The organism is Halomonas sp. AOP43-A1-21 (assembly GCF_052376775.1).
GTDB classification, from domain to species: Bacteria; Pseudomonadota; Gammaproteobacteria; order Pseudomonadales; family Halomonadaceae; genus Vreelandella; species Vreelandella colorata.
Genome location: NZ_JBQSWC010000016.1, coordinates 1 through 56522, shown reverse-complemented (window position 1 = coordinate 56522; position 56522 = coordinate 1). Strand labels below are relative to the sequence as shown.

Below are 56522 nucleotides of genomic sequence, written 5' to 3'. Positions count from 1 at the left end.
CCGCAGAAAAGCCGATAAAAGAGCCGAAGGTAAGCACGTACAGCAGCGTCATTGCCCAGGTGTGCTTATCGCGGAAAATGGCGAACTGCTTTTGAATATTGGGCTTTATCTCCTCGCCTGGCAGCAAGCGCAGCATGGCGAGCGTCACCAGAATGGTCAGCGGCAGGGCAAGCCACATGTTCAGCCAGTTTAGCGCAGCCAAGCCAATGACCGTCGCAATGATCCCCACGACATAGAGCCCTAGAATCTTGCCGAATGCCTGAAACGGTGTGCCGGGGTTGGGGGAGATGGTGCGCAGGTTGTTCATGCCGAACCAGCAGGCAAGGGCCAGCGGAATCAAGAACACCAGCCAGATGAAGGCGGCGTTCTGAATCCAGGTATCGGTACCCGCTTCGATACGGCCAATCAGGGTGCCGCTGGCGCTTTGCAACTCCATGGGTGAACCGGCAATCGCACCGAAAATACCGATGGTCATGACCAGTGGCACCAGAATCTGCATGGTCGTGACGCCGAAATTGCCAAGCCCTGCGTTCATTCCCAGCGCATACCCCTGCTGACTCTTGGGATAGAAGCTTGAAATGTTGCTCATCGAGCAGGCGAAGTTACCGCCACCGATGCCGGAAAGCAGCGCCAGTGCCTGGAATATCCAGAACGGCGTGCCGGGGTTAATCAGCGCAATACCGGTGCCGGCAGCGGGAATGATCAGAAGCGTGGTGGTCAGAAAGATGGTGTTGCGCCCGCCGGCCAGGCGCAGCATGAACGAGGCGGGGATGCGCAGCGTGGCGCCGGCCAGGCCCGCCGTCGCGGTCAGGGTGAACAGCTGGTCAGTGGTGAACGCAAAGCCCAGATTCTGCATCTGGGTGGTGATCATGCCCCACATCATCCATACGGCAAAGCCTATCAGCAGGCTGGGTATGGAGATCCACAGGTTGCGGTTGGCGACCCGTTTGCCGGTCTGTTCCCAGAACTGCTCGTTTTCGATATCCCACGTTTCGATATCAGCGTTTTTCTTGCTCATGGCGGTTTCCCTTTAGCGTCAAAACCTTTCTGCGGGTAGCAGTTAAAAAGCAAGATACGCCGGGAAAGGGTATTGGGAAACCGGTTGAAAGCGCCTGAAAATCAGCGACATACCTCTTGATAGGTAGTCGCTTTTTGATGTGAGATAACTGATTTTAAAGGTAAAAGCGTTGGCTGGGGGTAGGGTGCTTCAACGTAAAAGTAACCAGGAAGTCTTTGGAGGTAACCACACAAAGCCTAGTGGTCGAAGCCTTCCTGAACGGCCCATACCGCGGCTTCCACGCGGGAGCGCAGGTTGAGCTTCTTGAGCAGGTGCTTAACGTGTACCTTGACGGTGCCTTCGGTGATATCCAGCTTGCGGGCGATGAGTTTATTGGAGAGGCCGCCGGCCAGCTGCTTGAGTATCTCGCGCTCGCGCTGGGTCAGGCTATGAACGTCGGGAGTAGTCGGCGCGCTACGCTGATTGCGCAAGGCTTCGGCCAGCAGGGCGGTCAGGCTTTCGCTGATGACCATACGGCCGAGCGCTGCCTGGCGCAGTTGGCGCACCATGTCTTCGGGCTCCATGTCTTTCAGCAGATAACCATCGGCACCGGTGCGCAGGGCGGCCACCACATCGTCTTCATGGTCTGAGACGGTAAACATCACCACGCGGCCGCTGTAGTTCGCCTCGCGTAGGCGGCGCAAGGCTTCCAGCCCGTTGACGTCCGGCATGTTCAGGTCAAGCAGCACAAGGTCGGGCTCAAGCTCGAGGGCCAGCGCAATGCCTTCCTCGGGATTACCCGTTTCGCCAATCAGTGCCAGGTCGTCTTCAAGCTCGAGCAGCTGCGCCACGCCGCGACGCAATAGCGGATGGTCATCGATGATCAGCAGGCTGGCAGGTGTGTCATTGGCGGTTAACAGTGTCATCAAGAGGCCCCTGTACCTAAATGAGTGTTGGTATGAGTGTCGGTGTGAGTGTCGGTGTGAGTGTCGGTATGAGCGTGGTTGGCAGTCGATGCGGGCTGCTGCTGGATTAGGCGCGCGGTCAGCGGCGTAAACACAAGTTCAACACTGGCACCGCCGGTGGGGCGGTTGGTGATGCTCAGTTCCCCGTTCAGGGTAGTGGCCCGGTCACGAATGATGACCAGCCCGTAGTGCATCGGTGGCGAGCTGTCGTCTTCCAGCCCGATACCGTCATCCTCGATGCGAATCAGCATCTGCGCATTGGCGAAGCGCACCGTGACGGCCGCCCAGTGGGCTTGCGCATGTTTATGGGTATTGGCCAGCGCCTCGCGAATGATCTGGAGAACGTGAATCTCTTCGTTGGGGTTAAGCAGGTAGGGCGGCACATCGTAGTCAAGCTCGACATTTGCGCCTATGCGCTGGGTAAACTCGTCAACGGTCTGGCGCAGGGCAAACTGCAGACCCGGGCCGTCGAGTTTCAGCCGGAAGGTGGTGAGCAGTTCGCGTAATTGTCGGTAGGCGCTGTTAAGGCCATTGCGCAATTCATCAAAGACGGCGGTTTGAGCTTCCTGGGGGGCTGCTTTCTGCTGCATGCGTTCGAGCCGGGCAACCTGCATCTTGAGATAGGAGAGCGATTGTGCCAGAGAATCATGCAGCTCGCGCGCAATGATGGTGCGTTCATTGATCAGGGTCACCTGCTGCTGTTCTTCAATGCGCCGCTGAAGATATACCGCCGTTGCCAGCTGGTCGGCGAGCATGGTGAGCAGGCGGCGGGTGCTGTCGTTGAGCCTTTCCTGGGGATACCACACCTCCATTGTGCCTAGCAGCGTATCGCCTACGCTGATGGGGAGCAGCAGGTATTGTGCCTGGTCAGAGGCCACCATATCCAAAGGGAGTGGGTCGATCAGACAGGCGTTGCACTCCTGATCGCGGCAATACTCCGGCCGGGTGTGCGAGTGGGTTTCCAGCACCGGCATTTCCCGCTGGTCGAACGGGTCGTTCAGCGAAAGCCGTATGGGCCCAATGTCCAGCAGCGTTTCCAGTTCGCGCAGCATGGGGGCGGCGCTGGAACACAGGTCATTACCACCACCGTACAGCGAGCGGCTGGCATCGTGCATTACGCGCAGTGCCTGGTTGCTGCGTTCAAGCTCCTGCTCTTTACGGGATACTTTTTCTTCCAGGGCCGCGTAGCTTGCAGACAGCTCGGCAGACATCTTGTTAAAGGTGTTACCCAGCAAGGCCAACTCGTCGCTGCCGCGTATCTGTGAACGATGGGTAAAATTACGCTGGGCGGCCTCGCGGGCCAGCACCATGAGCTGGCGCAGAGGCACCACCAGATTGTGGCGAACATCATAAAGGGCGATCAATACCACGATGGCGATCAGTGCCAGGAAGAGTATCTGCATCATGCCCAGCAGGCGCACTTTCGCCTCTGTACTGTGCTCAAGATGCATCACCAGAGTATCGATATCGCTGACCACGGTGGTGATCATGGCTTGAATTGCATCCAGATCGATTTCGCCACCAGACGCCGCCTCGTTCAGGCGGGGGCGGAGCATGCGTTGCCAGTAAGCCTGGATGTTCTCCAGTTGGGCGTGGCGATCACCGCTGCGAACGTTGTGTTGCAGGGTGGCACTCTGCAGACGTTGATCAAAGCGCGTCATCAATGCTTCGAAGCGTGACTCGCTTGCCGTTTCAGGTGCATATTCCGCGCGCTGTAATTCCCCCATGATCTGATGCGCGTTCATGCGTAAGGAGCCTGCAACGTTGATGGCAGCCGCGTCGCCACGGGTGCCGCTGGACATCGCCATGGTTAGCGTGATGCTGATGAAAGCCATGCCACTAATGGCCAGCAGCGACGCTATAATGCGAGCAACCAGGGAACGTTGAAGTAATTTCATGGTGGTTCCGATAGCGCGTAATAACAATAGCGCGTAATAAAAAGTGGAGGAGTGCGTCACTGCTCGCATGGTGATGCGAGGGCTATCCCTTAAGAGATAGCCTAACTACCTCCGATGCTTTTTGACCTGCATACCATATTTACAGACAATTCTTACACGTCTGTTGATGTCTTCATACCCTAGCCGGGAAACGCTATGCCTTCATCCGTGCCGCCTCCCTCGCTTGAGACATCAACCGAGTCGCAAAATGGCTACCAACTGCTGGTTGCCATTTTGATCATGCCGCTGGCAAGCGCCTTGGCGGTGGCTATCTGGACGCTCTATGCCTTGCTGGCCATACAGCCAGCCTATGTCGGGGTGCCCTTGATTAGCGCAATGCTGTTAGCGTGGCCTGCGTGGCGCATTGCCCGGCGAGGGGACACCTGTCGCTTGATGCAATGGCTATTGATGGGGCTGGCGCTGGCGTTGGGCGGGTTTGGCATCGCTGGCCAGCCATGGCAATTTCTGCTGGTGGGGGCAAGCCTTGGTCTAGGCGGCGCAGTAATCGCGACCGGTGTTGCTCATGCCGAGGGCTGGATGCCTGGCCGTACGATGCACTTATGCATAGGCCTATGCCTGGCATTGGTGGCGGGTATAGGGTTTTCCTTGCAGATGGTGCCTTTAGTCGTTGAGGCTTACGGCTGGCGAGTAGCGCCACTTAGCCTGTTGATTCCACTATTGATGATAATGCTACTGCTATGGCTTTTCGTCGAGTCGCCTGAGTAATGCCACCTGCCGGACCACGAACATAATTTATTAACGATAAGGCCCGTTTCATGACAATCGCAACGTTTGCCGATTTACTTCAGGAAGCTCGCAAGCAGCCTAAGCCCCAGCGGCTGCTGTTTGTTTTTGTGCGCGCGGAATTGCCTGATTTCCCCGATGCCGAGCAGCGTCGTCGCTTTGAGCAGGGAGACGGGGGCGTGCTGGTGCCGGTGATCTGCGTGGACAAGTCGACCGAGGAGCTGAGCAGCATGTCAGCCTTGGTCGAGGAGTCGCGGCGCACTGACATGCCGTGGGATCTAATGGTGGCGGCGGCCATGGACGACCCGAACGATGATGCTGAGGTAGAGCGCCAGCTTCAGCGCATCATGGCGTCTCTGCAAACGGGAAATATCGCTGCTTTTCTGGTTTTCGATCCGCAGGGTAATACGGTCAACGTGGGCTAGAGGGCGCTGACATGGAGCACTACTTCCTGATCAAGCACTTGCACATGAGTGCTGCCGCGTTGAGCATCACGTTTTTCGTGTTGCGCGCCTGGTGGTCAGTGCGTGAAAGCCCGCAGCTCAATGCCCGCTGGGTCAAGGTGTTGCCGCATATCATTGATACGGCACTGCTGGGGCTCGGGGTCACTTTGATGATGCTGCTTTCCGTATGGCCCTGGCAGCTTCCCTGGCTGGGGGCCAAGTTGCTGGCGCTGCTCGCCTATATCGGTATTGGAACAGTGGCAATCAAGCGGGGGCCAACGCCCCGAGTGCGTGCCTTGGCCGCCATCGCAGCGGTAGCCACCTTCGTGTATATGGTGGGGGCCGCCATTCGGCACAGCCCGCTCTCCTGGCTTGCCTAGAGGCTTGAAGGCATGGCCCCGGGCGCCGCCATGCCCAAATTCTCCGTTGTTCAGCCCCAGTCTACATCCGAAGCCGGCATCAGTAGGCCCAGACAACCGCCATCAGCAAGCCCCATGCCAGCAATCCTGCCGCCATGATGGTGTAAGTTACGGACATGGTTGCGACATCATTGACCCTGCGTTCACACAAGGCCTGTAACCCGTGATAAACCAGACTGCAGGAAATACATAGAGCCACCAGGACTACCGCAGCATTAAAGAGCAGGCTGGGTATCAGCAGCGCAAATGCGGCAGACCACAAGGGGAGCGGCGCCAGTGCCGCTAACAGATAGGCACCGTGGTAGCTGATGGAAAGCTCGCGATGGCTGTTGACGACCGCGTGAATCAACCAGCCCATCACGAAGAAGGTAAGCAGTTCGGCCAGAAACAGGATGGTAGTGATGAAGCGCCATTGCCGGTCGGCAAAGCCGGATACGAAAACATCTCCGTAGTGAGTGCCAGCATAATAAAGCATCAGGGGCGGCACTAACGACATGGGTAATACCAGGCACCAGGCCAGCGTGGCGATGGAAGGGCTGCGCTGCTGCAATCTCTTCCAGCCTCCATGCTGGGTGAAAGGCAGTTGGATAACGGCTAATGGGGTCATTGTCTCGTCCCTCATTCAGTTACAATCGCGGTCGGTTCATAAATATCATATTGTGATACTAGTATTTAGAATTAAGCTTTATTTGGCGTTCTGTCAAGCGAATGGATCGTCTGGCATGGCGCTTCTCTACTGGGCGATACCTCTCTCGGATAATGCGGCTATGGCTTGTTGCAGGTCGTCGAGAAGGTCTTCGACGTTTTCCAGGCCAATCGAAAAACGCAGCATCCCATCTGTAATGCCACGTTTTGCGCGCTCTTCGACAGAAATGTCCGCGTGTGACGTCGTGCAAGGCTGGGTGACGAGGCTTTCGGCACCGCCCAGGCTGGGTGCAATGGCGAAAAGCGTCAACAGGTCTGCCACCTTTGCCGCCGCATCGCGCCCGCCCACGAATTCCAGTGTCAGCATGCCGCCGAAGCTGCGCATTTGCTGGCGTGCCAGGCAGTGGCCTGGATGCGATGGCAATCCCGGGTAGAGCACACGAGCGATAGCGGGGTGCCCGAGTAAAGCCTCGGCGATGGCCTGTGCCGAGGCATTATGACGCTCGACGCGTAGGGGCAGTGTGCGCAGGCTTCGCGAAAGCAGCGATGCCATTTGCGGGGAGAGGGCGCAGCCCAGGTTCTGCCGCCACGCCCACATGGCATCAAGCAGCATGGCCGACCCCATGACCGCACCGGCGGTGAGGTCGCTGTGGCCTCCCAGGTACTTCGTTGCACTATGCACCACGATATCGGCGCCCAGCGCTAGCGGCTGTTGATTGATGGGGGTGGCAAACGTGCTGTCTACTGCCACCAGGGCGCCGTGACGGTGGGCTTGTTCGGCCACGGCGGCGATATCGGTGATGCGCAGCGTGGGGTTCGTGGGCGTCTCTATGTAGACAAGCCCCACGCCCGATGCCAGAAGGCGTTCCAGTGCGTCGTGATCGTGCCCCTCCAGCAGAAAGTGCGTGCTGATGCCTAGTTCGGGTAGTTGATGTTCAAGTAGGCCCAGCGTGCCGCCGTATATCTCGCCAAGGCAGGCGATGCCACGCTGGCCGTGGCTCAAGAACAGGGTGCTGATCGCCGCCATGCCGGATGAAAATGCCCAGGCTTTCTCGGCACCTTCCAGCGCGGCCAGGGTTTCTTCCAGGGCATACAGCGTGGGGTTGTGGCCATAACGGGAGTAAAGCGGCGCGCGTCGACGTCCTTCGGTGACCTCCAACAGGGCAGCCGTATTGGGGTACGTGAACGTCGTCGTATCATAAATCGGCATATGGGGACTGCCGAAGGCGTCCGTTTGCTGTTGGCCGTGAATGGCTAGGCTGTCGAAGCCCAGGGGCGTTGAGCGCGGATTCGACATGATGCTTCTCTCATAACAGTTTTCAGGTTGGTCGACGTTAATTCAATTAGTCCATGTGCTGTCAATACAGCGCAGAAGTCATGCTTTGGAATACCACTCTGAGTTCTGGTTTGCATGTATAGCGGTGAGCCAATTGTATTAAGCCGTGTCTTGACAGGGTCTGATACTTGGCGCACCTTTAAAAGGTATTTTAGATATATCTTTTAAAGCACAGGCAAATATAAATGTACAACGCTTTTCTGCCATCGCTTTTATCAACAGCTATAGATGCGGAGTCATGCCGCCTGACCGAGCGTTCGCGTCAAGAGCCATATCGAGGATAGCTTCGATGATCAAAGTGCAGTTCTACCGTTGTCATCCCGAGTTTGATGGAGGAAGCAGCGCTGTTTCAACAGCTGGCGGCTTATCAGGACGCAGAAGCACGCTTGCAGGCCCGAGATATCGCCCGGCTCGATATCTACTGATATCCAAGTAACTTAGCGGAGATTCTGTTATGTCGACCAGCACTCCCTCCCAACCTGCCGCCAAATTTACGCACTTACCGTTGCTGCGTCTGGCGTTTCGGCCTTTTTTCCTGTTGGCGGCCCTGTTCAGTATCCTGTCCCTACTGGTTTGGCTGGCCTTTTGGCATGGCCATATTCTGTTGAGTACGTATGGCGGGTTGGTGTTCTGGCATCAGCATGAAATGCTGTTTGGCTTTGCCGCAGCGGTGGTAGTGGGGTTTCTGCTTACAGCGGTGCGTAACTGGACCGGGCTTGCGAGTTTAAGCGGCGGGCCGCTGCTGGGGCTTGTGGTGTTATGGCTAGTGGGGCGGGTGCTGATGGCCTTTCCTCTGGGGCTACCGGCTTGGTTATTGCTGATGGTTGACGTCGCATTTCTGCCGGTGGTTGCCGTTGTCATGGCGCGCCTGGTGATCACTGCAAAGCGCTGGCGCAACTTGATCTTTATTCCCACGCTGTTGCTGTTTGCCGTTGCCAATCTGGCCATGCACGTGGGCGAGATAAAAGGCGATGCGGTACTGACCCGCCAGGCTGCCTACCTGGCCGTGCTGTTGATCACGCTGGTAATGGTGGTCGTTGGCGGGCGGGTAATCGCCATGTTTACCGCTAACCGGCTTGGGCTTACCAAGGCGGAGCCGGTTTTTTTACTTGAAGGCGTGACGCTGGTAAGTACAGCTGGCGCTGTGCTATTGCAGCTTGCCATCATGCTGGGGGTTGGCATCCCGAATGCGTTAATGGGTGCCGTGATGCTGCTGGCGGCGTTGGCCAATCTTGTTCGCATGGCGCGTTGGGGCGGGCTTCATAGCTGGCGGGAACCCTTGTTGTGGGGGTTGCACGCCAGTTACGCCTGTATTCCGTTAGGCCTACTCCTGTGGGTGCTGGCACTCATGGGGATGGTACGTGTCGATCTTGCCGTGCATGCCCTGACCATTGGTGGAATGGGAACCATGATGCTGGCAATGATGGCCCGGGTGTCGTTGGGCCATACCGCCCGGCCTATCCGTACCTTGCCGGGGATTGGCGGGGCGCTGAGTGTGATGTTGATAGCTGCATTGGCACGCTCACCGGTGCTTGCGTTGTTTCCTCAGGTCACCCATTGGATTTATACGCTGAGCATCATCCTCTGGTGCGTGGCCTACGCCATATTTCTAGCGCACTACACAGGGCCGTTGATGCAAGCGCGAGTCGATGGGCAGGATGGCTGAGGCCTTGGTCGCCCTGCGCCTATTCCCTTGTATCGGCCGCTCTATCACCTTGGGGGTAGATAGGGTGTATATGGAGGTAACCACGCAGTAATTTGCTGATCGATCGCGCAGACTTCTCTCCATGGAACCCGCTTTAGGGTACGCAATTTTCCGAGGAGCCTGGAGATCGACCATGAGTCACTTCATAGATCGGCTGAATTTCTTCCGCAAGTCCCGCGAGCCCTTTGCCAACGAGCACGGCGAACTACGCAGTGAATCCCGCGAGTGGGAAGATAGCTACCGTGCCCGCTGGCAGCATGACAAGGTTGTCCGCAGTACTCACGGTGTGAACTGTACCGGCTCCTGCAGCTGGAAAATCTACGTCAAGAACGGCCTGGTGACCTGGGAAACCCAGCAGACCGACTATCCGCGTACTCGTCCTGACCTGCCCAACCACGAACCGCGTGGTTGCCCACGTGGCGCCAGCTACTCCTGGTACCTGTATAGCGCCAATCGCCTCAAGTATCCGCTGATTCGCAAGCCGCTGCTGGCCTTGTGGCGCGAAGCGCTCAAGGCCAACCCGGACCCGGTAGATGCCTGGGCTTCCATCGTCGAAGACCCGGCCAAGACCAAGCAGTACAAGCGTGCCCGCGGCATGGGGGGCTTTGTGCGCGGTGACTGGGACGAACTCAACGAGCTGGTTGCAGCCTCCAACGTCTATACCGCGAAGCAGTATGGCCCGGACCGCATCATCGGCTTCTCGCCGATTCCCGCCATGTCGATGGTCAGCTATGCAGCGGGCAGCCGCTACCTTTCGCTGATCGGCGGCGTGTGCATGAGCTTCTACGACTGGTACTGCGACCTGCCACCGGCGTCCCCGATGACCTGGGGCGAGCAGACCGACGTACCCGAATCCGCTGACTGGTACAACTCAAGCTACATCATCGCTTGGGGCTCCAACGTGCCGCAGACGCGTACCCCGGATGCACACTTCTTTACCGAGGTGCGCTACAAGGGCACCAAGACCGTCTCGATTACCCCGGACTACGCTGAGGTCTCCAAACTGACCGACGAGTGGCTCTCCGCTAAGCAGGGCACCGATGCGGCACTGGCGATGGCCATGGGCCACGTCATCTTGAAGGAGTTTCACCTCGAGAACCCCAGCGCCTATTTCACCGATTACGTGCGTCGCTATACCGATATGCCGTTTCTGGTAGAGCTTGAGGTACGTGAAGATGGCAGTTTCGCCCCTGGCCGCCAGCTGCGTGCCAGCGATTTCGATGCCGCGCTGGGTCAGGAAAACAACCCCGAGTGGAAAACCGTTGCCTGGGATGAAACCCGTGACCAACTAGTGGTACCGCGTGGCTCCATCGGTTTCCGCTGGGGTGAAACCGGTGATGAAGTAGGCAAGTGGAACCTGGAATCACTGGACGCTGAAGGCACTGAAATAAAACCGCTACTGAGCCTGGCTGAGCATCACGACAGCGTCGCGCGGGTAGCGTTTCCCTACTTCGGTGGCATTGAACATGAACACTTCAAACACGTAAAAGGAGCCGGTGCTGGCGCCGCCGATGACCTGCTGTTCCACAACTTGCCCGCCAAGAGACTGAAAAGAGCCGATGGCAGCGACATGCTGGCGGTTACCGTTTTTGATCTGATGTGTGCCAACTACGGCATCGACCGTGGCTTTGCCGGAGACGGTGAAGACGACGGCGCCACCTCGTATGACCAGATCCGTCCTTATACCCCGGCGTGGCAGGAAAAAATCACCGGTGTTCCGGCCGAGCAATGCGCCCGTATTGCCCGTGAGTTTGCCGATAACGCCAACAAGACCCACGGCCGCAGCATGATCATCGTGGGTGCCGGTATGAACCACTGGTACCACATGGACATGAACTACCGCGGCCTGATCAACATGCTGGTCATGTGTGGCTGTATCGGTCAGAGCGGCGGTGGCTGGGCGCACTATGTGGGGCAGGAAAAACTGCGCCCGCAGACTGGCTGGACCCCGCTGGCCTTTGGCCTTGACTGGCAGCGTCCGCCGCGCCACATGAATTCTACTTCCTTCTTCTATAACCACTCCTCGCAGTGGCGCTACGAGAAGCTGGAAATCAAGGAAATTCTCTCGCCGCTGGCCAAGGTCGAGGATTACCCGGGAAGCCTGATCGATTTCAACGTGCGCGCCGAGCGCATGGGCTGGCTGCCGTCTGCGCCTCAGCTGGACACTAACCCCCTGCGCCTGGCGAAGAAAGCCGAAACCGCGGGCATGTCGACTGCCGACTATGCAGTTTCCCAGCTCAAGAGTGGCGAGCTGCGCTTTGCCGCCGAAGACCCGGACGCACCGCAGAACTTTCCGCGCAACATGTTCATCTGGCGCTCCAACCTGCTGGGCAGCTCCGGCAAGGGCCATGAGTACATGCTCAAGTACCTGCTGGGCACCCGTCACGGTATTCAGGGCAAGGACCTGGGTGACTTCGGCGGCCAGAAACCTGAAGAAGTGGTGTGGCGCGATGAAGCGCCGGAAGGCAAGCTTGACCTGCTGGTGACCCTGGATTTCCGCATGTCCACCACCTGTCTCTACTCGGATATCGTGCTGCCGACAGCAACCTGGTACGAGAAGAACGATCTCAATACCTCTGACATGCACCCCTTCATTCACCCCTTGACCGCGGCGACCGACCCGGCCTGGGAATCGCGCAGCGACTGGGATATCTACAAGGGCATTGCCAAGGCGTTTTCCAAGGTGTGCGTCGGCCACCTGGGCGAGGAGACTGACCTGGTCACGCTACCCATGCAGCACGACTCCCCCGGAGAGCTTGCCCAGCCGGCGGTAATGGATTGGAAAACAGGCGAGTGCGAAGCGATTCCGGGCAAGACCATGCCCTCGCTGATCGAGGTCAAGCGTAATTACCCGGAAACCTATGAGCGCTTCACCTCCGTTGGGCCTTTGCTTGAAAGCATCGGCAACGGCGGCAAGGGTATCGCCTGGAATACCGATGCAGAAGTCGAGCTGCTGGGTAAACTCAACCATCGCAAACTGGATGGCCCGCACAAAGGTCGCCCGTTGATCGATAGTGCTATCGATGCCGCCGAAATGATTCTGACCCTGGCGCCGGAAACCAACGGCCAGGTGGCGGTAAAAGCGTGGGATGCGCTGTCCAAGATTACCGGGCGCGACCATACCCACCTGGCGCGGCCCAAGCATGAAGAGAAGATTCGCTTTCGCGATATCATCGCCCAGCCGCGCAAGATTATTTCAAGCCCGACCTGGTCTGGCCTGGAAGACGAGCATGTCTCTTATAACGCCGGTTACACCAACGTTCATGAGCTGATTCCATGGCGCACCGTGAGTGGCCGCCAGCAGTTCTATCAGGATCACGCCTGGATGCGTGCCTTCGGCGAAAGTCTGCTGGTCTATCGTCCGCCTATCGACACCAAGGCTGCCAAAGGCTTCCAACTCCCTGCTGATAATGGCTTCAAGAGCAAGGCGTTGAACTTCCTCACACCGCACCAGAAGTGGGGGATTCACTCTACCTATTCAGACAACCTGCTGATGTTGACGCTCAACCGTGGCGGCCCGGTGGTGTGGCTTTCCGAGGCGGACGCAGCGGAAATCGATATCGAGGACAACGACTGGATCGAGGTCTACAACGCCAACGGCTCGATTGCGGCGCGCGCCGTGGTCAGCCAGCGGGTCAAGGACGGCATGGTGATGATGTACCACGCCCAGGAGCGTCAGGTGAACGTGCCAGGCTCCGAGATCACCGGTACCCGAGGCGGGATTCACAATTCCGTGACCCGTGTCTGCCCCAAGCCCACCCATATGATCGGCGGCTACGCGCAGCTCTCTTACAGTTTCAATTACTACGGCACTGTCGGCTCAAACCGTGATGAGTTCGTGTTGGTACGCAAGATGAAGCACGTCGACTGGCTGGATGATGAAGGCAATGACAGCGTTCAAGAGAACAGTTCTCAGAAGAACAGTGCCCAGAAGAACGGCACTCAGGAGGCCGTGAAATGAAGATTCGCTCCCAAGTAGGCATGGTCCTCAACCTCGACAAGTGTATCGGCTGCCATACGTGCTCGGTGACTTGCAAGAATGTCTGGACCAGCCGCGAAGGTATGGAGTACGCCTGGTTCAACAACGTCGAGACCAAGCCCGGCATCGGTTATCCCAAGGAGTGGGAGAACCAGGCCAAGTGGAAGGGCGGCTGGATGCGCCGTACCGACGGCCGGATCGAGCCGCGTATCGGTGGCAAATGGCGGGTGCTGGCAAATATCTTTGCCAACCCTGATCTGCCCGAAATGGACGACTACTATGAGCCGTTCACCTTCGACTACCAGCACCTGCATACCGCCAAGATCGGTGAGCATCAGCCTGTCGCGCGCCCGCGCTCGCTGATTTCCGGCAAGCGCATGCAGAAGATCGAATGGGGCCCGAACTGGGAAGAGATTCTGGGCACCGAGTTTGCCAAGCGGCGCAAGGACGCCAACTTCGACAAGGTGCAGGCGGATATTTACGGCCAGTTCGAAAATACCTTCATGATGTACCTGCCGCGCCTGTGTGAGCACTGCTTGAACCCCACCTGTGTGGCGTCCTGCCCCAGTGGTGCGATCTACAAGCGCGAAGAGGACGGTATCGTCCTGATCGACCAGGACAAGTGCCGCGGCTGGCGGATGTGTATCTCGGGCTGCCCCTACAAGAAGATCTATTACAACTGGAAGAGCGGCAAGTCCGAGAAGTGCATCTTCTGCTACCCGCGTATCGAGTCCGGCCAGCCAACCATCTGCTCCGAGACCTGTGTAGGCCGTATTCGCTACCTCGGCGTATTGCTCTACGACGCCGACCGCATTGAAGAGGTGGCAAGCTCACCCGATGAGCGCGACCTTTACCATCGCCAGTGCGAAATCTTCCTGGACCCGCATGACCCTGAAGTGATTGCCCAGGCCAAGCGGGACGGTATTCAGGAAAACGTCATCAAGGCCGCCCAGGCTTCGCCGGTTTACAAAATGGCCATCGACTGGGGGCTGGCGCTGCCGCTGCACCCGGAATATCGCACGCTGCCGATGGTGTGGTATGTGCCGCCGCTTTCGCCGATTCAGTCGGCTGCCGAAGCAGGACATGTGGAGTTCGACGGCATTCTGCCCAAGATCGAATCGCTGCGTATTCCGGTGAAGTACCTGGCCAACATGCTGACCGCTGGCGAAGAAGAGCCTGTCGTACTGGCACTCAAGCGCTTGATGGCGATGCGTCTTTACATGCGGGGCAAGCACGTGGAAGGCAGCCTCAATACCGAGGTGCTCGATGCGGTAGGGCTCAGCGAGGCCCAGGTAGAAGAGATGTACCGTTACCTGGCCATTGCCAACTACGAGGATCGTTTCGTGATCCCCACCAGCCATCGCGAAATGGCGGTTGAGGCCTTCCCCGAGCGGGGAGGATGCGGCTTTACCTTTGGCGATGGCTGCCACGGTGAAAGCCAGCCCAACCTGTTCAATGGCCGCAAGCAGACCAGTGTGCTGGTCAAGCCTGTAGAGGTCTTCGAGCCGCAGCCCCAACTTGAGGAGACTCGTCATGACTGAAGCCGCTATCCAATCGTCTGACACCGCCGCGATGGCGGGCCCACTTCACGCGCCAGCCCAAGGCATGCGTAGCCTGCGTGTGCTGGCCCGCTTGCTCGATTACCCGACTCGGGAATTGCAGGATGCCTGCGGTGAGCTAATCGAAATCCTCAACGCCGAGCGCCGCCTGGGGGCGGCTCTCAAGTCGTCCCTCATGCAGTGGTGTCAGCAACTCCAAGAAGCTGACCTGCTGGAGCTGCAGGCCGAGTACGTGGCGATGTTCGATAAAGGGCGCGCGACTTCCTTGCTGCTGTTCGAGCACGTTCACGGCGAATCCCGCGACCGGGGGCAGGCCATGGTAGATCTCATGGCCGAGTACAGCGCGGCGGGTTTCGAGCTGGATGCCCGCGAACTGCCGGACCATCTGCCGGTATTTCTTGAGTACCTTTCGCTATGTGACGACGCCGAGATCGGCCGCTGGCTGGGCGAAATACGCCATATCCTGGCGCTGCTTACCGCGCGCCTGGAAGAGCGTGGGGCAGATTACGCCCTGGTGCCGCTGTCACTTCTAGCGTTGATCGGAGCCGAGGGCGATGTCGAAGAGCATCGGCCGCAGGTCAAGCAGGAAAAACCCGACAACACGCCTGAGGCTCTGGATGCCGTGTGGGAAGAAGAAGCCGTGCGCTTCTCGGCGACCTCCGATGAAGACTGCGCGCTGCAGTCTGCAGAAGGCCGTCGTCTTGCTGAGCGCAAGCATACTGTCAAGAGCGAGGCCGTGCGCATCATGCCGGCTACCACTCCAACCTCTTCTGCCAATCGTTAATAGGAGAACCGCCATGTATGACGCGATTGCGCACTACTTCACCCACCTCATCTACGGTTACTACCCCTATCTTGCGGGCACGGTGTTTCTGCTCGGAAGTCTGGTCCGTTTTGATCATGGTCAGTACACCTGGAAGACCGGTTCCAGCCAGATGCTGTCATCGAAAAACATGCGCCTGGCCAGCAACTTGTTCCATATCGGTATCATCGTGATCTTCTTCGGCCACCTGGTGGGCATGCTCACCCCGCACTGGGTGTATGCGCCGTTTCTGCATGCCGGCACCAAACAGCTGGTCGCAATTGTGGTTGGCGGGATCGCCGGTGCCATGTGCCTGGTGGGCGGCGCCATGCTGCTGTATCGCCGTATCTTCATGCCCCGCGTTCGTCAGTCCTCGAGCCTGATGGACACGCTGATTCTGGGTATTCTCGTTGTTCAGGCGGGGCTGGGGATGGGTACCATCTTCTTCTCGCTGGGACATATGGACGGCGAGATGATGCTGACGCTTTCCAGCTGGGCGCAGGCCATCGTGTTCTTCAGCGGCGGCGCGGCGGACTATATGCAGGAAGTTTCCTGGATCTACAAGGTGCATATCTTTCTCGGCCTGACCATTATCCTGCTGTTCCCGTTCACCCGGCTGGTGCACGTATGGAGCGCGCCGTTTGGGTATGTTACCCGGCGTTATCAGCTTGTCCGCCGCCGCGGCTAAAAACTGGCTTGTGCTCGGCCATACGTTGTTGGAGATCGCCTCAAAATGCTCATTTACAAATTCGTAAACTCCGCTTTTTCTCCGATCTCCGCCTAGTCTGGCCTTCGCACGCTCAGTTTTATTTAGAGGAGAAATACCATGCAGATGATTGATATCGAACAACTACCCGGCGGCGCTGCGGCGCCCCCGGTACGCGTCGGCGACGCCAGCATCGATGAAGCAACGATTGCGCTGGAAATGCAGTATCACCCCGCCGAAACGGCGGGGGAGGCCAAGCTGAAGGCGGCCCGCGCCCTGGTGGTCAGAGAGCTGCTGCGCCAGCGGGCCAATGAGCTTGGCCTGATGCCGTCTCAGGAGCCGACCGAGGCTCAAGAGGACGCGGCAATCGCCGCCTTGCTCGAGCAGGAACTGGACGTGCCCGAACCGAATGAGGCGGATTGTCAGCGCTTTTTTGACACTCATCGCGAGCGCTTCAGCGAACCTACCCAACTGCGTGTGCGGCATATTCTGCTGGCCGTCGCACCCGATGACTCCCAAGGCCGTGATGAGGCGTATCAGCTTGGCGAGAAGCTGCTTAACGAACTGACTCGAATACCCGAACGGTTTGCCGAATTTACCCAGCATCACTCCGCGTGTCCTTCCAAGGAGATGGATGGCGATCTGGGCTGGCTGGTACCGGGGCAGACCGTACCTGAGCTTGACCGCGCGCTGCAGCACTTGCCCGAAGGACTGCATGAGCGTCCGTTGGCATCGCGCTACGGCTGGCATGTTGTGAGCATTGACGAGCGCCAGGAAGGGCGAGCGCTGCCGTTTGATCAAGTGGCTGACCGGGTGCGCCACAGCCTGCGTGAACAGGCGACGCGCCGCGCGTTACGCCACTACCTGCTGGCGCTGGAGAGTGATATCGGTGTCGAAGGGGTTGTGCTGGATGACGATGCCGGTGGCAGCTTGATGCAATAAAGTGGATGCTACAATAACGATTCACTAACGAAAAGGAACACCCTTGCGTTTGCATTACACAGGATCGTTGCCTGAACGCATCGGCTTTCTGCTGCTACCGCGTTTTTCAATGATGGCGTTCTTTTCTGCAGTCGAGCCACTTCGAATTGCCAATCGTATCAGTGGCAAAACGCTATTCGAGTGGACGCTATTCAGTCTTGATGGCCAGCCCGTAACGGCGAGCAATGAAATGGCGTTGCTTGTGGACCAGCCGATAGGGCAAACACTGGATCTACCTTCATTAGCATTATGTGGAGGGTTTGAGCCCGAGGCACATTTAAGCCGACCGTTGATGGCCTGGTTGCATCGCCTGGATCAAGCGGGTTGTGCGCTAGGCGGATTAGACACCGGCGGTTTCTTGTTGGCAGCCGCTGAGCTGCTCAAAGGCGAGCGTGTGACGCTGCATTGGGAAAGCCTGCCAGCCTTTCGAGAACGCTACCCGATGATTGAAACCTCCGATGAGCTGTTTGAGCTGGGTGAGCGGCGCTTCTCCTGTGCGGGGGGAGCCGCCGCCATGGATATGGCGCTGGCAGTGATTGCCAGGCGCCATGGCAGCAAGCTGGCGGTAGATGTGTCCGAGCAACTGATCCATGAGCGCCTACGTAGCCGGAGCGATCAGCAGCGTATGTCACTTGCCAGGCGGTTGGGCACGCACCATCGTCCACTCATTGAGGCGGTCGCGCTAATGGAGCGCCACCTTGAGGCGCCGCTGTCGCTGGCGGATATTGCGAAGCGCAGTGGCGTCTCCTCTCGTCAGTTACAGCGGCTTTTTGAACAGCAGTTAAGTGCCTCGCCTCGGCAGTGGTATCAGCAGCTGCGGTTAATGCGTGCCCAGCGGCTGTTAGCCGAAACCGATATGGGAGTGCTCGCCATTGGTATTGCCTGTGGCTTTACCTCCAGCTCCAGCTTTGCCCGCGCGTACCGTGCTTATTTTGGTCATTCCCCCGCTGAGGCGCGTCGCCACGTTCATCACTAGTCGCTTATTCAGTCTGTTGTCGTATATTAGCCTGTTGTCGTATAGCGTCTATTTTATGTCGCTTTGTGTCGTTTGCTCGGCAGCTTATTAGGCAGACTAATGCGATACCTCTCTTTATAAGGATAAATCGATGAAGACGGCACTACGCGCTAAACAACGTTTCTATATGCTGAGCGCCACCGGCTTGGCAACCTTATTCATGGCTGGTTCGGCGGCGGCTGATTTAGATGAAGTGCGTTTTGGCGTTCCACCGTGGCCGGGGGTAACGGTTAAATCTGAAGTGGCTGCTCAGTTGATGGAGGCCATGGGCTACCAGACCCGGCAGCGAGATTTAGCGGTCAGCGTGATTCTTGAAGGGCTCACCCGCAACGATGTCGATGTCTACCTGGGTGGTTGGTATCCCGTGCAGACCGATATGGTGGAGCCGCTGGTGGCAAGCGGTAAGGTAGAGAAGCTGGTTTCCAATATTCAGGGCGCCAACTCAGGCTTGGTGGTACCGCAATACGTGTATGACGCAGGTGTCACATCGGTGGCTGACCTGGATGCCCATCGTGAACGTTTCGACGGTGAAATTCAGGGTATCGAGGCAGGCACCGGCATCAATACGGCGATCCTGGAAGCCATTGATAACGATACCGTTGGCCTGGGCGATTGGAGCCTGCGTGAAAGCTCTACGGCGGCGATGCTGGCGCAAGCCGAGCAGAAAATGGCTGACAAGGAGTGGGTGACCTTTGTGGGCTGGGAGCCACATTGGATGAACGTAAGCTTCGATCTAGCGTATCTTGATGACGCTGAAGAGGCGGGCATTGCCCAGATTGAGAGTACCGTCTGGACGGTTGTGCCCGCCAGCATGGCCGAAGAGGATCCGCAGCTACACCGTTTTCTTTCTCAGTACGTGGTGGATATTGAAGATCAAAACACTTGGGTATACCGCTATAGCTACGACGACCGCCCGGCGGACGAGGTAGCTCAGGAGTGGATCGCTGAGAACCTGGATACCGTTGCTGGGTGGCTGGAAGGCGTTGAGGCAAAAGATGGATCTTCCGCGATTGACACCGTGCGGGCTGCCTATCAGTAACCGGTTCGTTTAGTGGTTTAGCCGCACCTGTAGCGCCTGGCAAAATGCTTGCCAGGCGTTTTGCATTTCAGGTAACAGGGCATGGCCGTGAAGGGCGCCGTGTACCATTGACGTCGCGCAGCGATAGCCTACTTGAGCACCCTCTAAACGCCAGTACGCAATGGCTTTCTCAAGCGGTAACGTAAGCGGGTCGTGCTCGACCGTCAGTACTTCCACCTGGGTGGCGGGGGCAGGCGTTACGTTGGGGGAGTCAAGTACTGGACACAGCGGCGATAGACTGAGTACATCCCTGCGGCTGAGCAGTGGCGCATCAGGCCCCAGGGTTTGTTCGCTTAAGCCGTTAACCGGCGGGTAAATGAGCCCAAGCAGCGGTTGGCTATTGAGCGTGGCGGCAAGCAACGGCGCTATATCCATGGCTAAACGCCCACCCGCGCTGTCACCCACTAAAGCAATGGGCTTCACGGCCAGGGCGACGCCAAGGCAGTCGCTTAGCATTAACGCATAGCGTGCTTCAGGGGCCAGCCGGTAACTGACACTAATCACTTCGCGGCTTAATTGGTGGGCTAAACTGGCCGCAATGCCGTGATGGCTGCGTACAGAGCCAATCGTAAAACCGCCGCCGTGTATAAACACAACCTGGCCCGGCTGTGCACCGGCAGGGCAGAAGCGCCGTACCGGAATGTCTGCCAGGACGTCATCGATTACCGTCATGCCTTTTGGGTCGGCTGGCGCAAACGATTGACATACATCATCGTAATGGCGGCGCGCCTCTTTAATTGATGCTTGTTCAAGACCGGCTAGGCCCGCTTCAAAGCGGGCAATAAAGGCGTTGGTCTGCATGTCAGCGAGAAATGCCGATGGTGCGGCCGACACGTTCAGGCCACTGATCTGCCGCCGGGCTTGGGAGATGGCTGACGGCATGGGCTACCGGCGCAGGGAACGCGCTCGGGCGGCCGGTTGCCTGGTGGATGCCCATTAGCATCTGTTCACTGGTCGCCAGCAGATTATTGTCTGCATCTAACAGTTCGAAGAAAATATGCAGGCGCTTGGCATCATGATCCAGCCGGGTCACAGTTACCTGCAGGGGTTGACCGTCATGCGCCTCGCGCTGGTAGCAGAGATGGGTCTCCAGCGTGTACAGGGTATAGCCGTGGAGGTTGCGCCCAGCCGCGTCCAGTCCAATGTGTGCCATTAGCGCTTCTACCGCCAGGGAAAACACCCGGGCGTACTCGGCATCGTTCATGTGGCCGTTGTAATCGACCCATTCAGAGGCGACCTGGGTATCGAGTATGATCATTAAATACGCCCTTTTAGACCTTCGGCTTCGGGCCAGTATTTTTGCACAAGATCAAGAAGCTCGACCAGGAAGTCGTCACGACGACGATCAAGCTCAGCGACAGGCCGTCCGGCGGCCTGGTGTTCACAGCCTTCCACCACCCGGTCAATCAGTTCATCGGTAAGCTCAGGCGCTTCGAGCTTCGTCCAGGGCAGTTTGAGGGCGGGTCCAAACTGCTCAAGCATATGGCGCATGCCCTGTTCACCGCCCGCCAGGTGAAAGGTAAGAAAGGTGCCCATCAGCGGCCAGCGCAGGCCGCAGCCGTAAACCACGGCGGCATCGACCTCTTCAGTAGTGGCCACGCCATCATTGACCAGGTGGAGGGCTTCTCGCCAGAGAGCTTCCATCAAGCGGTCGGCAAGGTGGCCTTCGATCTCTTTACGCACGACCAGAGGGCGCATGGCTAACGCTTGGTAGTGCGCTTGGGCAGCCTCAATCTGGCCTGGCTGTGTGGCAGTACCACCGACTAACTCCACCAGTGGCAGCAGGTAAACCGGGTTGAAGGGGTGCGCAACGATGACGCGTCCCGGTGCCTTGGTACAGGCTTGCTGCAGGTCACTGGGTTTGAAGCCCGAGGTTGACGAACCAATGATAACGCTTTTTTCTGCCGCCGCGTCGATTCTGGCGAGAATGTCGCGCTTCAGGTCTAGCCGCTCGGGCACATTCTCTTGAATCAAATCGGCACTGACCACGGCGGCTTCAAGGCTATCCACAAAGCGTAGCCGGGTGGCGCTGGCGCTTTCTGAAAGGCCCAGGCGGGTGAGAGAGGGCCAGGCGTTTTCTATAAAAGCGCGGGTGCGCGTTTCGGCACTGGGGTCAGGGTCGAAGGCAACGACTTCCCAGCCTTGGGCCAGCGCGCGGGCAATCCAGCCATTGCCAATGACCCCGGTACCAATCACTGCAAGTTGGCGGCTCATGCGTCACCTCCTGGGGCGATGTTACCCGTATTCGGGTCACGTAACTTAAGCTGGGCACGGGTCTCGGCGGGCGTCATGATGCGCGCCCCCAGGTTATCGATTAGCGTGGCGGCTTTTTCGACCAATTGGCCGTTGGTGGCCATCACGCCTTTCTCCAAATAGAGATTATCTTCCAGGCCAACCCGCGCGTGCCCCCCCAACAGGATGGCTTGAGCGAGCATGGGCATTTGATGGCGGCCAATGCCAAATGCCGCCCAGTGTGCGCTATCAGGCAACTTGTTGCGCATGGTCAACATGGTTTCTGTATCGGCTTCTGCACCCCAGGGGATGCCCAGGCAGAGCTGGTAAAGCGGGTCGCCGTCTATCAGCCCTTCCTGCTGCAGCTGGCGGGCAAACCATACATGTCCGAGATCAAAGCACTCCAATTCGGGCTTGACGCCTGCCGCTTGAACCAGGCGGGCATGCTCACGAAGCCAGTCAGCGGTATTCACGTACACCATGTCGCCAAAGTTAAGGCTGCCGCAGTCCAGAGTGCATAGTTCAGGTAGCAGTTCACCGACCGGAGCATGGCGCTGCGCAGGCGTTTGTATATCTGTGCCTGGGCCACCTCGGGTGGGGTCTTCAGCATCGGGAATCCAGTCACCGCCGCCGCCAGCGGTGATATTCAGCACAATGTCCACGTCGGCTGCACGTACGCGATCCATGACCTCACGAAAGTGTGCTTGTGAATGGCTGATGCCTCCCGTTTCGGGGTCGCGCACGTGGATATGGGCAACGCTGGCACCCGCTTTCGCCGCTGCAATGCAGTCGTCTGCGATCTGCTTTGGTGTCACTGGAACGTGGGGGCTCTTGCCGGAAGTATCGGCTGCGCCGGTCACTGCGCAAGTCAGGATCACATTGCGGTTCATATCCCGCTCCTATCCGTATTTTTCTTCAGAAAGGGCGACAGTATGGTGGCAGAGAAAAACCTGGTATTGACTTAAGGCGACTCTAAAAATACAGCAAGCGACAATCAAGCCGCGCTATTGTCGCGTTAAGCAAGCGCACGATTGTGTAAAGCCATCGTGCTATTCGATGCTTGAGCTGGAACGGCTTGAGCGCTTTTCTCGCCAAGAAGCGTTTTATTGACGCAGCTCATGCATTGGCCTGGCAAAATCTGATATTTTAAAGATGTATGTAATATGAATCTTTAAGAAGACGTGAAAAGAGGCCGTTATGCTGACACAGGCACAAGAACAGATCATTGCCGCTACTGCCCCGGTCGTTGCGGAGCATCTTGATACGATCACCGCTCATTTTTATCCCTTGATGTTTGAGCGCTACCCACAGGTCAAGCCGCTGTTCAATCAGACCCACCAGAAGGACGGTGGGCAGCCGCGTGCACTGGCAGGCTCCATTCTTGCCTATGTGGGCGTGCGCCAGAATCCGGAAACGGCGCGGCAGATCATGGAAACCGTGGTCAACAAGCACGTTTCTCTGGATATCCAGCCCGAGCACTATCCTATCGTGGGCGAGTGCCTGATGGTTGCCATTGGTGACGTGCTTGGCGCCGCCGTCACCGAAGAGGTTGCCGATGCCTGGGGGGCGCTCTATCAGGAGCTGGCCGATCTGCTAATTGATCTTGAAGCGCAGCGCTATCAAGAGTTTGAACAGCAGCCCGGCGGCTGGCGGGGCACGCGACGTTTTCGTATTGCCGATACGCATCAGGAAAGCCGCGTCATTCGCTCGTTTATTCTTGAGCCCGAAGATGGAGGGCCAGTGGCTGACTATACGCCAGGGCAATACATTGGCGTGAAGCTGGACATCGATGGCGTGCAAGCGTCCCGCCACTATAGTCTTTCCGATGTGCCTAACGGTCGCTCTTACCGGCTGTCCATCAAGCGGGAGCCGCAAGGCGTCGCCAGCCGCTTTTTTCATGACCGTTTGACAGTCGGCGATGTCATCGAGCTATTGCCTCCGGCAGGCGAGTTGACGCTCAAGGCGGGCGACGAGCCGCTACTATTGGTCAGCGGTGGCATCGGACAGACGCCACTACTGCCGATTGCCAAGCACGCGTTAAGTCAAGGGCGTCAGGTTACCTACCTGCATGCGGCTATCGATATGGACAGCCGTGCGTTTGGCGAGGCTATCGATGAGCTGGCCACCGCTTATCCGGGGCAGTTGACGGCAGTTACCGTGTTTGAACAGGGTAGCCAGGGTGACCATCAGGGGCGGATCAACCAGGACCTGTTGGCCAAGTATCTGGTGCCCAATACCCGTTGCTATTTTGTCGGCCCTCACGGCTTCATGGCGGCGATCAACCAAAGTCTGGCGCTTTTGGGAGTCGCGGAGACACATCGCCACTTTGAGCATTTCGGGCCGGCCAAAGCGCTTGAAGCTGCTTAACGCGGAAGAGGATATTATCTGATCTGCTGGCCTGGGCTTAAAAGCCCAGGCCAGCTTTCTTGTTTAGGCGGGGTCTTCGGTTTCCAGGCTTTTCGTCAGGACTTTTGGGGCAGGGCGGGCGAGGCGCTACACTCTTCACGCGGCCATGCTGTCACCACCACTTCGTAGATTCGCCAGTCATAGCTATTAAGATGCTGGGAGGCCTCTTTAAGATGTCGCGCCAGGTCATCGTTATTATGCGGGGTTACAAAGGCTTCACCGCTAAAGATTGGGCCTTCTTCGCGTAAGCGTACTGAGGCGGCAGCTACCCAGGGCATGGCCCGAAGCTCGGCTTCCAACGCTTCTTCCATGTATTCCGGTTTTTCGCGAGAGGTAAAGTGAGGACGACGGTCAAGTAGGTCGCCTATGGCTTCTTTTAAATTGGTAATGCCATCCTTGGTAACGTCCAGAGCGATAATGGCCGCAGCAACTGCGTCTGCCCACCAAAAGCCGGCTCCCACACCCAGTACGCCAACAATGGCAGCCATCCCCGTCATCCAGTCGGCTTTGCTCATCTTCCCGTCCGCAAACACGGTCTTCTCATGCACTTTTGCCGCGGCTTTGGTCTGTAAGCGTCCGATAATGACAGGTGGAATAACGCTGTAAATCAGCACGCCAACCATCACCCAGCCCATCCATATCGTTTCACCAAACAAAGTAATAGCACCGATACTTGGATGCTCCTGATGGGCAAGCTTGAGCAAGGAATCCCCAAGTAAAAAAAGGCCCATCGCGCTTAGCGCAGTGGCCGTGCATAAAAAGGCAATAATAGTGGCGCGTTGATATCCATAGGGGTATGTCTCATTAGGCGGGCGTTTGCGGAACCGAACGGCCAACAAGAAAGCGATCGGTGGAATGAGCGAAAGCATGTCTTCAAGCCAAGCGACCTTCATTGCCTGGCTGTTTCCCAGTACCAGCGCGAGCACCGATACAATTGAAATACGAAACGCTAAATTCCACCATTCAAGGCGAATCAGATAATTGAGATCCTGCTGTTTATCCGGAGGCAGGTGATATAGCTTGCGTATTTTCATCGGCCTGCCTCCAGGCGTTGAAGGCGTTGTTCAATATCAGGGTAGCTATTTAAATGGCGTTGCACGGCAAGCATCCAGGCATTTTCGCCTTTGGGCAGCGCCATGACATGTTGATCGGTCGCGATTTCCCATTCTCCTATTTGGTAGTTATGCGCATGAAGCCACCATGATGGGTTGGCGACCGCTGCATTTTGAGTGCCCATGTCTGGGGTAGGGCGGGGGATTGCGCCCTCTTTTTTGAGCGCGCGAGCGATATGGTTAACGACCGGAACAGCCACCTCAACATTTTCCAGGTTGCTGGGTAATGGAGTACCCACGGGCACACCCACTGAGTAGTGGCTCTGGTAGTAAGCTTTAGTGGGCGTGGCGAGGGCGCTTACATTTGAATCCTGGGTAAGCCCGCCGATCACCAAATCAAGCTGGTAGTGAGATAGCGCTGCTAACAGATTGCCTTCGCTATCCCAGTGCCAGTTGATGGAGGCATCCATATTTGCTGCAAGAGCACGGATGATTTCGACTTCAAGCCCTGCTGGACCCTGGTCGGTGTTAATGACCCAAGGCGGATTTTCGGAAAGTCCGATGTTTAATTCGCCACCCTGCATATCTGCCATTGGGCGTTCGATATTGACCGGGTAACGGCAACCTACCAAAGCTAACAGCGCAAAAAAAATCACTATGCTGGGCCGAAAAACGATCTGTATAAAGCTGTCCCTGCTTTGCATCGTTAAGTCGCTTCCATTTAGGAGAGGTCTACGTAAACGTTAATAAATAATATCTATAAAAAAGTGAGCATAGGATCGCTCAACCCCTGCTCACTTTATAATTTAGACGTAATAGACTGTTTTTCAAGTAAATTGCTAACGCAAAATGATGTGTTGAGATCTGTTTAGATGACTCCTTAGGCAACCATTGATGCACATAGGCTGGCGCAGCGATGGCACGCTTGAGCGCATTCCTGGCAATGATCGGTTTCATGTTGGCTGCACTCATCGCCGCACTTTTGACAGATATCCGCACATAGCTGGCAGATATCCTGAGCATATTCGCTGCCTTGAGCCATAAAGGCGGCGGCCAGACGACAAATTTGCGCGCACTGTATATCCAGGCGAATGCATTCCGCCATGTTGCCAAGAGTGGGTTCCTGAAGGCAGGAAGTAGCGCAATTATCGCAATAGACCGCACATATATTGCAGGCTTCAATGCACTCTTTAAAATTCTGTATGCTCATAGTAAACCTCTCCTGTTAAATATACGTCCTTAAGCCGGGCGCCGTTTATAAAATAATAAGGGGCTAGTTTTTCATTCTATAAGTCAGTTAATAATAGGGGCTGGGTTAGATGTTTGCAGAAGATTAAATAATGTTTAACTTGTTTTAAATTCAATGATTTTGTTTGTTGTTATTTTCTGAAGCGCTTTTAAAAATAGGTCTAACGTCCAAGTAGGCGACTTAGTGGATATTTAAGTAACCTGATTTTAAAGGCAAGAGCGGTCGTCCAGCGGCGCTCTTGCAATCTTGAATAGATGAATAAACTCAAAGTTTACGTTTGCTCAAGCAAGCAGAGGTTAAATCCTGGATAGTAGTGAACCCTAACAGGCCCAAGGTCCTGTCTACTTCTCCTCGCAGTAGATTAAGCGCATGCTGCGTACCCGCCTGACCACCAGCCGCTAAACCATAAAGCGTGGCTCTTCCAAGCCACACGGCGTCTGCTCCTAGCGCCAACGCTTTTATAATATCGGTGCCGCGTCGAAAGCCGCTATCCACGAATAAATGACAGCGCTCGCCTGTAAAAGCTTTAACCTCGGCCAGTGTATCCATGGGTGAGAGCGAGTGATTAAGCTGTCGTCCACCGTGGTTGGAAAGTACGATGCCATCGATACCCAACCGTACGGCCTGTTCAGCTTCTTCCGGCGATATAATTCCCTTTAGAATGATCTTGCCTGGCCATAAATCACGGAGCCAGGCGATGTCTTCCCAGTTGAGCGATGGGTCTAGCTGCGGGCCAATTATCTGTGAAGCACCTTGAGCGTTACGTTTATCGGGTGGCAGCAAATCATCCAGGTTTTTAAACGTAGGCAGGCCATCGGGTATCAGCACATCGCTCATCCAGCCTGGTTTGGTGAGTAGGTGAAGCAGGTTGGGCAGGGAGGGTTTCATGGGGCGGCTAAAATTGCGTACATCCCATTCGCGATTCCCGTAAATTGCGCTGTCTGTCGTTACAACGATGGCCTCAAAGCCTGCATCAACACAGCGCTGTATCATCGATTTAACAAAGTCGCGGTCACGATAAAAATAGATCTGCATCCAGGCGGTAAGCCCTTCGATGGCAGCGATGTCTTCAAGGCGTGTAGTTGAAACGCTGCTTAGCACGAAAGGAATGCCGGCATCACGGGCGGCATAGGCTAGTTTTAAATCCCCATCACGCGTCAGCATGCCGTTAAAGCCCGTTGGCCCAATCGCCAATGGCATTTGGTAAGAGCGGCCAAACAATGTCGTGCTTAAATCGCGTGCACCTACGTTAGTCATCGTTTTAGGTTCAAACAGATATTGATCGAACACGGCGCGATTATGACGCAGCGTATGTTCATCATCGCTGCCGCCATAAACATATTCGAATACAAAGTTCGGCAGTTTTTTCTTGGCGATACGTTCTAAATCATGAATGTTTAGGGCTTTTTTATAATTTGAGCCTGAGTAAAGCGGACGTTTCATGGTGATTCACCTGCAACCAAAGTATAGGTTTAAAGGGCTTTTGTTTGCGTTGCCATACTACCATACTACCATACTAGTCATATCAGTTAGGGCGACAGGCCCCCTTAATTCAGGCTGCTGCAAATGAGCAATATCAATATTACGCTACAGGCGCTATGGCAGGAGACGTCGGAGACCGAGTCGGTTCGTCAGCGTCTTTACCAGGTATTGCGCCAGTCCATCATTCAGATGGTGCTGCCCCCGGGCAAAGCGCTTTCTGAAAAAGAAGTAGCGGATGCTTTTTCGGTCAGCCGCCAGCCGGTACGTGAAGCTTTTATCCGTCTTTCGGAGGCGGGACTTGTCGAAGTCAGGCCTCAGCGTGGCACCTATGTTGTCAAGATATCCCAAGGCGCGGTGCTGGAAGCACGCTTTGTACGTGAAGCGGTGGAGGTGGCCGTGGTGCGCCAGGCAACGGCCAAGGGGCTTGCGCCGGATGTGCTCACAGAGCTGCATGACTTGCTTGAGCGTCAGCGCCGCTGCATTGAGCCTCACGACACCATTCGCTTCTACCGGCTGGATGAGCGTTTTCACAAGACATTGTCGCTGGCCGTTGGGCAGCAGGCCGCCTGGAAAGTCATCGAAGAGGTAAGAGCTCAGATGGACCGTGTACGCTACTTAAGCGTTCCTGATACCACCCCCATCGCCCGTTTGATTGACCAGCACGCCCACATTGTGGCCGCTATTGAAGACCGCGATATAACAATGGCCGAGCAGGCTATGCGGCGCCATCTGCGTGAGATTTTTGTTTCGCTACCCGATTTAGTAAAGCGGTTTCCCGAGATGTTCGATGCTCAGGAAACGGTATCCCTCATTGAGGAGGCAACCCCATGAAAATCGAACATGCCTATACCATTGTCACCTCGCCGGGACGCAATTTCGTCACCTTAAAGATTGTGACTGACGAAGGAACTTACGGTATCGGGGATGCCACGCTCAATGGCCGTGAAATGGCTGTGGTGGCTTACCTCGATGAGCATGTCATTCCTGCCTTGATTGGCCGCGACCCTCAGCGCATCGAAGACATTTGGCATTACTTATATCGCGGTGCTTACTGGCGTCGTGGCCCGGTTACCATGAGCGCGATTGCCGCTGTCGACATGGCGCTTTGGGATATTAAAGCGAAACTCGCGGGTATGCCGCTCTATCAACTGCTGGGCGGTAAGAGCCGAGAGCGCGTGATGGTGTATGGCCACGCGACGGGCCGCGATATCGAGTCGTGCCTTGAAGAAGTCGCCCGCCATGTGGATGAAGGCTACAAAGCCGTGCGTGTGCAGGCAGGCGTTCCGGGTATTGCGAGCATTTATGGTGTGGCCAAGAAAGATGGCGAGCCCTACGAGCCTGCAGATGCCGATTTACCCGCCGAGCACGTATGGAGTACCAGCAAGTACTTGAACCACGTGCCCAAACTGTTTGCCGCGGTACGCGAACGCTTTGGTGAGGATCTGCATATTCTGCACGATGTACACCATCGTCTGACGCCCATCGAGGCGGCCCGCCTGGGCAAGGAAGTGGAGCCTTATCACCTGTTCTGGCTTGAGGACTGCGTACCGGCTGAAAACCAGGAAGCGTTTGGGCTTATACGCCAGCACACCACCACACCGCTGGCCGTGGGTGAAGTGTTCAATAGTATACATGACGCCAAAGCGCTGATTGAAAACCAGTGGATCGACTATATTCGCGCCACGCTCACTCACGCAGGCGGTATCACTCATGTGCGCCGCATTGCTGATTTAGCCGGCCTTTATCATGTGCGGACCGGTTTCCACGGGCCAACGGATCTCTCCCCGGTTTGCTTGGGGTCGGCTATCCATTTTGATACCTGGGTACCTAACTTTGGTATTCAGGAATACATGCCTCACACCAGCGCGACTAACGAAGTGTTTCCTCACGATTATCGTTTTGAGGATGGCCACTTTATCGTCGGTGAAACGCCGGGGCACGGCGTGGATATCGACGAAGAGCTTGCCAAACAGTACCCCTACAAGCGCGCCAGTCTGCCGGTCAATCGGTTGGAAGATGGCACCCTCTGGCATTGGTGACCTAAAGAACGGGTAAGGAGTTTCGCATCCATGCAAGCATTTCAGGTCAACGCGCCTCACGATTTTAAGGTTGCCGAGGTTGAAATTCCCTCCCCGGCGGCGGGCGAGGTACTGGTACGCGTAGCGTTTGCCGGAATCTGTGGTTCCGACATGCATATCATTCACGGCGATAACGCTTTCGTACGCTTTCCACGCATCACCGGTCACGAGTTTGCTGGCGTCATCGAGGCGCTGGGCGAGGGCGTAGCGGATGTAAGCGTCGGCGATCGCGTCTGTGTCGACCCGGTCATCAGTTGCGGCACCTGCTATCCGTGTCGCATTAATCGACCCAACGTATGTAGCGCTCTGGAAGTGATCGGCGTGCACCGTAACGGCGGTTTTGAGGAGTTCGTCTGTGTGCCGGCAGCCAACGTGCACCAGGTGCCCGAGCATATTGCGCTTGACGCCGCCGCACTGGTGGAGCCTTACACCATCGCCGCGAACGTGCTGGACCGCATGCAGCCGCACCGCGGTGATCGGCTTCTGATTCTAGGCGCCGGTATGATCGGCATGACTATCCTGCAGATGGCCCGCGCCATGGGCATCGACGAGATTATCGTTACCGACGTGATCGACGAGCGCCTGGCCGCGGCCAAGGAGCTGGGGGCGACCCACGTGCTCAATAGCCGCACTCAGGATGTCGAAAAAGAGATTCTGGCACTGACCGAAGGCGAGGGCGTGCCGCTGATTGCTGATGCCGCCTGCGTGCCGGCGCTATTGCCTCAGATGTTGCGCCTGGCATCGCCCGCCGGGCGCATCGGCCTGCTCGGTTTCAGCGTCCAGCCAAGCGATTTGATACAGCTTGAAGTGATCAAGAAAGAGCTGACCCTGGTTGGCTCGCGGCTCAACAATCGTAAGTTTCCGGAGGTGCTTGCGCTCATGGCAAGCGGCAAGCTGGACCCTCTGGCGCTGGTTAGCCATCGACTGCCGCTAAGCGAGATGCCCGGCGCCATCGATATGCTTGATCACCGTCCTGAAGAAGCCCGTAAGGTGTTGATCCAAATCAATCCCTGAAGGACACGCCAACTCATCTTAACCACACGCACTAACAACCAACAATGCAGAAGTGCAGGAGCGATAAAATGATTAAGAAACTGTTAACCAGTGCAGTACTTGCAACGATGGTATTCAGCGCGCAATCGGCGCTGGCCGCCGACTACACGCTGCGTTTTGGGCATCTTGCCAACGAGCAGAACATCTGGCACCAGGCCGCCGAGAAGTTCAAGGAGGAGGTGGAAGCCAACTCTGACGGACGCATTGAAGTTCGCCTTTACCCCAGCGAGCAGTTGGGTAATGAAATGGATGTGATCAACAGCATTCAGTTGGGCACAGCGGACATGACGATTACCGGCGAGAGCCTGCAAAACTGGGCGCCCAAGGCGGCCATGATGGCCGTGCCTTATGCCTTCCGGGATTCTGAGCATCTGCATGCCGTCGTTAACGGCGAGGTCGGTGCCGAGATTGAAGAGCAGATCATCGAACGTACCAACCTGGTGCCGCTAGCCTGGTTTGAACGTGGCCCTCGCGAGCTTACATCCAATCGTCCTATCCGCACGCCGGATGACCTGGACGGCTTACGCTTGCGCGTGCCTAACGTGCCGCTGTTTGTAGATACCTGGCAGGCGATGGGCGCACGTCCTACCCCAATGGCGTTCAGCGAAGTGTTTACCGCGCTTCAACAGAACACCCTGGAAGGTCAGGAAAACCCGCTGAGCCTGATCGAAAGCGCCAGCTTCAATGAGGTTCAGGACTACGTGAACATGACCGGTCACGTGCGCAGCTGGATCTACGTGGTGATTGGCCGTAATCAGCTTGAAAAAATGCCTGAAGAGCTTCAGCAGGTAGTGCGCGACGCGGCTGATACCATGCAGGCTTACGAGTCCGAGCTGTTTGTAGAAGACCAGGAGCGCCTGGAGCAAGCCCTTCAAGAGCGTGGCATGGAATTCATCGAAGTAGACGTGGATGCCTTCGCTGAAGCGGCCCGTCCGGCGGTGCTGGAAGCCCTGACACCTGAACAGCGTGAAATCTTCGACGCCATTCAAGACCTGTAAGACGGTTGGTAGTGAGAATGGGCTGGCCGCGTGCCAGCCCATTCTCAGTTTGCAAGTTCTGTCTGCAAGAGCAGTCTGTCCCATGAGGATACGTTTATGAGCTCGGATCAAAAAGCGCTTGAACAAGAAGCGTTGGAGAGTCTGGATTCGATGTCGGCGGTGCCCAAGCTGCAAGGCCCCATCGGGCGCCTGATAGGCTGGGTGGATGCCTGTTTTCTTACTCTTTCAGTACTGGCGCTGGTCGCGATTGCCGCTACGGTGCTGCTGCAGGTGAGTTCACGGTTATTCCTGCCGTTTTCCATCGCCTGGACCGAAGAGCTCTCGCGCTATCTGTTTATCTATATGGTGGCGCTGTCGGTTGGGGTAGTCATGCGCCAACACCGTAATATCAGCGTCGAGCTTTTCCATCATATGCTTGGCCCGCGCATGAAAGCGGCGTTTCAAGCGCTGATCTGTCTGATGATCGGCGTGTTTGCTTTTCTGGTGCTGCCTTATGCCTGGCAGTACGCCCAGAACGGCACTTGGCAGACATCCCCCACACTGCGGGTGCCCATGCTGTACATCTTTTTCTCAACAGTAGTCACCTTTGCGCTGCTCCTGGTTTATAGCGTACTGGGATGTCTTGAGGGAATCATCGCAATGTGTCGCTCCTCTGCCTCCCGTGAACAGGAGTCGTAAGCATGGAAGTCATTATTTTATTCAGCGTTTTCCTGATACTACTGTTGGTGGGCATGCCTATCGCCTTTGCGCTCGGTATCGCTTCAATGTCGTATCTACTGATGGAAGGCATTTCGCTGACCATCGTGCCCCAGCGCATGTACGCGGGCATCGACACCTTCGTTCTGCTGTGTATTCCGGGGTTCGTGCTGGCCGGTAACTTGATGAACGTGGGCAATATTACCGAGCACATCGTGCGCTTCTCCAATGCCTTGCTTGGACATATTCGCGGCGGCCTGGGCCTTGCCAACGTGGGCGGCTCAATGATTTTTGGCGGTATTTCCGGCACCGCCGTGGCGGACTCGGCGAGCATCGGCTCGGTGATGATCCCCGGTATGGCGCGCTCGGGTTACGACAAGCCGTTTGCCGCTGCCGTTACCGCCGCCTCATCTACCGTTGGGCCGATTATTCCGCCCAGCGTGCCGATGATTATTGCAGGCTCGTTAAGCGGTATTTCGGTTGGACGGATGTTTCTGGCAGGCGCGGTCCCCGGCCTTTTGATGGGCTTGGCCATGATGATCACGGTGTACATTCTCGCCGTGCGCCGGGGCTATCCAAAAGAGAAACGGGTGCCGGTCCTGCAGCTTCTGCGTGAAGCGAAAACAGCCTTCTGGGCACTGTTGATGACCGTGATCATTCTTTACGGCATCATCGGCGGCTTCTTTACGCCCACCGAAGCTTCGATTGTGGCCAGTCTTTACGCCTTGGTGGTAGGCATGTATGTCTACAAGGGGCTTACCTGGCGCAAGCTTCCGGGCATTCTGGTGGACACCGTTCTGACCTCGTCAGCGCTTTTGCTGATGGTGGGCCTGGCCAACCTGTTCGGCTGGATCCTGACCAGCGAGCAGATACCCCAGATGATCGCCACGCTGATTCTCTCCATCAGCGAAAACCCGCTGATCGTGCTGCTGATTCTCAACCTTATCCTGCTGTTCGTTGGCGCCTTTATGGAAACCATCGCCGCGCTGATCATTCTCTTCCCCGCGCTGGTGGGGGTGGCCACAGGTGTCGGCGTGGATCCGGTGCACTTTGCCGTAATCGCGGTGCTCAACCTGATGATCGGTCTGACTACACCGCCTGTGGGCGTATGTCTGTTTGTGGTGGCTGGTATTGGCAAGCTGCCTATGCTGACGGTTGCCCGCGCAATCGTGCCTTTCCTGCTGTGCAACCTGACGGTGCTGATGCTGGTGACCTATGTGCCGGCCATCTCGCTGTGGCTGCCCAACTTGCTGATGGGGAGTAACTAGGCATGTCTGTTAAACGCATTGACGCCGCGCCGCACACCGGCCACATCGGCATCGTCCACCTGGGCCTGGGCGCATTTCACCGCGCCCACCAGGCGGTTTATCTTGAGCGCTATCGCCAGCGCACAGGCGATGGCGAGTGGGGCGTATGTAGCGCCAATTTACGCTCAAGTGTTGAGCTGGTAGATAACCTGCGCAAGGCGGGTTACCGCTATCAGGTGGCGGAGTATGCCGATAGCCAGACGCTGACGCTGCGTGAGATAGGCGTGATTGAAGAGACGCTGTTTTCTGGCCGCGATGCGTCGGGCAACTGGGGGCGGGATAGAGACGCGCTGCTTGACCGGCTGGCGGCGCCAGCGACGCGTATCGTCACGCTGACCGTGACGGAAAAAGGCTACTTTCTGAACCCGGCCAGCGGCGAGCTGCGCCTGGATGATCCCATGGTGGCGGGCGATATCGCCTCACCCGGCGAGCCGCGGACCGCTCCTGGCTTACTGGTTGAAGCGCTGGCTCGGCGGCACGCCGCGGGCGTGGCGCCGTTTACTGTGCTTTCGTGCGATAACATGCCACACAACGGCCAGCGCACTCGTAAAGCGGTGGTTAAGCTTGCCCAGCAGCGCAGCGCCGAACTTGCCGAGTGGATTAATGCCGAAGTGGCGTTTCCAAGCTCCATGGTCGATCGCATTGTGCCTGCGATGACCGACGCTGACTTTGAGCGCTTGGCTGCCTTGGGTGTTGCTGATCCTAATGCCGTGGTGGGCGAGGCATTCTCGCAGTGGGTGGTAGAGGATAATTTCCCCACCGGGCGGCCAAGTTGGGAGGCTGACGGTGTAGAAATGGTCGCCGACGTTGCCCCGTTTGAAACCATGAAGCTGCGGATGCTGAACGGTAGCCACTCTCTGCTGGCCTATCTGGGCGCCTTGGAAGGTATTGAAACGGTGTATGACGGTATCAATCAACCGGCACTGCGCGCGCTGCTGCGCCACTACATGCTGGAAGAAGCCGCACCGACGCTTGAGATGCCCGAAGGCACTGATCTTGCAGCCTACGCTGATTCGCTACTGTCACGCTTTACCAATGACAGCTTGCGCCACCGTTTGCAGCAGATCGCCATGGACGGCAGCCAGAAGCTGCCCCAGCGCTGGCTGAGCGGCGCACTTGAGCGTATTCAAGCGGGTCAGGCATCGCCTTGCACTGCGTTGGGAATGGCTGGGTGGATTCGTTATACCGACGGCCAGGAACTAGGCGGCAAGCTTTATACCGTTGATGATCCCATGGCAAAACAATTTGCTGAGCTACATCAGACTCACGGTGGCCAGCCGGTCGCGTTGGTAAACGCCTTTTTAGCTATTGACGAAGTGGTACCGCCCGCGTTGGCAACAAATCAGCCGTTTGTCGACGACGTAGTAGCGGCGTATCGCGCCTTGACGCAAGACGGGTTAAACGCCGCCTTAGCAGCGTTAGGCATCGAAGGATAGGAAGTTATCTATGGAACATACCTGGCGCTGGTTTGGCCCGAACGATGTCATACGTCTTGAAGAAATCCGGCAGGCTGGCGCGACCGGTATTGTGACGGCGCTGCATGAAATACCCAACGATAAGGTATGGCCGGTCGAGGCGATTCAAGCGCGCAAGGCCATGATTGAGGCCGCTGGGTTAAGCTGGTCGGTAGTTGAGAGTGTTCCGGTCCATGAAGCGATAAAGCAGGGGCTTGCGGCGCGCGATGGATTGATTGCTACATACTGCCAAACGCTGCGCAATTTGGCGGCCTGTGGCATCGACACGGTATGCTACAACTTTATGCCGGTGCTCGACTGGACGCGCACGGATCTCGTCCATGTACTGCCGGACGGCGCGCTGGCGCTGCGCTTTGATCACACCGCGTTTGCGGCGTTTGATCTCTATATTCTTAAGCGGCCAGGGGCCGAGGCTGAGTATAGCGAAGCGGATAAGCATATGGCGCAACGCTACCTGGAGACGCTTGATCAGTCCGCCCGTGACAAGCTGGTGACCACACTGATCGCCGGACTGCCAGGGGCTGAAGAGCACTATACGCTGGAACAGTTTCGGGATGTGCTGGCGGAGTATGCCGAGATTGATGCAGAAAAGCTGCGCGAAAATCTTGGCTACTTTTTACAGGCAATTATTCCGGTAGCTGAAGAAGTCGGCATTCGTATGGCGATCCACCCGGATGACCCACCCCGGCCGCTTCTGGGCTTGCCGCGAGTGGTGTCAACTCATGAGGATGCACAGTGGGTGGTGGATCATGTGCCCAGCCCGGCCAATGGCCTAACGTTTTGCACCGGCTCTTATGGTGTTCGTGAAGACAACGACCTGATTGCCATGGCTCGCCACTTCGCCCCGCATATTCACTTTATCCACCTGCGTGCCACAAAGCGCGAGGCGGACCCACGTTCGTTCCACGAAGCACCGCACCTGGAAGGTAACGTTGATATGGTCGGGGTTATCCAGGCACTGGTCGAAGAAGAGCGTCGCCGTGAAAAACAGGGCGGGGCGCGTTTGCCGTTACGCCCCGACCATGGCCACCATATTCTTGACGATCAACAGCGTAAAACCGCGCCGGGCTACCCGCTTTATGGCCGTATGCGTGGGCTTGCCGAACTGCGTGGTGTGGAGTTCGCGATTCGTCGCTTATCTCCGTAGAGTTGGCTATGGCTTGGCGAAACTGATTTCTCTAATAAAACGTACGGCTAGCCAAGGTAGTGTCTGATTACTGTTCAATGGAGTCATCAAAAATGAAAATAAAAAAAGATCTGCAACAACAAAAACAAAGCTCGGGTATTCCAGAGCACAACTCCAAACTCTCTAGGCGCTCGTTCTTGCAAGCCATTGGTGTCAGCGCAGCCTGGGTAGCAACGGCACATGGCGCCTTCGCACAGAACTCGGACTCGATGGGTTCGCCCGCCAATGAGCAGTATTTATACGTCGGCACTTATTCTTCACCAAATACGGCGCCCGGTGGCGTTATTCCAAGTCAGGCCGAAGGCATTTATGTCTACAAGATGAATCTTGAAACCGGCAATCTGAGTCCCGTCCAGACGGTAAAGGCCGACAATCCGTCTTACTTGGCAATGGCGCCGTCAAAACGATACATCTACTGTGTCAATGAGCTTGGCGAGGACGACAAAGGAGCGCCGTTAGGACGTATCAGTGCTTATGAAATTGATGAGCGGAGTGGGCGACTAACGCTGATCAATACACGCTCGACTCAAGGCACTTGGCCTTGCTACTGTGCCGTTCACCCCTCCGGACGTTATCTATTTGCGGCCAATTACGGCACGGGTACTTTTTCTGTATTCCCGCTCGGTGATGAGGGTGAAATTGAACCCATGAGCGACCAGTTTCAGGCGTCAGGCAATGGAAGTGGGCCCGACCCTGTTCGACAGGAAGGCCCACACGCCCATATGATGCTGTCCAACCCCGGTGCTCAGCATGTTTTCGGCATAGATTTGGGCGGAGATTCGATTCTTGCTTGGGAACTCGAACTAGCTACTGGCAAACTAATGCCGGGACCTGTGCCCCAGGCCCACGTGCCATCCGGCAGTGGCTGCCGCCACTTGGTATTTCATCCTGACGATAATCGAGCCTATGTAATCAACGAGCTTTCTTCCACCATTGATGTATTCGATTTCGAGCCACGCCGGGGAGCATTTATATGGCTCCAATCGATATCGACTTTACCGCAAGATACCACTTTCACCCGCCCTTCATTCAATCCTAATAATCCAGGTGAAGTACCGACGGGAACGAATACGACGGCGGGAATTAAGATTCACCCGAGCGGGCGTTGGGTCTACGCTACCAATCGCGGGATGGATAGCATCGCCATGTTCAAGGTTGATCCCGAATCAGGGCAGTTGACCTCAGCAGGGTGGGTTCAGAGCAAAGGGCAGATCCCGCGAGGTATGAACATCGAGCCTTCGGGCACTTTCCTTTACGTAGGCAATCAGAACTCGGACACCATCGTGGTGTTTCGTATCAAGTCGGATGACGGCCAACTCGAAGGCCCCATCCATATTATCGATAGTCCAGTTCCAGTCGACTTCGCGTTCGGCTCCTTTGCGCGAAGTTGAGATTGCTCAATACGGAACGTCCGGGAGGGAAGTGATTTAATTACCCGTTTTATGGGTGTATGCGAGGCCTGACCGAATTACTCGGTGTAGAGCAGGCGGTGGGGCAGTTAACTGCTAGATAACCCATTACTCTTCCATGTATTTCTCTTCACAATAGAATAGCCCCGCTGATGAGTTAAATCAGCGGGGCTATTTGCGCACTAATGGCTAGCAATTAGCGAAGTGTAGAGGGTGCTCCAGTGTTCGCAAGAGTTGGCTCGGGCACCTGTTCTGATATGATTAAATGCGCTTAAAACTCCAGGAGATGGGTACATGCAATCAATGGCGTCAGCAGTAGATAAAGGCAGTGTGGAGTTAGGCCCTAACCTGTTGGGGGGCGTCAGTCTGCCTGCCGCCGTGGTGCATGAAGGCCCGCTTCTGCATAACGTGGCGTGGATGCAGCGTTTTGCCGAAGCCCACGGCGCCCGCTTGGCGCCTCATGGTAAAACCACTATGACGCCAGCGCTTTTTCATCGTCAGATTCAGGCGGGGGCATGGGGGATTACCTTGGCGACGGCACCACAGTGCCGCGCAGCTTTTGCTCATGGGATTACCCGGCTATTGATGGCTAACCAGTTGGTGGGGCAGGCGAATATGGCCATTGTCGCTAGCCTGATAGAACAAGGGGCAACGTTTTACTGTGTTGTGGACAGCCAGGAAAACGTACGCCAGCTTGGGCGCTTTTTTGCCCAGCGAGGCCTGATCTTACCGGTTTTGATTGAGGTAGGTGTTCCAGGTGGAAGGTGCGGCTGCCGTACCCAGCAACAGATACTCTCTCTGGCCGAGACTATTGCTGAAGAACCCGCGCTGTCATTGGCGGGGTTGGAAGGCTATGAAGGCGTCGTGCACGGCGCTGATCCAGAAGCCGGTATTCGTGCTTACGCTAAATACCTAGTGGATGTGGCGGTAGAGCTTGAGGCAGCAAAGCGCTTTTCAGAACCTGAGCCCATCGTCACGGCATCGGGTTCTGCCTGGTATGACGTGATTGCAGAAGCTTTTGAAGGAGCGCCGCTTCAAGATCAATTTACAGCCGTATTACGCCCAGGATGTTACGTAGTTCACGACCATGGGCTGTATCGTGAGGCGCAATCCGCCGTGCTTGCCCGTCGGCCTGATTTGCCGGAAGGCCTTGAGCCTGCCCTGGAAGTTTTTGCACAGGTACAGTCGCTTCCTGAGCCGGGGCTTGCCATCATCGCATTAGGCAAGCGCGATATCGGCCATGATCAGTTACCCATTGCCCTGCGTCGCTACAGGGAAGCCGGTACCCCTGAGCAACTGTTGTCGGTGGCTGGTTGGGAAGTGACGAATATCATGGATCAGCACACGTTCGTGAGGCTTCCCAAAGAGGCTCAGGATGTAGAGGTGGGTGATATCGTTGCGTTTGGCGCCTCTCACCCCTGTTTAACGTTCGATAAATGGCGCCAGGTGCTGTTAGTCGATAATGACTTAAACGTTAAAGAGCATTTGACTACCTGCTTCTAGCGCGCAAGCCAACCGCCATCCACGGCTAGCGTGTGGCCATGAACGTAGCGGGCTGCGTCAGAGCACAAAAAGATGACTGCGCCCGCCAAGTCGTCAGGCGTTCCCCAGCGGCCAGCCGGAATACGGCCGAGTATTTCGTCATGCCGTTGGGGGTCGTCGCGCAGCGCTTGGGTGTTATCGGTTGCCATGTATCCAGGGGCGATTGCATTTACGTTGATATCGTGGGCGGCCCACTCGTTGGCCAGCAGACGAGTGAGGCCTAGAAGCCCGCTTTTGCTGGCGGTGTAAGAGGGGACGCGAATGCCGCCTTGGAAAGAGAGCAGTGAGGCGATATTGACAATTTTGCCGGGCGCTTTGCGCTCAATAAGATGCTTGGCAACGTGTTGAGCCAGAAAGAACGCGGCCTTTAAGTTAACGTCTAGCACTGCGTCCCAGTCTTCTTCAGAAAACTCAATGGCCGGTGCCCGGCGGATAATGCCAGCATTGTTGACCAGGATATCCAGCTTGCCTGCTTGTGTGATGGCCTGGCTTACAATCTCGCTTGGCGCATGCTGGCCAAGCTCCGCCTCAACCGCGTAAAAGCGCTGCCCCAGCGCTTCGACCTGGTGCTTTGTATCATCGGCAGGGCGTCGGCTAACACCGACAATATCCGCGCCTGCTTGAGCCAGCGCCAGGGCAATACCTTGCCCCAGGCCTTTATTGCAGCCGGTCACCATGGCGACCTGGCCGTGCAGCGAAAATAGTTTCATCGTCTCGCTCCCTTCAACTGCTGTGTATACCAACAAGGAGGCTGTATCAGCGCCTTACGTGTTGTGCTAACTAGTGACTGGTGTATCAAGGCGGGAAATCACGTCAGGTAGCTCATGAGCATGCTGTATACCAATCGCGCCTTCAGGCGTGGTTTCCTCTTCGGGGAAGTGGTTGATATGGATAACGTGCATGCCCGCCGCCAAGCCTGCTTCTATGCCCACCGCCGCATCGTCGATCACGATACATTGCTCGGGGGCGTAGCCCATTGCTGAGGCTGCCTGAAGGTAAAGTGCAGGGTCGGGCTTCCACACGTTCAGCGTATAAGCGCTAAAGATTTGCTCTCCAAAGTGGGACGTTAAGCGCGTGCTTTCCAGCGCGCAGCGAATCTTGTGCTCTGGCCCGTTGGATACCACTGCCTTGGGGTAGGCGCTTAAGGCTGCCAGTGCCTCAGGAATGCCCACTATCGGCTCAAGCTCTGCGCGCATGCGCGCCTCCATGCGGGCGCGCATTTGAGCCTCCAGTGTTGGAAATTGATCTTCTACCAACACGCCAAAACGCTCTTCAAGCATCTGTACGATGGTGTAAAAGCGAATGCCGCGAAATTCTTCCATGTATTGCCGGGCTGAAAACGGCAAGCCGAACTCAGGCAAGACTTCCCCAAGCACCTCGGCGAGTAAAATTTCGCTGTCAACGAGCGTGCCATCGCAATCAAACAGCAGGCAAAGCGGTGCAGGTGCTGCGAGCGGATTATGCATTAAGCACCGTTTCGTTAACGACATTGATTGGGCGCTCACCTTGAAGCGCTAAACGAATATTATCCACGGCGCGTTGGGCCATTGCCTCGCGGGTTTCATGGGTAGCTGAGGCAATATGCGGTAGCGCGACCACGTTATGCATATGGGGAAGCGGTGATGAGGTGGGAAGGGGTTCCTGCTCGAACACGTCAAGACCGGCCGCTCGAATCGTGTCGTTTTCCAAGGCTTCGATCAGAGCGGCCTCATCAACCACTTTACCGCGTGCGATATTGACGAAAACCGCTGAAGGCTTCATCAACGAGAACTCACGCTTGCCAATCAGCTTTTCCGTTTCCTGAGTGAGGGGCACGGTAATACATACATAATCGGATTCTGCTAAAAGCGTGTCTAGTTCACAGCGTTTTGCGCCCAGCTCTTTTTCAAGCTCAGCCTTCGGTGAGGCGTTTGAGTAGAGAATCGGCATGCCAAAGCCCAGCGCGCCGCGTCGAGCAATCGCCGCACCGATACGGCCAAATCCGACCATGCCGAGCGTTTTGCCGTGTACATCGTTGGCGAATAAATCAGGACCGATACTGGACGTCCATTTGCCTTGTTTGACCACTTCCGCAAGCTCGATCACGCGTCGGCCAGCCGCCATGATAAGCGCAAAGCCAATATCAGCCGTTGTTTCGGTAAGTACATCGGGGGTGTTGCACAGCATGATGCCGCGCTTGGTTAGCTCATCCACGGGGATGCTGTCGTAACCCACAGAGACGGTCGAAATAACTTCAAGCGCGGGCGCGGCGTCCAGCAGCTCGGGGGTGACGGGTAGCCCGGAGCCGATAATGCCATGCGCTTTGGCAAGTACCTCAGCCACACCCGGCTGGGTCAGATCCAGTGAGCCTGAATGCTCAAGTAACGTAAAGTGCTGTGCTAGCTCTTCCTGCTGAGAGTCACTGAGTCGACCCATTACCATGATATTCTTTTTCATTTTGTCTCCTGTTGTGTTGATATTTTTATTAAATAAAACATTAACAGATTCTACTGTTCAAGCTCACGAAGCTTATCCCGGGTTGGCAAGCCTTCCATATCGCCAACGACCTGGATGGCCTGAGCACCTACCAGATTACCGCGATCAAGCGCCTGTTGCGGCGTACGGCCATCCAGCAAAGCGCTAATCACGCCCACCGCAAAGCCATCGCCTGCACCTACCGTATCAACAACTTCAGCGACCGGCTGGCCGGGTGCCAGAAGGCTTTCCAGCGTGCCGTTCAGAGTACCGCGATAATAGCTGCCTTCTGGCCCCAGCTTGATGATAACGGCCTTGGCACCTAGCGCGAGGTAAAAATCGGCAATCGCTTCGGGTGTATCGCAGCCGGTCAAAAGCCGCCCTTCAGAAAGCCCCGGCAGTACCCAATCAGCAAGACTTGCCAGCTCATTCAAGGTATCACGCATGACGGCTTCGCTGGGCCAAAGTGACGGGCGCAAGTTAGGGTCGAAGGAAATACTGGCGCCGCTTTCGCGCGCCTTCTGCATCACGTGGCGGGTTAGTTCCAGGGCACTTTCAGAAAGCGCGGGGGTAATGCCGGTGGCATGCAGATGAGTGAGCGACTGAAAGTCGATGGCAGCGGCGTCTTCCACGCTCAAGTGGCTGGCGGCACTGCCGCGCCTGAAATACTCAACCCGTGGGTCGGCACCGCCCTCGGCACGCTCTTTGAACATCAGTCCGGTGGGGTGGCGCGCATCAAGGTGAATATATCGGTCATCGATACCTTCGGCTTTTAAGGCCTGCTGAATAAAGCGGCCCTGGCTGTCGCTGCCTACCCGGCTCAACCAGCCAACGTGAAAACCCAGGCGTGAGAGGCCAATGGCGACGTTATTGTCAGCGCCTGCCAAGCGGCGATGAAAGCGATCTACGTCAGCCAAGTCGCCTGGTAAATCGGCCACTAACATGGCCATGGCTTCGCCAAAGGTGAGTATCTGTGGGGAGGAGGTTGGTGCATGTGGCATAGCGTTATTCTCTTGTTTAAACGTATTTTGGGTCGTGCTTAGGAGTTGTGCTGCCGCGGACCTGCAAGCGCGGAGCGTGGCGGTGGCGTGTGGGCGATGTCTGCGCTAGGCCATTAAGCTGGTTGAGCAAACAGCTGACCGCCGCCTGGCCGATATCATTAGTAGGCTGGGCCAGTGTAGTGATGCCGGGGGTTATCAGCTCACACCACGCCAGCTCATCAATGCCCATTAAACCGGTCGGGCCTATGGCGATACCCAGCTTTTGAAAACTGCGCGTCATGGCGAGAGTAACGCTGCCGTTAGCACACAGCACGGCTCCCGGGGCTGAAGCAGAACGCCTGGCAAATGCGTTTAACGTTTGTGTGTGATCCACGGCATTGTTCAGTATCAACGTCTGGCCGTTTATACCTAAAGTTGCTGTCTGTTGAGTAAAGCGCTGCAGCCGCTCTTGGCGGGCGCTGGCGTAATCAGGTGACTCACTGGCGTAGAGAATCGATCGATACCCCTGCTCCACCAAATGCTCCAGCGCCATATCAATGGCCAAGGCGTTATCAAGCCCAATCACCGCGGCGTCTAGCTGGTGAATATCTCGGTCAAGCAGTACCAGTGGCACCCCGCTGCGCATTATTGCCTGTAGCTGTGCTTCAGGCTGCCCGGAAGCATTAATAATCAAGCCCTCTACCTGATAGGCCGACAGCAGGCGTAAATGCTGCTGTTCCAGCTCGGGGTCGTTATCAGTATTGCAGACGATCAACGAATAGCCGCTTGCGCGGGCAGCCTGTTCCACGCCGTGAACAACGGCCACTGAAAAAGGGTTACGGATGTCGGCTACCAGCATTCCCAATAAGCGTGAACCACCGCCTTTAAGGCCCCGTGCCATTAAGTTGGGCTGATAACCCAAGGTATTAGCGGCTTCGGCAATGCGCGTTTGAAGCTTGGGCGTTAGCCGCTCGCGCTCTGGGCCAAAAAAACGCGATACGCTGGTTTTAGAAGTGCCCGCCAATTTGGCTACTTCAATAAGCGTGGTGCGAGATGAGGTAACGGGCATGGGGAAATCCGTTGAGTAATCTGTTTAACAATCAAAATGGGAACGTTCCCAATCTGTTTTCCAACATAGTGAGTTTTGAATTTAAAGGCAATACGCCTTAAGGCTCAGTGAGAAAGAGCAGAAAAAATGAGAGCGTTAAGAAAAATTAATTAAAGCCCTCTGCTAGGCTGGGGAAAAGCATAATAGGCGCACGCAATGCAGCTACATGAGTACCAGCAGTACGATGCCACTGGCTTGGCCGAGCTGATCCGCCGTCGTGAGGTGAGTCGGGAAAACGTTTTAGAGGCTGCCTTTACCGCCATTGAAACGCTGAATCCTATTCTGCATGCAGTCGTCAGAACGCGTTTTGAGAAAGCCCTGAAGGAAAGCAGGGACGTCTCCGATGACGCGCTCTTTAGCGGCGTGCCCACCTTGAGTAAAGACCTGTTGATGGGGCTGGCCGGAGAGCCATTGGCTTTCGGCAGTGCCGCGCTATCGCAGTGGTGTCCCAAAGAGGACGCTTTGCTTATCCAGCGCTCAAGAGCCGCAGGCCTGGTAATCGTTGGGCAAACGGCGACACCTGAATTGGGGTTGATGGGAATAACCGAACCTAAGGCCTTTCCGCACCCGGTTAACCCCTGGCGAGCAGGGTATTCGCCCGGCGGTTCAAGCGGTGGTGCCGCTGTCGCCGTGGCTAGCGGAATAGTACCTCTGGCGTTAGCCGGAGACGGCGGTGGTTCGATCCGTATCCCTGCTAGCTATTGCGGGCTATTTGGGTTTAAGCCTACTCGTGGCCGGGTGCCCCTTGCTCCTGGCCATAGTGAAGTATGGCAAGGCGCGGTTATTGAGCATGCAGTGACCCGCAGCGTGCGCGATAGCGCGGCACTATTGGAGCAGGTGAACGGCTTGGCGCCTTCTGGTCCTTACCCGGTGCCCCGTGAAACGGGTTATGTGGCGGCGCTGGCTGCTCCGCCTAAACGGTTACGTATTGCCGTGTCGCTTGGTGATCCCTTAAGCCGTGGTTTGGGCACGCAGTTGAATCCGGAGATCAACGCAGCGGTTGATAAAGCGGCCGCCGCGTTAACGGACATGGGCCATGAGGTGGAGTGGTGCGACCCGCCTGTAGATGGAGAAGCTTTGGCGGATAGCTACCTGACGCTTTACCTTGGCCATTTAGCGGCGGACCTTCGCTGGATTAGCCAACAGACTGGCGTGCCGGTTCGACGCTTGGCGATCGAGCCTGCCACACGCGCTATCGGCCGGTTGGGCGGCAAACTTTTGGCGCAGGATTACGAGCTGGCCAAACGCTATTGGCACGTGGCCGCTGAACAGATGAGCCATTTTCATCAACGCTTTGACGCGCTGGTGATGCCGGTAACCGCCGATGCCGCGCCTAAAATTGGCGAACTTTATCCATCAGCGGCACGTGAACGCTTAATGTCTGTGTTGGCGGTTCCAGGGGCATCGTCGCTGGCGTTAAAGGCAGGCTTATTAAAACGATTGGCAGTGGATGCACTTGGCCGCACACCGTTCACGCAATTAGCCAATTTGACGGGCCAGCCCGCCATGTCCGTGCCTTTGCATACTGCCGCCAACGGGCTGCCGGTGGGCGTGCAAATAGTCGGGCGGTTTGGTGAAGATAAACAGCTCTTACAGCTAGCCGCTGCCTTAGAGCTGCAAGATGTCTGGCAGCACCAATTACCACGGCAAGCGTTCCGCTCTTAGTCAGGTTAAACTACGCGGCTTCAATACGCCGCCTGGCCTTATGCATGCATCCAACCTATGAATTAACCGACGCAGGGGACCGCTACTTCGACGGTCTGGTCGACAAATTTTCACGCTCGCTCTATCAGGCGCCCCGCGGCGAGCTGCGCTTGGCGATGCTGGATTATCTATTGCCGCAAATGCTTGAGCTAACCCAGCAGCCGGTGCTGGATATCGGCGGCGGGTTAGGCCAGCAGGCTGCCTGGTTTGCCGAACGCCAGCACCCGGTCACCATGGCGGAGCCTTCTCTGGATATGCTCACCTATGCCAGGCACTGGCACAGTGAAGCTAAGCGGTTGCCTTGCGAGGCGATGGCCTACGTGCACGCCCCGCTACAGGATTTAGGCCAGCAAGCGCCGGGGCCCTGGCCTTTGATTACCTGCCACGCGGTGCTTGAATGGCTGGGCGACCCGCGCTCAGCGATAGCTCACTTGGCCAGCCTGCTTGCGCTCGGTGGCCAGTTAAGCCTGATGGTATTCAATCGCGATGCGCTGCGCTTCTCCAATGCAGTGAAGGGCAATCTGGAAAAGGCGTTAAGTGATCGCCTGGAAGGCAAGGGCAAGCGACAGCGCTTAACGCCTATTTCGCCGGTAACCCACGCTGAGGTAGTTGAGTGGGGAGCGGAAAACAGTCTTGAAGTGGCAAGCGTCGCGGGCATCCGCGTGTTTCAGGATTACCTGCGCCAGCCACCCGCCAGCGACAAAGAGCGTGAAACGCTGCTGGCGCTTGAAAAAAAGCACTGCCAACAAGACCCGCACTGGCGGCTGGGTCGTTATTTACTTTATACGTTGATCAAGCCGGAGACTTCCCAATGAGTGCTCAAACTCCTGCCTGCCAACTGCTGGAACGCCAGCAGGATGACTACACGGCACTGATGGTCGTAGCGCCACCGGCTGATGCCTGGTTAATCGCGCAATCCTCAGGCGTTATCAGCGGTGATCTTGGTGTGCTAAGCGAGTGGCAAGCGGTAGGCAAACAGGCCTATAGCCCTTTCGCGCTGCCTGAAAATGCCGTTACCCACGGCGAGATAGTCTTGTTCTGGCCCAAGGCGCATCAACTAGGCATTTGGTGGCTTGAGTGGCTATGCAGCGTTTTGCCGGCGGGTACGGCTATTGAGATTGTCGGCGAGCATAGTGGCGGCGTGAAACGCGTGCCGAAAGTACTCGCAGAGCGGGGGATGATCTGTGACAAGCGCGATAATGCGCGGCGCTGTTCGCTGTTTGCCACACGCACCGTCGCACTTGAGAACACTCTGCAAGACGCCTGGCAGCGCTTTGAGGCATTGGGCTTAACGCTTGTCAGCCACCCTGGCGTCTTTGGGCATGGCAAGGTAGATGAAGGCACGCTGCTGCTATTGGAATGCCTGGAAAAAGAGCTGCCCAAAACGCCTCAGCGTGTTCTTGATATGGGCTGTGGCGATGGCATTATCAGCGCCTGGCTTGCCAAGCGGGGCCACGCGGTAACCGCGGTGGATGTCAGCGCCTTTGCCGTTGAGGCGACGCGCCGCACGCTGGAGGCCAATCAGGTCGATGGGCACGTTTTGCAAAGCGATGTGTATAGCGCGCTGGAAAGCCAGACCTTTGATTTTATTATCAGCAACCCGCCGTTTCACCAGGAGCGAGATGTTAGCTACGGGCCTAGTCAACGCCTGATTCGCCAGGCACCGGAGCATCTTGCCAACCGTGGGCGGTTGGTCATTGTGGCGAATGTGTTTTTGCCTTATCCAGATGTTCTGACGGACGCCTTTGGAAGCTTTGGAGCACTTGCCGATAACCGGCGTTTCCGGGTTTATGGGGCAAGTAAATCAGGCCGTTAATGCTTATTTTTAATCGAGCATTACTCGGCAAAGAAAACATTTAGAACATGGTCTAAATGGGCTTCCATTGCATGGCGAGCAGCGGCCGGATCACGATTTTCAATCGCGTTAACGATTTGCTCGTGATCGCCCTGGGAGCGCTTTGGCATATCCGTTTCCATGTATAGATCCTGAAGACGACGGAACATAGCGCCATACTGGTGACCAAGCAGATGCTTGATGATAAGCGCGTAAGCGGCATTGTTTGATGCTTCTGCTATACGGATATGCAGTAACCGGTCTCCCGCACAGTTACGTCTACCGTTGGCGTTATCAAAGAAATTGCGCTCAAGGGCTAGTCGGATTGACTTTATCTCGTCATCGGTCGCATTCATAGCCGCTAACGCCGCAATTTCCGGCTCTAGATAACGGCGTGTCTGAAGAAGAGAAAACGGAGGGATTTCTTCGTCTAGGTTAAGCTCGATTTCACTCTCGAATTCTGGATCCAGTGCCCACGGCTCTGTACGTGCCGCTGCACGCATCACCGGCTCCAAAGGCACTGATTGGGACTCAAGTACAACGACACCGTGCCCGACGCGCACGGCAACCTGACCAACCACTTCCAAAGCAATCAAGGCTTCTCTTACTGACGCCCGGCTGACGCCAAGGGATTGTGCAAGCTCGCGCTCGGGTGGAAGAAGGGTTCCAGGGGGGAACTCTCCATTATTGATCAACTGCTGCAACTGGTCAGCGATCTGGCGATAAAGTCGTTGTGAGCGGATGGCTTGAATGGGCATTCTTGGTCGTTCCTATCCGTATCTTTAATATTCTCGATCAATATTCATTGCGACTAAAGTTCATCCCAAAAAGTCCATGATTGGCCTTTTTGAGGATTGCCAGGATCAATATCTCTCGCTCATACTCGATTCATTGGTCAGGCCATTGTATATCTGGACGACCTGACCCTAAGTATGTTCCCACGATTTCCAGAGGCGTGCCATCGCTATTAGGGAAGTGACATCGCATGAGACTTAAAAATAAAACTGCATTAATCACCGCCGCCGCGAACGGCATTGGGCGTGCAAGCGTCGAGCGATTTGTTGCCGAAGGCGCACGTGTATTCGCCACCGATATTGATATTTCTACCTTGCAAGATATGCCGGGCGTTGAAGCCTATTGCCTGGATGTAACGGATAGTCAGGCAATCAACGAATTGGCCGCTACGCTGCCAGACTTGGACATACTGTTTAACTGTGCGGGGATGGTGCCGGGTGGCACGGTACTTGAGTGCGACGAGGCGACCTGGCAGCGGTCAATGGATCTGAACGTCACTTCCATGTTTTATACGCTCCAGGCTTTTTTACCCGGCATGTTATCAAACGGCGGGGGCAGCATTATCAATATGGCGTCTCTGGCATCAAGCGTTAAAGGCGTTGCCAACCGCTGTGCTTACGGGGCCTCCAAAGCGGCGGTTATCGGTCTTACCAAGTCGGTAGCCGCCGACTTTATGACCCAGGGTGTTCGCTGCAATGCCATTTGCCCAGGTACCGTCGAGTCTCCCTCGTTGAAACAGCGTATTGCAGAGCAGGCTGGTCGAGAAGGGCGCAGCGAAGCTGACGTGCTGGCATCTTTTATTGCGCGTCAACCGATGGGCAGGCTAGGGCGGGTAGAGGAAGTGGCGGCATTGGCCGCCTTTCTGGCCAGCGATGAATCACAGTTCATTACGGGTACCGCACAGTTGATTGATGGCGGCTGGGCTAACTGATTACTTTAGGAGGTATAACAATATGAAACTATTACGTTTTGGACAGCCGGGTCAGGAAAAGCCAGGCATTGTGGATAGCCAGGGAAAGGTACGCGATCTCTCCTCTATCGTTGATGATATCGCGGGCGACGTATTGAGCGACAGCCAGTTGCAGCAGCTACGCGATATGGATTTAACAACGTTGCCGGAAGTAGCTGATGATGTTCGCTTGGGCCCCTGTGTGGCTCGCGTAGGCAAGTTTATCTGCATTGGCCTCAACTACTCGGATCACGCCGCTGAAACCGGTGCTGAAGTGCCGCCTGAGCCGGTCATTTTCAATAAATGGACCAGCGCTATCTGCGGGCCTAACGATGATGTGGAAATTCCCCGCGGCTCGGAAAAGACCGACTGGGAAGTAGAACTTGGTGTCATCATCGGCAAGGGCGGTCGTTACATCGACGAGGCCGACGCCATGTCTCATGTGGCGGGCTACTGTGTTGTGAATGATGTCTCTGAGCGCGCGTTCCAGCTTGAGCGCAGCGGCACTTGGGATAAAGGCAAAGGCTGCGATACGTTTGGCCCGTTAGGCCCTTGGCTGGTAACCCGTGACGAAGTGGCGGACCCGCACCAATTGGGCATGTGGCTTGAAGTGGATGGCAAGCGTTATCAGGATGGCAGCACCCAGACCATGGTGTACCAAGTGCCTTTTTTAATCAGTTACCTAAGCCGCTTTATGAGCCTGCAGCCGGGCGACGTCATTTCAACCGGCACACCTCCCGGTGTCGGCATGGGCCAGCAGCCCCAAGTATATCTACGGGACGGCCAGCGCATGCGTTTAGGCATTGATGGCTTGGGCGAGCAGACCCAGCGCGTAGTTCAGGCATAGAAAATTTAGATAGAAGAAATATAGATAATAGAAATATAGATAGTAGAAATATAAACCGTAAGAAAATAGGTATTGGCGGCTCTATTCGCCGCTAATACCTCATTTACCGAGAGCGGCAGGCCTTGAAGGGATTTTTACACCTCCAAAGGACTGACCAATAGACCAAAGCACCTGTCAGGCTGGTTCGATAGTGGCCTGTGCTTGGCGGAAAGGAGCACATTAATGCAAGCGCTTGTTTGTTCAAAGCCGCATCACCTTGAACTGCGTCACTACGCTAAGCCTGAGTGCCCGGCAGGGCATGCCCTGGTACGCATTCGGCGCATTGGCATCTGCGGCACGGATATCCATGCCTATGGAGGCAATCAGCCCTATTTTGAATATCCACGCGTGCTTGGTCATGAACTCGCAGGAGAGGTCGTTGAGGTGGCGGATAGCCCAGCTCAGCATCTGCTGGGCAAGCAGGTCTACGTTATTCCTTATTTACATTGCGGCGAGTGCCGTGCCTGCCAGCAGGGCAAGACAAACTGCTGCCAGAGTATGCAGGTCATTGGGGTGCATAAAGATGGTGGAATGGCGGAGTACTTGGCTGTTCCCACTACGCACCTGGTGGTTTCCGAAACCCTCTCTATCGATCAGCTTGCGTTGGTAGAGTGCATGGCGATTGGCGCCCATGCGGTAAGACGTAGCGCGCTGCAAGCGGGTGAGCTTGCGGTGATTGTCGGGGCAGGCCCGATTGGCATGGGTGTTCTTCAGGTAGCGAAAAGCCGAGGCGCACGCACATTGATGGTGGACACCAATGCCTCGCGATTAGCGTTTTGCCGTGATGTGCTGAGGGCCGATGCTGTCGCGAACCCACAAGATGTTGAGGTGGCGGCCCTGATCAGCACACTAAATGATGGAGCGTTAGCGGATGTGGTGTTCGATGCCACCGGTAATCCCCGCGCCATGCAGGCGGGGTTTGATCTTGCAGGCCATGGTGGGCGCTATGTGTTGGTTAGCGTAGTGAAAGCTGATATTACCTTTAACGATCCTGACTTCCATAAAAAAGAACTGACGCTGATGGGTAGCCGCAATGCCACGCGTGAAGACTTTGATTGCGTGGTGTCACTAATGGAGAGTGGTGCTATCAACGCCGATGCGATGATTACTCACCGGGCGGCGCTTGCCGATGTTCCTTTAAAAATGCCTCAGTGGTGTGACCCCGCCAATCAGGTCATCAAGGCGATGATTTCCATCGATACTGAGGAAGCGCATCCGTGAGTGATCTGATTACAACTCAAACGCCCCATCTCACGCTGCGTGTTCACGCACTGGATAATGTTCGAGTTGCTTTGACCGACTTGCCAGCAGGCGCAGTGATCGAGGATCAAGGCGTTAACATCACGCTGCCTGGCTTCGTTCGCCACAAGCATAAGTTTGCGCTAAGCGATATGGCGGTTGGCGATGTTGTCACCATGTACGGCGTAAGGGTGGGTAAAGCAACACAGCCTATTGCGGCGGGTGGCGCTATTACGACCGAAAACGTGGTGCATGCAACGGACGAACTATCCACGGAGACTAGGCAAAAAGCTTGGCAGCCACCTGAGGTAACTGCGTTCGAGAAGACGACATTTGCTGGCTACCATCGCCCGGATGGCAAGGTAGGAACGGCCAACGTTTGGCTAGTGGTGCCTTTGGTTTTTTGTGAAAACCGCAATATCGAAGTATTGCGCCAGTGTGTCGCCGATGCCTTGGGCGATGACCCCTTTTATGATTATAAGCGCATGGCCAGACAGCTGTTACATGGGCAAGACATTGCCGAGTCAGCGGCTCCTGCGGGGGAGCGTCTGTTTCCTAATGTTGATGGCGTGCGCTTTCTGGTTCATCAGCAAGGCTGCGGTGGCACAGACGGCGATGCTGACGCGCTATGTGAACTGCTCGCAGGCTACATCTGTCATCCCAATGTTGCTGGCGCAACGGTGCTTAGCCTGGGCTGCCAGAAAGCACAGATCACTATGTTGCAAGAAGCCATTGCAAACCGTGACCCAAGCGGCCACAAGCCAGTCAGCTATTTCGAACAGCAGCGGTCTGAAAGCGAAGAGGTGCTGATTCGCGACGCATTGACAGCGATTTTTGATGGTCTCAAGCAGGCCAATCAAGTGACTCGGCAGCCAGCGCCGCTTTCTGAACTTACCCTGGGCGTTGAATGTGGCGGCTCAGACGGCTTTTCCGGGCTTTCCGCAAACCCCGTGGTAGGTGCCGCTGTGGATCGCCTGGTGGCACTGGGCGGTAGCGGTATTCTAAGTGAGTTCCCCGAGCTGTGTGGTGTGGAGCACGAGCTGTTGGCGCGCTGTCGTAACCCGCAGGTGGCTGAACGCTTTACCGCATTAATGGCTGCTTATCAGCGTCATGCCCACGCGGTGGGCGCTGACTTCTCCATGAACCCCTCACCTGGCAATGTGCGTGATGGCCTGATTACCGATGCCATGAAGTCAGCGGGCGCTGCCAAAAAAGGAGGAGACAGTCCCGTGGTTGATGTGCTCGATTACACCGAGCCGATGACGCGTAAGGGGCTTAACCTGCTATGTACGCCGGGTAACGACGTAGAGTCGACTACCGGCCTGGTGGGGTCAGGCGCTAACCTGGTGCTATTTACCACAGGTCTAGGGACGCCAACCGGCAACCCTGTGGCGCCTGTGATTAAGATTTCAAGCAATAGCGAACTCGCAAGCCGCATGAGCGATGTGATCGACTTCGATGCTGGGCCGGTTATCCGCGGTGAAGCGAGCATTGCCCAATTGGCCGATGAATTGCTAACGCTCTGTATTGAAACCGCGTCTGGACGTTATATATCGAAGGCTGCACGTCTTGCACAGTTGGACTTTATTCCCTGGAAGAGGGGGGTGTCATTGTGAGGCAGCCTCTCTCCCAGGCGAGCATTGTTCAGTTCGGTACTAGTCGGTTTTTACTCGGCCACGTCGCTGCCTTTGCAAGCTCCGCTATCGCGGAGGAAGAAAGCCGTGAAGCAGTGCTTGTGGTGCAGACGTCCGCGCGCCCTGAAGGCAAAGCCAAGGCAAATGCGCTAGCTCATCAGGATAGCTATCCGCTGCATATTAAGGGTTTGCGTAATGGTGTACCCATTGAGGAGCACCTTTCCGTTAGCAGTGTCGCTGGCTGCCTTGTGGCACAAGACGACTGGGAGGCATTAGAACGTCACTTTATTCAGACGGCTCGCTGGGTGATTTCCAATACGGGTGATAGCGGTTACGACGTGGCCGGGGATACTAGTCTTTCCGCTGTTCCCGCAAGCTTTCCAGGCAAGTTGACTAAGCTGCTTTATGCACGTTTCAAGGCTCAGCGGCCAGGTCTTACGCTGCTGCCCTGCGAATTGATCGGCAGCAACGGTCAAGTGCTCAAAGAGATTGTTTCCAGTCTGGCGCGAAAGGACTACCAAGATGCTCATTTCAGTACTTGGCTGGATGTCGAATGCTGCTGGGTCAATACGCTGGTAGATCGGATCGTCTCGGCACCGCTTGAGCCGGTTGGCGCCGTTGCTGAGCCTTATGCGCTCTGGGCTGTTCAGCAAGCCCCATGCCTGATTATGCCTTTTGAGCATCCTGCCATTGAGGTCGTGAGTTCATTACAGCCTTATGAGTTACGCAAGCTTCACATCCTTAATCTGGCGCATACGTATCTGGTTGATCAGTGGCTCACGCTTGATTTGACCGATTCCATTACCTACGTAAGAGAGGCCATGCAAGAGCCAAAACTGCGTAACGCGCTCAGTGAGGTGATGGAGACAGAGGTATTGCCTGTCTTGGCTCTTGAATTACCGAATATGGATTTAAACGTCTACTGGCAGAGCACGCTGGAACGTTTTGATAACCCTTTTTTAGATCATCGTCTAAAAGATATTGCCCAGTATCACAATGACAAGCTGAGCCGCCGCATACAGCCAGTGGTAGTTATGGCGAAAAATTACGCGATACCGACACCAAAGCTGAGCGATGCGCTTAAGCGAAAAAACATATCGAACATTAACGATAAAACAACACTGCTTTAAAGCAGACACCACGCCTACGGTTAAACACAAGAAGAAGAGGAGTGCTTAATGCGCCTGAATAAACTGTCTATCGCTATTACGCTTGCAACTGTTACAACGCTTGGCGTTGCTACGACTGCTCACGCCAGCACTGAGATCCGCGTTGCGTACGGCAACCAGCCCGGCGAGCCGGTGGATGTAGCCGTCAAGCAGTGGGCCGAATGGGTGAGTGAGGCGAGCAATGGTGAGCTGGAACTTAAAGCGTTTCCTGCCAGCCAGCTGGGTTCGGAAACGGAGGTAATGGAACAGGCACGCTTTGGTGCGCCGATTATCTCGATTACTGCTTACAGTAATTTTCTCGATTCAGTGCCCGACCTTGCGGTACTGGATGCACCCTATCTGAGTGAAGATTTTGAGTCGAAGCTCAAGATTTTTGACTCGGAATGGTTTGCTGAGCAAATGGCAAAGGTGGATGAGTCTGGCTACCACATCGTCATCCCAAATGCGGTATATGGTGCACGCCACCTGCTATCACGCGAGCCAGTTAGTAGTCCTGCTGATCTTGATGGTATACGTATCCGCGTTCAAAACTCGCAAATGTATGTGGAAGCCATACGTGCCATGGGGGCAACACCCACGCCGATGTCGCTGGGTGACGTTTATCCTGCGCTGGCGCAGGGGATAGTCGACGGCGTTGAAAATCCTGCAGCGGTACTTTACGGGGGCAAGTTCCACAAGGTGGTGAAACATCTTAGCTTGACGTCTCATATGCATACCGTGGCGCCTTTCGTTACCGGAAAGTCTTTTTGGGACCAGCTCAGTGAAGAGCAGCAGCAAATTATGACGGATACCGGCCAGCAGATGGCAGAGTATCTCTCTGAGCTGGTAGCGGATAACAGCGAACAGGCACTAGAGAGTTTACGTAGTGAAGGCGTTGAGATTCATGAAGTTGATATCGCGCCTTTCCGCGAGCGGGCTGCACAGCAGATTCCATCCGCGTTTCCTCAATGGAGCGAGGGTCTGTACGACAAGGTTTACGAAATCATTAACGGCTGATCATCCTGTGATCGCATGGTTCCCCGGTTAGCCGGGGAGCCAAGTTGAGGTGTCTGATATGCAGCGTATCTTCACGTGGCTAGACCGATTCATGCGTCTTGATGAAGTCATCGCGACCGCCGCCATTTTTGCGCTTTTCCTGGTGGCGATTAGCAATATATTCATGCGCTATTTATTTAACAGCCCCCTGGCCTGGACGGAAGAGATTCTTCAAATGCTTTTAGTGTGGGCCGCATTTCTGGGCGCTAGCGCCCTGGTGCGCCGCAGGGAGCATGTGTTCATTAGTTTTGTGACCGATAAGCTCCCACCACGATTGGCGCATTGGAACGAGCAAATATTCAGTGTGGGCATCATCTTGGTGAGTGCCGCGGTAATGCTTTATTGGGGGACCCAGCTACTCAGCTTTTCAGCGTATCGCAGTACACCAATGCTGCAAATTCCTTATTACTGGATTCATGTGGCGATCCCCGTTAGTGCAGTGATAATGATTTATCACTGTGTCGTGCGGCTGGTTCGGCAACATTCATCTTAGGAGCTAACCACATGGCTGTCAGTATTGCGCTTGGCGCACTGTTTTTACTGTTTCTGTTAGGTACCCCCGTCGCATTTGCACTGTTTTTTTCGACGTTTCTCTATTTCATCGTAGGGGCTGACCAACCCATGATGCTGCTTATTCAGCGTCTGGCCGGTGGTCTGGAGTCGGTTTCTTTACTCGCCATTCCATTTTTCATTATGGCGGGTGTTTTCATGAACTATTCAGGCATAACCGACCGGTTGCTGAAGCTTGCTGAACTGCTGACTCGTCGTATGCATGGTGGATTAGCACAAGCCAATGTGTTGCTTAGTACTTTTATGGGGGGGCTGTCAGGCTCTAATATTGCCGACGCAGCCATGAATGCCAAACTTTTGGTGCCCAGCATGACGGCTAAAGGTTATCCCGTACCTTTTTCTAGCCTGGATTTCTCATAGTACCTCAGCCAGTACCGCACTCAGGCTGTAACACCGCTAAACACCTACTGGCTCGACTTACATCGGCTATTTTTTAACCACTTTCCGTCCTTCAGACACACTTCCCCCTTTCCCCCATTGCGTCGGGCCGGGGGCGCCCGAGCAGTCAGTTCGGCACCAACCGCCTGACCAGATCGGATAGCGCCGTTTTATAGGGGTAGCTGTCACTCATCAACACCCGGATGCGGCGCGTATTGCGGAGGATGACCGCGCCTACTTTGATGAGCTTGAGCCTCAGGTTGCTTGGACTCATGCGCGCGAAGGGCGTGTGCTTCAGGTAAGTCCGTAAC

General features: G+C 56.0%; 53 protein-coding genes (1 of these 53 running past the window's edge). 33 read left to right on the top strand and 20 right to left on the bottom strand.

Annotation, left to right across the window (positions count from 1 at the left end):
• The 3 genes from ACT3R7_RS10575 to ACT3R7_RS10565 all read right to left on the bottom strand — a co-directional run.
• Positions 1 to 1018 carry the 5' portion of an antiporter gene (locus ACT3R7_RS10575; RefSeq protein ID WP_496199061.1) on the bottom strand. The gene continues 578 nt to the left of window position 1, outside the view, so only the first 1018 of its 1596 coding nucleotides appear in the window; its start codon is at positions 1016 to 1018; its stop codon lies off the left edge, out of view.
• A 236-nt stretch (positions 1019 to 1254) separates the two neighbouring features.
• On the bottom strand, positions 1255 to 1923 hold the full coding sequence (narL, locus tag ACT3R7_RS10570; protein WP_496199060.1) for a two-component system response regulator NarL: 669 nt from the start codon (positions 1921 to 1923) through the stop codon (positions 1255 to 1257).
• The gene (locus ACT3R7_RS10565; RefSeq protein ID WP_496199059.1) at positions 1923 to 3860 is read right to left on the bottom strand and encodes a histidine kinase; all 1938 of its coding nucleotides are present in this window, start codon (positions 3858 to 3860) and stop codon (positions 1923 to 1925) included. The genes narL and ACT3R7_RS10565 overlap by 1 nt, the downstream gene beginning before the upstream one ends.
• Positions 3861 to 4055: 195 nt before the next feature.
• On the opposite strand from ACT3R7_RS10565, the gene ACT3R7_RS10560 reads away from it, so the two are divergent.
• From ACT3R7_RS10560 to ACT3R7_RS10550, 3 genes are read left to right on the top strand one after another with little or no spacing between them, the layout of a single operon-like run.
• The gene (locus ACT3R7_RS10560; RefSeq protein ID WP_496199058.1) at positions 4056 to 4625 is read left to right on the top strand and encodes a hypothetical protein; all 570 of its coding nucleotides are present in this window, start codon (positions 4056 to 4058) and stop codon (positions 4623 to 4625) included.
• 50 nt (positions 4626 to 4675) lie between these two features.
• Positions 4676 to 5068 carry a ribonucleotide reductase subunit alpha gene (locus ACT3R7_RS10555; RefSeq protein WP_496199057.1) on the top strand — a complete coding sequence of 131 codons (393 nt, stop codon included), beginning with the start codon at positions 4676 to 4678 and terminating at the stop codon, positions 5066 to 5068.
• An 11-nt stretch (positions 5069 to 5079) separates the two neighbouring features.
• On the top strand, positions 5080 to 5466 hold the full coding sequence (locus ACT3R7_RS10550) for a SirB2 family protein (RefSeq protein WP_496199056.1): 387 nt from the start codon (positions 5080 to 5082) through the stop codon (positions 5464 to 5466).
• A gap of 79 nt (positions 5467 to 5545) precedes the next feature.
• Here ACT3R7_RS10550 and ACT3R7_RS10545 read toward each other — a convergent pair whose 3' ends face one another.
• Both ACT3R7_RS10545 and ACT3R7_RS10540 read right to left on the bottom strand, forming a co-directional pair.
• Positions 5546 to 6112: a YIP1 family protein gene (locus ACT3R7_RS10545; protein WP_496199055.1), complete on the bottom strand. Its 567-nt coding sequence runs from the start codon at positions 6110 to 6112 to the stop codon at positions 5546 to 5548.
• 126 nt (positions 6113 to 6238) lie between these two features.
• Positions 6239 to 7447 (bottom strand): trans-sulfuration enzyme family protein, encoded by a 1209-nt coding sequence (locus ACT3R7_RS10540; protein WP_496199054.1) that lies wholly within the window; start codon positions 7445 to 7447, stop codon positions 6239 to 6241.
• A gap of 493 nt (positions 7448 to 7940) precedes the next feature.
• Here ACT3R7_RS10540 and ACT3R7_RS10535 point away from each other — a divergent pair, with 493 nt between their 5' ends.
• The 8 genes from ACT3R7_RS10535 to ACT3R7_RS10500 all read left to right on the top strand — a co-directional run bounded on the left by ACT3R7_RS10535 (position 7941) and on the right by ACT3R7_RS10500 (position 19272).
• Positions 7941 to 9152 carry an NnrS family protein gene (locus ACT3R7_RS10535; RefSeq protein WP_496199053.1) on the top strand — a complete coding sequence of 404 codons (1212 nt, stop codon included), beginning with the start codon at positions 7941 to 7943 and terminating at the stop codon, positions 9150 to 9152.
• Positions 9153 to 9324: 172 nt separating this feature from the next.
• Positions 9325 to 13152, top strand: coding sequence for a nitrate reductase subunit alpha (locus tag ACT3R7_RS10530; RefSeq protein ID WP_496199052.1), 3828 nt, complete (start codon positions 9325 to 9327; stop codon positions 13150 to 13152).
• Entirely contained in the window at positions 13149 to 14711 is a 1563-nt protein-coding gene (gene narH / locus ACT3R7_RS10525; protein ID WP_496199051.1) for a nitrate reductase subunit beta, read from the top strand. The genes ACT3R7_RS10530 and narH overlap by 4 nt, the downstream gene beginning before the upstream one ends.
• Positions 14704 to 15513: a nitrate reductase molybdenum cofactor assembly chaperone gene (gene narJ / locus ACT3R7_RS10520; RefSeq protein WP_496199050.1), complete on the top strand. Its 810-nt coding sequence runs from the start codon at positions 14704 to 14706 to the stop codon at positions 15511 to 15513. The genes narH and narJ overlap by 8 nt, the downstream gene beginning before the upstream one ends.
• Before the next feature lie 13 nt (positions 15514 to 15526).
• Positions 15527 to 16219, top strand: a complete 693-nt coding sequence (gene narI / locus ACT3R7_RS10515; protein ID WP_496199049.1) for a respiratory nitrate reductase subunit gamma — start codon at positions 15527 to 15529, stop codon at positions 16217 to 16219.
• 138 nt (positions 16220 to 16357) lie between these two features.
• Positions 16358 to 17179, top strand: coding sequence for a peptidylprolyl isomerase (locus tag ACT3R7_RS10510; RefSeq protein WP_496199048.1), 822 nt, complete (start codon positions 16358 to 16360; stop codon positions 17177 to 17179).
• A gap of 43 nt (positions 17180 to 17222) precedes the next feature.
• A complete protein-coding gene (locus ACT3R7_RS10505) occupies positions 17223 to 18194 on the top strand; it encodes a GlxA family transcriptional regulator (protein WP_496199047.1) in 972 nt (323 codons plus the stop codon).
• A 166-nt stretch (positions 18195 to 18360) separates the two neighbouring features.
• Positions 18361 to 19272, top strand: coding sequence for an ABC transporter substrate-binding protein (locus ACT3R7_RS10500; RefSeq protein ID WP_496199093.1), 912 nt, complete (start codon positions 18361 to 18363; stop codon positions 19270 to 19272).
• 9 nt (positions 19273 to 19281) lie between these two features.
• Here the strand turns inward: ACT3R7_RS10500 and ACT3R7_RS10495 are convergent, their stop codons facing one another.
• From ACT3R7_RS10495 to ACT3R7_RS10480, 4 genes are read right to left on the bottom strand one after another with little or no spacing between them, the layout of a single operon-like run.
• A complete protein-coding gene (locus ACT3R7_RS10495; RefSeq protein ID WP_496199046.1) occupies positions 19282 to 20193 on the bottom strand; it encodes an alpha/beta hydrolase fold domain-containing protein in 912 nt (303 codons plus the stop codon).
• A complete protein-coding gene (locus tag ACT3R7_RS10490) occupies positions 20114 to 20569 on the bottom strand; it encodes a thioesterase family protein (RefSeq protein ID WP_496199045.1) in 456 nt (151 codons plus the stop codon). The genes ACT3R7_RS10495 and ACT3R7_RS10490 overlap by 80 nt, the downstream gene beginning before the upstream one ends.
• Positions 20569 to 21525: an L-carnitine dehydrogenase gene (locus tag ACT3R7_RS10485; protein ID WP_496199044.1), complete on the bottom strand. Its 957-nt coding sequence runs from the start codon at positions 21523 to 21525 to the stop codon at positions 20569 to 20571. Before ACT3R7_RS10485 ends, ACT3R7_RS10490 begins: the two co-directional genes overlap by 1 nt.
• Positions 21522 to 22433, bottom strand: coding sequence for a 3-keto-5-aminohexanoate cleavage protein (locus ACT3R7_RS10480; protein WP_496199043.1), 912 nt, complete (start codon positions 22431 to 22433; stop codon positions 21522 to 21524). Before ACT3R7_RS10480 ends, ACT3R7_RS10485 begins: the two co-directional genes overlap by 4 nt.
• Before the next feature lie 307 nt (positions 22434 to 22740).
• Here ACT3R7_RS10480 and hmpA point away from each other — a divergent pair, with 307 nt between their 5' ends.
• Positions 22741 to 23910, top strand: coding sequence for an NO-inducible flavohemoprotein (hmpA, locus tag ACT3R7_RS10475; RefSeq protein ID WP_496199042.1), 1170 nt, complete (start codon positions 22741 to 22743; stop codon positions 23908 to 23910).
• A 95-nt stretch (positions 23911 to 24005) separates the two neighbouring features.
• Here the strand turns inward: hmpA and ACT3R7_RS10470 are convergent, their stop codons facing one another.
• The 4 genes from ACT3R7_RS10470 to ACT3R7_RS10455 form a co-directional block, all read right to left on the bottom strand.
• Entirely contained in the window at positions 24006 to 24983 is a 978-nt protein-coding gene (locus tag ACT3R7_RS10470; RefSeq protein ID WP_496199041.1) for a cation diffusion facilitator family transporter, read from the bottom strand.
• On the bottom strand, positions 24980 to 25594 hold the full coding sequence (locus tag ACT3R7_RS10465) for a transporter substrate-binding domain-containing protein (RefSeq protein ID WP_496199040.1): 615 nt from the start codon (positions 25592 to 25594) through the stop codon (positions 24980 to 24982). Before ACT3R7_RS10465 ends, ACT3R7_RS10470 begins: the two co-directional genes overlap by 4 nt.
• 287 nt (positions 25595 to 25881) lie before the next feature.
• Entirely contained in the window at positions 25882 to 26211 is a 330-nt protein-coding gene (locus ACT3R7_RS10460) for a four-helix bundle copper-binding protein (RefSeq protein ID WP_496199039.1), read from the bottom strand.
• A 303-nt stretch (positions 26212 to 26514) separates the two neighbouring features.
• A complete protein-coding gene (locus ACT3R7_RS10455) occupies positions 26515 to 27693 on the bottom strand; it encodes an alpha-hydroxy acid oxidase (protein WP_192537038.1) in 1179 nt (392 codons plus the stop codon).
• A 123-nt stretch (positions 27694 to 27816) separates the two neighbouring features.
• Here ACT3R7_RS10455 and ACT3R7_RS10450 point away from each other — a divergent pair, with 123 nt between their 5' ends.
• From ACT3R7_RS10450 to ACT3R7_RS10405, 10 genes are all read left to right on the top strand, one after another.
• Positions 27817 to 28563 carry a GntR family transcriptional regulator gene (locus ACT3R7_RS10450; RefSeq protein ID WP_496199038.1) on the top strand — a complete coding sequence of 249 codons (747 nt, stop codon included), beginning with the start codon at positions 27817 to 27819 and terminating at the stop codon, positions 28561 to 28563.
• On the top strand, positions 28560 to 29771 hold the full coding sequence (manD, locus tag ACT3R7_RS10445) for a D-mannonate dehydratase ManD (RefSeq protein ID WP_496199037.1): 1212 nt from the start codon (positions 28560 to 28562) through the stop codon (positions 29769 to 29771). Before ACT3R7_RS10450 ends, manD begins: the two co-directional genes overlap by 4 nt.
• A gap of 30 nt (positions 29772 to 29801) precedes the next feature.
• Complete coding sequence (locus tag ACT3R7_RS10440) at positions 29802 to 30824, top strand: Zn-dependent oxidoreductase (protein WP_192537040.1); 1023 nt, start codon at positions 29802 to 29804, stop codon at positions 30822 to 30824.
• A 68-nt stretch (positions 30825 to 30892) separates the two neighbouring features.
• Entirely contained in the window at positions 30893 to 31861 is a 969-nt protein-coding gene (locus ACT3R7_RS10435; RefSeq protein ID WP_192537041.1) for a TRAP transporter substrate-binding protein, read from the top strand.
• 96 nt (positions 31862 to 31957) lie between these two features.
• Positions 31958 to 32539 (top strand): TRAP transporter small permease, encoded by a 582-nt coding sequence (locus ACT3R7_RS10430; RefSeq protein WP_172116235.1) that lies wholly within the window; start codon positions 31958 to 31960, stop codon positions 32537 to 32539.
• A 2-nt stretch (positions 32540 to 32541) separates the two neighbouring features.
• Positions 32542 to 33825, top strand: a complete 1284-nt coding sequence (locus ACT3R7_RS10425) for a TRAP transporter large permease (RefSeq protein WP_018915613.1) — start codon at positions 32542 to 32544, stop codon at positions 33823 to 33825.
• 2 nt (positions 33826 to 33827) lie between these two features.
• Positions 33828 to 35300, top strand: a complete 1473-nt coding sequence (locus ACT3R7_RS10420) for a mannitol dehydrogenase family protein (RefSeq protein ID WP_496199036.1) — start codon at positions 33828 to 33830, stop codon at positions 35298 to 35300.
• Between the two features lie 10 nt (positions 35301 to 35310).
• The gene (gene uxuA, locus ACT3R7_RS10415) at positions 35311 to 36486 is read left to right on the top strand and encodes a mannonate dehydratase (RefSeq protein ID WP_496199035.1); all 1176 of its coding nucleotides are present in this window, start codon (positions 35311 to 35313) and stop codon (positions 36484 to 36486) included.
• Between the two features lie 92 nt (positions 36487 to 36578).
• The gene (locus ACT3R7_RS10410) at positions 36579 to 37916 is read left to right on the top strand and encodes a lactonase family protein (protein WP_496199034.1); all 1338 of its coding nucleotides are present in this window, start codon (positions 36579 to 36581) and stop codon (positions 37914 to 37916) included.
• A gap of 312 nt (positions 37917 to 38228) precedes the next feature.
• Complete coding sequence (locus tag ACT3R7_RS10405) at positions 38229 to 39437, top strand: amino acid deaminase (protein WP_496199033.1); 1209 nt, start codon at positions 38229 to 38231, stop codon at positions 39435 to 39437.
• Here the strand turns inward: ACT3R7_RS10405 and kduD are convergent.
• From kduD to ACT3R7_RS10380, 5 genes are all read right to left on the bottom strand, one after another.
• Positions 39434 to 40186: a 2-dehydro-3-deoxy-D-gluconate 5-dehydrogenase KduD gene (gene kduD / locus ACT3R7_RS10400; protein ID WP_441675784.1), complete on the bottom strand. Its 753-nt coding sequence runs from the start codon at positions 40184 to 40186 to the stop codon at positions 39434 to 39436. The two genes, ACT3R7_RS10405 and kduD, sit on opposite strands and share 4 nt — an antisense overlap.
• A 66-nt stretch (positions 40187 to 40252) precedes the next feature.
• Entirely contained in the window at positions 40253 to 40942 is a 690-nt protein-coding gene (locus ACT3R7_RS10395) for an HAD family hydrolase (protein WP_441675782.1), read from the bottom strand.
• Positions 40935 to 41912: a 2-hydroxyacid dehydrogenase gene (locus ACT3R7_RS10390; RefSeq protein WP_496199032.1), complete on the bottom strand. Its 978-nt coding sequence runs from the start codon at positions 41910 to 41912 to the stop codon at positions 40935 to 40937. Before ACT3R7_RS10390 ends, ACT3R7_RS10395 begins: the two co-directional genes overlap by 8 nt.
• Positions 41913 to 41962: 50 nt before the next feature.
• Positions 41963 to 42931 (bottom strand): sugar kinase, encoded by a 969-nt coding sequence (locus tag ACT3R7_RS10385; RefSeq protein WP_441675778.1) that lies wholly within the window; start codon positions 42929 to 42931, stop codon positions 41963 to 41965.
• Between the two features lie 16 nt (positions 42932 to 42947).
• Positions 42948 to 43979: a LacI family DNA-binding transcriptional regulator gene (locus tag ACT3R7_RS10380; RefSeq protein WP_496199031.1), complete on the bottom strand. Its 1032-nt coding sequence runs from the start codon at positions 43977 to 43979 to the stop codon at positions 42948 to 42950.
• A gap of 195 nt (positions 43980 to 44174) precedes the next feature.
• Here ACT3R7_RS10380 and ACT3R7_RS10375 point away from each other — a divergent pair, with 195 nt between their 5' ends.
• From ACT3R7_RS10375 to ACT3R7_RS10365, 3 genes are read left to right on the top strand one after another with little or no spacing between them, the layout of a single operon-like run.
• Positions 44175 to 45683 carry an amidase gene (locus tag ACT3R7_RS10375; protein ID WP_192537049.1) on the top strand — a complete coding sequence of 503 codons (1509 nt, stop codon included), beginning with the start codon at positions 44175 to 44177 and terminating at the stop codon, positions 45681 to 45683.
• Between the two features lie 44 nt (positions 45684 to 45727).
• Positions 45728 to 46537, top strand: coding sequence for a methyltransferase domain-containing protein (locus ACT3R7_RS10370; protein ID WP_192537050.1), 810 nt, complete (start codon positions 45728 to 45730; stop codon positions 46535 to 46537).
• Positions 46534 to 47538 carry a methyltransferase gene (locus ACT3R7_RS10365; RefSeq protein ID WP_192537051.1) on the top strand — a complete coding sequence of 335 codons (1005 nt, stop codon included), beginning with the start codon at positions 46534 to 46536 and terminating at the stop codon, positions 47536 to 47538. The genes ACT3R7_RS10370 and ACT3R7_RS10365 overlap by 4 nt, the downstream gene beginning before the upstream one ends.
• Before the next feature lie 20 nt (positions 47539 to 47558).
• Here ACT3R7_RS10365 and ACT3R7_RS10360 read toward each other — a convergent pair whose 3' ends face one another.
• Entirely contained in the window at positions 47559 to 48314 is a 756-nt protein-coding gene (locus tag ACT3R7_RS10360; RefSeq protein WP_192537052.1) for a FadR/GntR family transcriptional regulator, read from the bottom strand.
• 227 nt (positions 48315 to 48541) lie between these two features.
• Between ACT3R7_RS10360 and ACT3R7_RS10355 the strand changes: the two genes are divergently transcribed.
• The 8 genes from ACT3R7_RS10355 (at position 48542) to ACT3R7_RS10320 (ending at position 56193) form a co-directional block, all read left to right on the top strand.
• The gene (locus tag ACT3R7_RS10355) at positions 48542 to 49282 is read left to right on the top strand and encodes an SDR family oxidoreductase (protein WP_192537053.1); all 741 of its coding nucleotides are present in this window, start codon (positions 48542 to 48544) and stop codon (positions 49280 to 49282) included.
• 22 nt (positions 49283 to 49304) lie between these two features.
• Positions 49305 to 50147, top strand: a complete 843-nt coding sequence (locus ACT3R7_RS10350; RefSeq protein ID WP_192537054.1) for a fumarylacetoacetate hydrolase family protein — start codon at positions 49305 to 49307, stop codon at positions 50145 to 50147.
• Between the two features lie 222 nt (positions 50148 to 50369).
• On the top strand, positions 50370 to 51407 hold the full coding sequence (locus ACT3R7_RS10345; protein WP_193090959.1) for a zinc-binding alcohol dehydrogenase family protein: 1038 nt from the start codon (positions 50370 to 50372) through the stop codon (positions 51405 to 51407).
• Entirely contained in the window at positions 51404 to 53041 is a 1638-nt protein-coding gene (locus ACT3R7_RS10340; protein WP_441675769.1) for a UxaA family hydrolase, read from the top strand. Before ACT3R7_RS10345 ends, ACT3R7_RS10340 begins: the two co-directional genes overlap by 4 nt.
• Positions 53038 to 54189 carry a mannitol dehydrogenase family protein gene (locus ACT3R7_RS10335; protein ID WP_441675768.1) on the top strand — a complete coding sequence of 384 codons (1152 nt, stop codon included), beginning with the start codon at positions 53038 to 53040 and terminating at the stop codon, positions 54187 to 54189. The genes ACT3R7_RS10340 and ACT3R7_RS10335 overlap by 4 nt, the downstream gene beginning before the upstream one ends.
• Before the next feature lie 48 nt (positions 54190 to 54237).
• The gene (locus ACT3R7_RS10330) at positions 54238 to 55224 is read left to right on the top strand and encodes a C4-dicarboxylate TRAP transporter substrate-binding protein (protein ID WP_496199030.1); all 987 of its coding nucleotides are present in this window, start codon (positions 54238 to 54240) and stop codon (positions 55222 to 55224) included.
• A 58-nt stretch (positions 55225 to 55282) separates the two neighbouring features.
• Positions 55283 to 55756 (top strand): TRAP transporter small permease, encoded by a 474-nt coding sequence (locus tag ACT3R7_RS10325; protein WP_441675765.1) that lies wholly within the window; start codon positions 55283 to 55285, stop codon positions 55754 to 55756.
• A gap of 11 nt (positions 55757 to 55767) precedes the next feature.
• On the top strand, positions 55768 to 56193 hold the full coding sequence (locus ACT3R7_RS10320; RefSeq protein WP_496199029.1) for a TRAP transporter large permease subunit: 426 nt from the start codon (positions 55768 to 55770) through the stop codon (positions 56191 to 56193).
• Positions 56194 to 56338: 145 nt separating this feature from the next.
• Here the strand turns inward: ACT3R7_RS10320 and ACT3R7_RS10315 are convergent.
• Positions 56339 to 56522 (bottom strand): transposase (locus ACT3R7_RS10315; RefSeq protein ID WP_496199028.1); only part of this gene is annotated, 184 nt, incomplete at its 5' end.

Excerpts from the sequence above, each read along its gene's own strand:
- ACT3R7_RS10430 (WP_172116235.1), top strand. The coding sequence starts at position 31,958 with ATGAGCTCGGATCAAAAAGCGCTTGAACAAGAAGCGTTGGAGAGTCTG.
- narL (WP_496199060.1), bottom strand. The coding sequence starts at position 1,923 with ATGACACTGTTAACCGCCAATGACACACCTGCCAGCCTGCTGATCATC.
- ACT3R7_RS10450 (WP_496199038.1), top strand. The coding sequence starts at position 27,817 with ATGAGCAATATCAATATTACGCTACAGGCGCTATGGCAGGAGACGTCG.
- ACT3R7_RS10460 (WP_496199039.1), bottom strand. The coding sequence starts at position 26,211 with ATGAGCATACAGAATTTTAAAGAGTGCATTGAAGCCTGCAATATATGT.
- manD (WP_496199037.1), top strand. The coding sequence starts at position 28,560 with ATGAAAATCGAACATGCCTATACCATTGTCACCTCGCCGGGACGCAAT.
- ACT3R7_RS10405 (WP_496199033.1), top strand. The coding sequence starts at position 38,229 with ATGCAATCAATGGCGTCAGCAGTAGATAAAGGCAGTGTGGAGTTAGGC.
- ACT3R7_RS10550 (WP_496199056.1), top strand. The coding sequence starts at position 5,080 with ATGGAGCACTACTTCCTGATCAAGCACTTGCACATGAGTGCTGCCGCG.
- narH (WP_496199051.1), top strand. The coding sequence starts at position 13,149 with ATGAAGATTCGCTCCCAAGTAGGCATGGTCCTCAACCTCGACAAGTGT.
- ACT3R7_RS10455 (WP_192537038.1), bottom strand. The coding sequence starts at position 27,693 with ATGAAACGTCCGCTTTACTCAGGCTCAAATTATAAAAAAGCCCTAAAC.
- ACT3R7_RS10375 (WP_192537049.1), top strand. The coding sequence starts at position 44,175 with ATGCAGCTACATGAGTACCAGCAGTACGATGCCACTGGCTTGGCCGAG.
- ACT3R7_RS10330 (WP_496199030.1), top strand. The coding sequence starts at position 54,238 with ATGCGCCTGAATAAACTGTCTATCGCTATTACGCTTGCAACTGTTACA.
- ACT3R7_RS10565 (WP_496199059.1), bottom strand. The coding sequence starts at position 3,860 with ATGAAATTACTTCAACGTTCCCTGGTTGCTCGCATTATAGCGTCGCTG.
- ACT3R7_RS10380 (WP_496199031.1), bottom strand. The coding sequence starts at position 43,979 with ATGCCCGTTACCTCATCTCGCACCACGCTTATTGAAGTAGCCAAATTG.
- ACT3R7_RS10355 (WP_192537053.1), top strand. The coding sequence starts at position 48,542 with ATGAGACTTAAAAATAAAACTGCATTAATCACCGCCGCCGCGAACGGC.
- ACT3R7_RS10390 (WP_496199032.1), bottom strand. The coding sequence starts at position 41,912 with ATGAAAAAGAATATCATGGTAATGGGTCGACTCAGTGACTCTCAGCAG.
- ACT3R7_RS10485 (WP_496199044.1), bottom strand. The coding sequence starts at position 21,525 with ATGAGCCGCCAACTTGCAGTGATTGGTACCGGGGTCATTGGCAATGGC.
- hmpA (WP_496199042.1), top strand. The coding sequence starts at position 22,741 with ATGCTGACACAGGCACAAGAACAGATCATTGCCGCTACTGCCCCGGTC.
- ACT3R7_RS10395 (WP_441675782.1), bottom strand. The coding sequence starts at position 40,942 with ATGCATAATCCGCTCGCAGCACCTGCACCGCTTTGCCTGCTGTTTGAT.
- ACT3R7_RS10500 (WP_496199093.1), top strand. The coding sequence starts at position 18,361 with ATGCTGAGCGCCACCGGCTTGGCAACCTTATTCATGGCTGGTTCGGCG.
- ACT3R7_RS10545 (WP_496199055.1), bottom strand. The coding sequence starts at position 6,112 with ATGACCCCATTAGCCGTTATCCAACTGCCTTTCACCCAGCATGGAGGC.
- ACT3R7_RS10540 (WP_496199054.1), bottom strand. The coding sequence starts at position 7,447 with ATGTCGAATCCGCGCTCAACGCCCCTGGGCTTCGACAGCCTAGCCATT.
- ACT3R7_RS10535 (WP_496199053.1), top strand. The coding sequence starts at position 7,941 with ATGTCGACCAGCACTCCCTCCCAACCTGCCGCCAAATTTACGCACTTA.
- ACT3R7_RS10370 (WP_192537050.1), top strand. The coding sequence starts at position 45,728 with ATGCATCCAACCTATGAATTAACCGACGCAGGGGACCGCTACTTCGAC.
- ACT3R7_RS10495 (WP_496199046.1), bottom strand. The coding sequence starts at position 20,193 with ATGCCGTCAGCCATCTCCCAAGCCCGGCGGCAGATCAGTGGCCTGAAC.
- narI (WP_496199049.1), top strand. The coding sequence starts at position 15,527 with ATGTATGACGCGATTGCGCACTACTTCACCCACCTCATCTACGGTTAC.
- ACT3R7_RS10410 (WP_496199034.1), top strand. The coding sequence starts at position 36,579 with ATGAAAATAAAAAAAGATCTGCAACAACAAAAACAAAGCTCGGGTATT.
- ACT3R7_RS10470 (WP_496199041.1), bottom strand. The coding sequence starts at position 24,983 with ATGAAAATACGCAAGCTATATCACCTGCCTCCGGATAAACAGCAGGAT.
- ACT3R7_RS10425 (WP_018915613.1), top strand. The coding sequence starts at position 32,542 with ATGGAAGTCATTATTTTATTCAGCGTTTTCCTGATACTACTGTTGGTG.
- ACT3R7_RS10510 (WP_496199048.1), top strand. The coding sequence starts at position 16,358 with ATGCAGATGATTGATATCGAACAACTACCCGGCGGCGCTGCGGCGCCC.
- ACT3R7_RS10465 (WP_496199040.1), bottom strand. The coding sequence starts at position 25,594 with ATGGCAGATATGCAGGGTGGCGAATTAAACATCGGACTTTCCGAAAAT.
- ACT3R7_RS10420 (WP_496199036.1), top strand. The coding sequence starts at position 33,828 with ATGTCTGTTAAACGCATTGACGCCGCGCCGCACACCGGCCACATCGGC.
- ACT3R7_RS10345 (WP_193090959.1), top strand. The coding sequence starts at position 50,370 with ATGCAAGCGCTTGTTTGTTCAAAGCCGCATCACCTTGAACTGCGTCAC.
- ACT3R7_RS10320 (WP_496199029.1), top strand. The coding sequence starts at position 55,768 with ATGGCTGTCAGTATTGCGCTTGGCGCACTGTTTTTACTGTTTCTGTTA.
- ACT3R7_RS10435 (WP_192537041.1), top strand. The coding sequence starts at position 30,893 with ATGATTAAGAAACTGTTAACCAGTGCAGTACTTGCAACGATGGTATTC.
- ACT3R7_RS10365 (WP_192537051.1), top strand. The coding sequence starts at position 46,534 with ATGAGTGCTCAAACTCCTGCCTGCCAACTGCTGGAACGCCAGCAGGAT.
- uxuA (WP_496199035.1), top strand. The coding sequence starts at position 35,311 with ATGGAACATACCTGGCGCTGGTTTGGCCCGAACGATGTCATACGTCTT.
- ACT3R7_RS10490 (WP_496199045.1), bottom strand. The coding sequence starts at position 20,569 with ATGATCATACTCGATACCCAGGTCGCCTCTGAATGGGTCGATTACAAC.
- ACT3R7_RS10560 (WP_496199058.1), top strand. The coding sequence starts at position 4,056 with ATGCCTTCATCCGTGCCGCCTCCCTCGCTTGAGACATCAACCGAGTCG.
- ACT3R7_RS10350 (WP_192537054.1), top strand. The coding sequence starts at position 49,305 with ATGAAACTATTACGTTTTGGACAGCCGGGTCAGGAAAAGCCAGGCATT.
- ACT3R7_RS10325 (WP_441675765.1), top strand. The coding sequence starts at position 55,283 with ATGCAGCGTATCTTCACGTGGCTAGACCGATTCATGCGTCTTGATGAA.
- kduD (WP_441675784.1), bottom strand. The coding sequence starts at position 40,186 with ATGAAACTATTTTCGCTGCACGGCCAGGTCGCCATGGTGACCGGCTGC.
- ACT3R7_RS10555 (WP_496199057.1), top strand. The coding sequence starts at position 4,676 with ATGACAATCGCAACGTTTGCCGATTTACTTCAGGAAGCTCGCAAGCAG.
- ACT3R7_RS10530 (WP_496199052.1), top strand. The coding sequence starts at position 9,325 with ATGAGTCACTTCATAGATCGGCTGAATTTCTTCCGCAAGTCCCGCGAG.
- ACT3R7_RS10385 (WP_441675778.1), bottom strand. The coding sequence starts at position 42,931 with ATGCCACATGCACCAACCTCCTCCCCACAGATACTCACCTTTGGCGAA.
- ACT3R7_RS10480 (WP_496199043.1), bottom strand. The coding sequence starts at position 22,433 with ATGAACCGCAATGTGATCCTGACTTGCGCAGTGACCGGCGCAGCCGAT.
- narJ (WP_496199050.1), top strand. The coding sequence starts at position 14,704 with ATGACTGAAGCCGCTATCCAATCGTCTGACACCGCCGCGATGGCGGGC.
- ACT3R7_RS10360 (WP_192537052.1), bottom strand. The coding sequence starts at position 48,314 with ATGCCCATTCAAGCCATCCGCTCACAACGACTTTATCGCCAGATCGCT.
- ACT3R7_RS10440 (WP_192537040.1), top strand. The coding sequence starts at position 29,802 with ATGCAAGCATTTCAGGTCAACGCGCCTCACGATTTTAAGGTTGCCGAG.